Origin of the sequence: Burkholderia guangdongensis, from assembly GCF_013403875.1 — a bacterium.
In the GTDB taxonomy this organism is placed as follows: Bacteria; Pseudomonadota; Gammaproteobacteria; order Burkholderiales; family Burkholderiaceae; genus Burkholderia; species Burkholderia guangdongensis.
In genome coordinates this window covers 1-48,004 of sequence record NZ_JACBNX010000032.1, presented here as the reverse complement: position 1 = coordinate 48,004, position 48,004 = coordinate 1, and the positions used below count along the sequence as shown (strand labels likewise).

General features: G+C 67.6%; 35 protein-coding genes and 1 pseudogene. 19 read left to right on the top strand and 17 right to left on the bottom strand.

Annotation, left to right across the window (positions count from 1 at the left end; translation table 11 throughout):
* Nucleotides 1–8 precede the first annotated feature (8 nt).
* The 3 genes and pseudogenes from HZI36_RS24870 to HZI36_RS24860 all read right to left on the bottom strand — a co-directional run bounded on the left by HZI36_RS24870 (nt 9) and on the right by HZI36_RS24860 (nt 2,255).
* Nucleotides 9–727, bottom strand: a pseudogene (locus tag HZI36_RS24870) (IS6 family transposase).
* 128 nt (nt 728–855) lie between these two features.
* On the bottom strand, nt 856–1,215 hold the full coding sequence (locus HZI36_RS24865) for a thioredoxin family protein (RefSeq protein WP_179405332.1): 360 nt from the start codon (nt 1,213–1,215) through the stop codon (nt 856–858).
* A 98-nt stretch (nt 1,216–1,313) separates the two neighbouring features.
* The gene (locus tag HZI36_RS24860; protein ID WP_179405331.1) at nt 1,314–2,255 is read right to left on the bottom strand and encodes a LysR family transcriptional regulator; all 942 of its coding nucleotides are present in this window, start codon (nt 2,253–2,255) and stop codon (nt 1,314–1,316) included.
* A 28-nt stretch (nt 2,256–2,283) separates the two neighbouring features.
* Between HZI36_RS24860 and HZI36_RS24855 the strand changes: the two genes are divergently transcribed.
* The 3 genes from HZI36_RS24855 (at nt 2,284) to HZI36_RS24845 (ending at nt 6,275) form a co-directional block, all read left to right on the top strand.
* Nucleotides 2,284–3,237, top strand: coding sequence for an alpha/beta fold hydrolase (locus HZI36_RS24855; RefSeq protein WP_179405330.1), 954 nt, complete (start codon nt 2,284–2,286; stop codon nt 3,235–3,237).
* Between the two features lie 46 nt (nt 3,238–3,283).
* Entirely contained in the window at nt 3,284–4,450 is a 1,167-nt protein-coding gene (locus HZI36_RS24850; RefSeq protein ID WP_179405329.1) for a porin, read from the top strand.
* Nucleotides 4,451–4,889: 439 nt separating this feature from the next.
* Entirely contained in the window at nt 4,890–6,275 is a 1,386-nt protein-coding gene (locus tag HZI36_RS24845) for an NCS2 family permease (RefSeq protein WP_179405328.1), read from the top strand.
* Between the two features lie 163 nt (nt 6,276–6,438).
* Here HZI36_RS24845 and HZI36_RS24840 read toward each other — a convergent pair whose 3' ends face one another.
* Nucleotides 6,439–7,422 carry a LysR family transcriptional regulator gene (locus tag HZI36_RS24840; protein WP_179405327.1) on the bottom strand — a complete coding sequence of 328 codons (984 nt, stop codon included), beginning with the start codon at nt 7,420–7,422 and terminating at the stop codon, nt 6,439–6,441.
* Nucleotides 7,423–7,650: 228 nt separating this feature from the next.
* Nucleotides 7,651–9,021 carry an NAD(P)/FAD-dependent oxidoreductase gene (locus HZI36_RS24835; protein WP_179405326.1) on the bottom strand — a complete coding sequence of 457 codons (1,371 nt, stop codon included), beginning with the start codon at nt 9,019–9,021 and terminating at the stop codon, nt 7,651–7,653.
* Between the two features lie 110 nt (nt 9,022–9,131).
* Here HZI36_RS24835 and HZI36_RS24830 point away from each other — a divergent pair, with 110 nt between their 5' ends.
* Nucleotides 9,132–10,103, top strand: a complete 972-nt coding sequence (locus HZI36_RS24830) for a LysR family transcriptional regulator (protein WP_179405325.1) — start codon at nt 9,132–9,134, stop codon at nt 10,101–10,103.
* Between the two features lie 86 nt (nt 10,104–10,189).
* Here the strand turns inward: HZI36_RS24830 and dbpA are convergent, their stop codons facing one another.
* On the bottom strand, nt 10,190–11,587 hold the full coding sequence (gene dbpA, locus HZI36_RS24825) for an ATP-dependent RNA helicase DbpA (RefSeq protein WP_179405324.1): 1,398 nt from the start codon (nt 11,585–11,587) through the stop codon (nt 10,190–10,192).
* A gap of 14 nt (nt 11,588–11,601) precedes the next feature.
* Nucleotides 11,602–11,784 carry a hypothetical protein gene (locus HZI36_RS24820; RefSeq protein ID WP_179405323.1) on the bottom strand — a complete coding sequence of 61 codons (183 nt, stop codon included), beginning with the start codon at nt 11,782–11,784 and terminating at the stop codon, nt 11,602–11,604.
* Between the two features lie 488 nt (nt 11,785–12,272).
* Between HZI36_RS24820 and katG the strand changes: the two genes are divergently transcribed.
* Nucleotides 12,273–14,447, top strand: coding sequence for a catalase/peroxidase HPI (gene katG / locus HZI36_RS24815; protein ID WP_179405322.1), 2,175 nt, complete (start codon nt 12,273–12,275; stop codon nt 14,445–14,447).
* A gap of 98 nt (nt 14,448–14,545) precedes the next feature.
* Here the strand turns inward: katG and HZI36_RS24810 are convergent, their stop codons facing one another.
* On the bottom strand, nt 14,546–15,640 hold the full coding sequence (locus HZI36_RS24810) for a DUF2855 family protein (protein WP_179405321.1): 1,095 nt from the start codon (nt 15,638–15,640) through the stop codon (nt 14,546–14,548).
* Between the two features lie 25 nt (nt 15,641–15,665).
* On the opposite strand from HZI36_RS24810, the gene HZI36_RS24805 reads away from it, so the two are divergent.
* Entirely contained in the window at nt 15,666–16,352 is a 687-nt protein-coding gene (locus tag HZI36_RS24805; protein WP_179405320.1) for a TetR/AcrR family transcriptional regulator, read from the top strand.
* Nucleotides 16,353–16,575: 223 nt separating this feature from the next.
* A complete protein-coding gene (locus tag HZI36_RS24800) occupies nt 16,576–16,866 on the top strand; it encodes a DUF4148 domain-containing protein (protein WP_179405319.1) in 291 nt (96 codons plus the stop codon).
* A gap of 10 nt (nt 16,867–16,876) precedes the next feature.
* Here HZI36_RS24800 and HZI36_RS24795 read toward each other — a convergent pair whose 3' ends face one another.
* The 4 genes from HZI36_RS24795 to poxB form a co-directional block, all read right to left on the bottom strand.
* Complete coding sequence (locus tag HZI36_RS24795) at nt 16,877–17,314, bottom strand: MarR family winged helix-turn-helix transcriptional regulator (RefSeq protein ID WP_179405318.1); 438 nt, start codon at nt 17,312–17,314, stop codon at nt 16,877–16,879.
* 106 nt (nt 17,315–17,420) lie between these two features.
* Nucleotides 17,421–18,977, bottom strand: a complete 1,557-nt coding sequence (locus HZI36_RS24790; RefSeq protein WP_179405317.1) for a DHA2 family efflux MFS transporter permease subunit — start codon at nt 18,975–18,977, stop codon at nt 17,421–17,423.
* Nucleotides 18,978–19,195: 218 nt separating this feature from the next.
* Nucleotides 19,196–20,140: an AEC family transporter gene (locus tag HZI36_RS24785; protein ID WP_179405316.1), complete on the bottom strand. Its 945-nt coding sequence runs from the start codon at nt 20,138–20,140 to the stop codon at nt 19,196–19,198.
* Nucleotides 20,141–20,233: 93 nt separating this feature from the next.
* Complete coding sequence (poxB, locus tag HZI36_RS24780) at nt 20,234–21,955, bottom strand: ubiquinone-dependent pyruvate dehydrogenase (protein ID WP_179405315.1); 1,722 nt, start codon at nt 21,953–21,955, stop codon at nt 20,234–20,236.
* 192 nt (nt 21,956–22,147) lie between these two features.
* On the opposite strand from poxB, the gene HZI36_RS24775 reads away from it, so the two are divergent.
* Nucleotides 22,148–24,262: a phosphocholine-specific phospholipase C gene (locus tag HZI36_RS24775; protein WP_179405314.1), complete on the top strand. Its 2,115-nt coding sequence runs from the start codon at nt 22,148–22,150 to the stop codon at nt 24,260–24,262.
* 19 nt (nt 24,263–24,281) lie between these two features.
* On the opposite strand, the gene HZI36_RS24770 is transcribed toward HZI36_RS24775, so the two are convergent.
* On the bottom strand, nt 24,282–24,917 hold the full coding sequence (locus HZI36_RS24770; RefSeq protein WP_179405313.1) for a LysE family translocator: 636 nt from the start codon (nt 24,915–24,917) through the stop codon (nt 24,282–24,284).
* A 101-nt stretch (nt 24,918–25,018) separates the two neighbouring features.
* A complete protein-coding gene (locus HZI36_RS24765; protein WP_179405312.1) occupies nt 25,019–26,545 on the bottom strand; it encodes an FAD-dependent oxidoreductase in 1,527 nt (508 codons plus the stop codon).
* A gap of 252 nt (nt 26,546–26,797) precedes the next feature.
* Between HZI36_RS24765 and HZI36_RS24760 the strand changes: the two genes are divergently transcribed.
* From HZI36_RS24760 to HZI36_RS24715, 10 genes are all read left to right on the top strand, one after another.
* A complete protein-coding gene (locus HZI36_RS24760) occupies nt 26,798–27,883 on the top strand; it encodes a porin (protein ID WP_179405311.1) in 1,086 nt (361 codons plus the stop codon).
* A gap of 36 nt (nt 27,884–27,919) precedes the next feature.
* Nucleotides 27,920–28,750 (top strand): SDR family oxidoreductase, encoded by an 831-nt coding sequence (locus HZI36_RS24755; RefSeq protein WP_179405310.1) that lies wholly within the window; start codon nt 27,920–27,922, stop codon nt 28,748–28,750.
* A gap of 178 nt (nt 28,751–28,928) precedes the next feature.
* A complete protein-coding gene (locus HZI36_RS24750; protein ID WP_179405309.1) occupies nt 28,929–30,929 on the top strand; it encodes a hydantoinase/oxoprolinase family protein in 2,001 nt (666 codons plus the stop codon).
* Entirely contained in the window at nt 30,926–31,390 is a 465-nt protein-coding gene (locus HZI36_RS24745) for an acetone carboxylase subunit gamma (protein WP_179405308.1), read from the top strand. Before HZI36_RS24750 ends, HZI36_RS24745 begins: the two co-directional genes overlap by 4 nt.
* A 19-nt stretch (nt 31,391–31,409) precedes the next feature.
* Nucleotides 31,410–33,539 (top strand): hydantoinase/oxoprolinase family protein, encoded by a 2,130-nt coding sequence (locus HZI36_RS24740; RefSeq protein ID WP_179405307.1) that lies wholly within the window; start codon nt 31,410–31,412, stop codon nt 33,537–33,539.
* Nucleotides 33,540–33,553: 14 nt separating this feature from the next.
* A complete protein-coding gene (locus tag HZI36_RS24735; RefSeq protein ID WP_179405306.1) occupies nt 33,554–35,800 on the top strand; it encodes a hydantoinase B/oxoprolinase family protein in 2,247 nt (748 codons plus the stop codon).
* A 67-nt stretch (nt 35,801–35,867) separates the two neighbouring features.
* Nucleotides 35,868–36,719, top strand: a complete 852-nt coding sequence (locus HZI36_RS24730; RefSeq protein ID WP_179405305.1) for a M15 family metallopeptidase domain-containing protein — start codon at nt 35,868–35,870, stop codon at nt 36,717–36,719.
* 1 nt (nt 36,720) lies between these two features.
* Entirely contained in the window at nt 36,721–38,745 is a 2,025-nt protein-coding gene (locus HZI36_RS24725; RefSeq protein WP_179405304.1) for an acetoacetate--CoA ligase, read from the top strand.
* A gap of 14 nt (nt 38,746–38,759) precedes the next feature.
* The gene (locus HZI36_RS24720) at nt 38,760–39,056 is read left to right on the top strand and encodes a hypothetical protein (RefSeq protein WP_179405298.1); all 297 of its coding nucleotides are present in this window, start codon (nt 38,760–38,762) and stop codon (nt 39,054–39,056) included.
* Nucleotides 39,057–39,108: 52 nt separating this feature from the next.
* A complete protein-coding gene (locus tag HZI36_RS24715) occupies nt 39,109–41,775 on the top strand; it encodes a winged helix-turn-helix domain-containing protein (RefSeq protein WP_179405303.1) in 2,667 nt (888 codons plus the stop codon).
* A gap of 40 nt (nt 41,776–41,815) precedes the next feature.
* On the opposite strand, the gene HZI36_RS24710 is transcribed toward HZI36_RS24715, so the two are convergent.
* The 3 genes from HZI36_RS24710 to HZI36_RS24700 all read right to left on the bottom strand — a co-directional run bounded on the left by HZI36_RS24710 (nt 41,816) and on the right by HZI36_RS24700 (nt 45,983).
* Complete coding sequence (locus HZI36_RS24710) at nt 41,816–43,141, bottom strand: MFS transporter (RefSeq protein ID WP_218884308.1); 1,326 nt, start codon at nt 43,139–43,141, stop codon at nt 41,816–41,818.
* Nucleotides 43,142–43,295: 154 nt separating this feature from the next.
* Nucleotides 43,296–44,090 carry a sulfite exporter TauE/SafE family protein gene (locus tag HZI36_RS24705; RefSeq protein WP_179405301.1) on the bottom strand — a complete coding sequence of 265 codons (795 nt, stop codon included), beginning with the start codon at nt 44,088–44,090 and terminating at the stop codon, nt 43,296–43,298.
* A gap of 147 nt (nt 44,091–44,237) precedes the next feature.
* Complete coding sequence (locus tag HZI36_RS24700; protein ID WP_179405300.1) at nt 44,238–45,983, bottom strand: sensor histidine kinase; 1,746 nt, start codon at nt 45,981–45,983, stop codon at nt 44,238–44,240.
* A gap of 559 nt (nt 45,984–46,542) precedes the next feature.
* Here HZI36_RS24700 and ltrA point away from each other — a divergent pair.
* On the top strand, nt 46,543–47,901 hold the full coding sequence (ltrA, locus tag HZI36_RS24695) for a group II intron reverse transcriptase/maturase (RefSeq protein WP_179405299.1): 1,359 nt from the start codon (nt 46,543–46,545) through the stop codon (nt 47,899–47,901).
* Nucleotides 47,902–48,004 lie beyond the last annotated feature (103 nt).

Below are 48,004 nucleotides of genomic sequence, written 5' to 3'. Positions count from 1 at the left end.
AGGACTGCTTACATTGCAAGAGAATGGAATTGATCGGTCGCAGTCTCAGCGATGCCATCGTCACGCATCTGCCCCTTTCGGATCACGTGCATGATTTCGATACCGGACAGGATGATGCACGCGCACCGGAAATCCTTGAACCCCATCATCGGTTTGATGATGCGTTTGACGGCCCGGTGGTCCTGCTCAATGATGTTGTTCAGATACTTGTTCTGCCGGACCTTGATCGGCGTTGGCCGTTCGCCGTTAAGCGCTTCGAGCGCGGCCAGATTGGCACCGCTCTTATCCACCGTAATCGTTTCGGGCTCGCCGTTCTGGTCTATCGCCCTCCTGAAATAACGAAGCGCAGCCGCCTTGTCACGATGGGCTCGCAGCAGGAAGTCAACCGTATTGCCCTCCTTGTCGACGGCGCGGTACAAATACTTCCATTGACCCTTGACTTTGACGTAGGTCTCATCGACTCGCCAGCTCTTGCCCACCGGGCGCTTTCGGCGGCGAAATGCCTTTTCAAACACCGGCAGTACTTTGATGACCCAGCGGTGCACGCTCGAATGATCCACCTCGATTCCACGCTCCAGCATCATCTCTTCGAGGTTGCGCAGGCTCAACGAATACGCCACCAGCGCACGCACAGCAGAATCACGTCAAGCGGATAATGCAGCCGCTTCAGCACCTTCCCAATGCCGTCGGGCAGCGTCTTACGTGGTGTCTTCTTGATCTTGTCCATCGTGTTCGTCAGCTGTGTCGGCCTGCCGATTTTACCGCAGCGCTTAATGCGACACAGCCCGCCCGAGAAGGTTCGATCGTCCGCCGGCGCGCGCTCGTTCGCCGATCAGGTGCGGGACGACAGCATGGTCAGCGGGTGCCGGTGTGTGCGTGTGGAGCGGGGCGATTCAGCGCGGCGAACCCGTCTGCCTCGATCTGCTCGGCATTGACGGGCCGAACGACGCGTGCGACTTCGACGCCGTCCCGCAGGAACACCAGCGTCGGCCAGAGCTTGATGCGGAACGAGCGGCCGAGCGGCCGGCCGGGACCGTCTTCGATTTTCAGGTGCCGAACGTCCGGGTGCGCCAGCAACGCGTCGCGAATCGCGGGCTGCGCGGCCTTGCAGATGCCGCACCAGTTGGTGCCGAATTCGATGACGGCCGCGCCGTCGAGCGCGTCGACCTCCGCGCGTGTGGGGGCGTCGGCGGTGTAGGCGGACGGAGTATTCATCGTGGCTTTCCAGGGGCAAAGGTGTGGTCGCGTCGCGGCCGCATTCCTGATGCAGGCTCCTTACTGTAGCCGAAAGCGGCGAGCGCGGCGCGCGGCCGTCAGCGCACCGCATGCCCCAACGCGTGAAGCAAACACTTGACCCCGTGATTCAGGCCGTGCTTCCGGTAGAACATCACCACTTTGCCCGATGCCGGCTCGGGACGCACGTTCAGGCGCGCCACCGGAAGATTGCCCGCCAGGCCAGCCAGCGTGATGTCCGGCACGGCGCTCAGCCCCAACCCCTTGGCGACCAGCTGCAGGTTGGTGTACGGGGCGAACGACTCGATCAGCGGCGTCGGCGAAGCGAGGCCCGCATTCAGGAACGCGTGGTCGACGATGCGCCGGACCATCGACGTCTGCCCCGGCAGGATCCACGGATCGGATTGGAGTTGCGCCCAGCTGAGCGCGGCTGCGCCGGCAAGAGGATGCCCGGCGGGCGCGATGACGACGAGCGCGACGTCGTGCAGCACGACGTGCTGCAACTCGGCCGCCACGGTTTCGTGCAGCTCCGTCGGCGGCGGGGCGATGATCGCATCCAGCTGGCCGTCCAGCAGGGATTTCATCAGCGCATCCGCGCGATCTTCCTGGATCATCACGCGTATCGGCAGTGCCGTACTGTCGTCGATGAGCCGACGCAGGATGTCGGGGATCAGCCCATGCGCGACGGTCGGCGGGGCGCCGAGGCGGAGGATGGTGCTGGCCGGCTCGGACATCACCTGCTCGCCGACGTGGGCCAGTTCGTGCAGCAGCACCGTCGCGCCGCGGATGGCCAACGCGCCGGCCGGGGTCGCGGTCAACCCGCGCGCGTGCCGCTCGAACAGCCGGACGCCGAACGCGTTTTCCATTTCGTTCAACGCCTTGCTCAGCGCGGACTGCGTCACGTTCAACTGCGCGGCGGCGCCATGCAGGCTGCCCGTCTCGTGAAGAACGACCAGCAACTTCAGATGACGGAATCGCAGACGGCCCACCAGTTGCCTCGAAGCGGCACGCTCATCGTTCATCGCAGTGATTCCATAAAGTATCCAAACGATGAATATTTATCACTTTTTTGAATCTGTCGGTTGCCTCATCGTGTGCGGGCTGCCGTTTCGGCAAGGAACGGCTTTTCCAGTGGGGGGACGAATGGTGTTGCGCTTTCTTTGGGCGGTGTGTCTCGGTGTTCTGTGCGTGAGCGGCGCGTGGGCCGACGGCGAAATGCATCCGTTGCCGGGCTGGCAGCGGCAACTCGTCGGGCGCGCGCCTGTCCGGATGGAGGTCTTCCAGAAAGGGCAGGGCACCGCGGTGATCATGTATCCGTCGCTGGGCCGTGCCGCTCAGGATTTCGAACAGCTCGGCAACGCCGTGGCCGCCGCCGGCTATCGCGTCGTGCTGGTGAATCCGCGGGGCATCGGCGCCAGCACCGGGCCGATGGACGGAATCTCGCTGCACGATCTGGGGGCGGATATCTGGATGGTGGCGGATCAGCTGCACATCGCGCGAGCCGTCGTCCTCGGACAGATTTACGGCAATCGCGTCGCGCGCGCCGCGGCGTCGGACCAGAACGCGCGCGTCATCGGTCTGATATTGGTCGGGGCCGGCGGCGAGATCGAGATGGCGCACGACACGCTGGAGGAGTTCACCAAGGTATTCGATCCGAGCCTGCCGGGCGAGCGCCGTCAGCAGGCGGTCGAGAAGGTTTTCTTCGCACCCGGAAACGACGCGTCCGCGTGGAAGGACGGCTGGTTTCCCGACGCCGCACGCAAGCAGATCGAGGCCGCGAAACATACCGACATGCGGAAGATCTATCTGGGCGGAACGGCGCCGGGGCTGGTGGTGCAGGGCCTGGACGACAAGATCGCGCTGCCGGTCAATGCATGGAATCTGGTCACGAGGCGTCCGAATACCCGGTTGGTGGCACTGCCGAACGCCGGCCATGCGATGCTGCCGGAGCAGCCGGCCGCCGTGGCCGACGCGGTGATCGATTTTCTGAAGACGGTGCGCTGATCGGTTGCGTGCGCATCCATTAACTACAACGAAGTTCGGAGGAGACATGAAGAAACGTTATCTGGCCGCCATCGCGGCCGCAGCCACGGCACTGGCCGGCGGCGCGCATGCGCAGTCGTCCGTGACGCTCTACGGGATGACCACGGTCGACCTGCAGTTCGTCAACCACGTGCAGAACGTCGTCAACGGCGTGAAGGTGGCCGGCTCCGGCTCCGAGCTCCAGATGTCCCCGTCCGGCATCGCGCAGTCCCGCTTCGGCCTGCGCGGCAACGAGGATCTCGGCGGCGGCTACTCCGCGATCTTCACCCTCGAAAACCAGTTCAACACGAACAACGGCCAGCTCGGCAACGGCGGCCTGCTGTTCGGCCGCCAGGCGTTCGTCGGCCTCGGCAGCCAGTACGGCAAGATCACGTTCGGCCGGCAATACACGTCGTCGTTCGTCGCGCTCGCCGATTACACGCCGCTCTACTACTCCCCCGAGTTCGAGCCGGTCGTCGCCATGTCCGGCCCGAGCTTCCGCGAGAACAGCATGGTGAAGTACGAAGGCCAGTTCGGCCCGCTGCTCGCCACCGCCCACTGGTCGTTCGGCGGACGCGCCGGCTCGTTCGGCGCAGGCTCCGGATACGGCGCGGGCCTGTCGTACAGTGCCGGCGCGTTCGGCATCGGCCTCGGCTTCGACAACGTGAACAACCTGAGCGCGCAGGAGTTCGTCGGTGCGTCCGGCGGCAACGACTACGGGCGCGACATGCGCGCGTTCGTCGGGCTGCGGTATACGTACCAGACGCTGAAGTTCGTCGCCGGATACCGCTGGGGCAACACGCTCGCGCCCTCGTCGGGCTCGCCGCTGTACCCGCCGCATCAGGACGACATGGTCTGGGCCGGCATCAACTGGACCGCGACGCCGGCCGCGCATTTCATCGTCGGCTACTACTACGACGACATCAGGCATGCGACGCTGAACGGCACGGTCGTGAAGCCGAAGCCGCTGCAGCAGTACGTCGCGATCGCGGATTACAGCCTGTCGAAGGCCACGGATCTGTATGCGTCGGCGATGTACTCGCGCAATGCGTCGCTGAACTGGGACAACGTCGGCTACCTGCCGAACGGGCAGTCGGTCGGCTATTACCTGCCGTCGGGCGCGCAGACGTATTACATGACGCCGGGCTCGAGCGGGCAACTGGGCTTGTCGGTCGGCATCCGGCACGTGTTCTGACCGGACGGGATGCGCGAGCGCCGGCCCGACAGCTTTCATCGCACTGACGCGGGCCGGCTTTTCGTGCTCGAATGCCCGCCCGAATCCTCGTTCGAATACTCTCCTTAACGAAACCGAACTAGGCGTATACACGCGGTCCGCCGCGACGAAACCCCGGTTTCAAGCCGATATAAGCGCACTGACATGCGCTGCATGCTCTTGCCCCAATGGGAGGCGATGTTCTGTTCGCCTACCCTTCGCTTCGGCAAAGTGCAAATGACGGGGCCGATAAAAAAAGCGCGCCGCACGGCGCGACAAGAACCGGCCGGCGATTCCGCAATGACGAGACGCATCGCGGCTCGCCCGTCCCGAATACGTTGCCGACATTCCAATTCGATTCGAGACAACCTGACGACGGCCGTCCGTGGTCGTTTCAGCATGCTGATAAAGGAGCAAGCTCATGAGTGATACCCAGGTGCAGCCGGTCGCCGGCGTCGGCGAGGCCGCGGAAATCGGCACTAAGGGAGTCGTCGACCGATACTTCGGGATTTCGGCGCGTGGCAGCACGCAGCGCCAGGAAATCGTCGCGGGGGTCACCACGTTTCTCGCGATGGTCTATTCGGTGTTCGTCGTGCCCGGCATGCTCGGCAAGGCCGGCTTCGACACGAGCGCCGTGTTCGTCGCCGTCTGTCTGACGACGGCCTTCGGCTCGCTGCTGATGGGCCTGTGGGCGAAGCTGCCGATCGCGATCGGCTGCGCGATTTCGCTGACCGCGTTCACCGCGTTCGGCCTCGTGCTCGGCAAGGGGCTGCATCCGTCGGTCGCGCTCGGCGCCGTGTTCCTGATGGGCCTCGTGTTCACCGGCATTTCCGTGACCGGCGTGCGCTCGTGGATTCTGCGCAATCTGCCGGCGGGCGTCGCGCACGGCACCGGGATCGGCATCGGCCTGTTCCTGCTGCTGATCGCGTCGAACGACGTCGGTCTCGTCGTCAAGAATCCGGGCGCCGGCCTGCCGGTGTCGCTCGGCCACATCACCGCGTTCCCGGTGATCATGTCGGTGATCGGCCTGGCCGCGATCTTCGGCCTGGAAAAACGCCGCGTGCCGGGCGGGATCCTGCTCGTCGTGATCGCGATCTCGGCGATCGGCCTCGTGCTCGATCCGGCCGTGAGTTTCCATGGCGTGTTCGCGCTGCCTTCGCTGAGCGCGCCGGGGCACGCATCGCTGATCGGCTCGATGGACATCAAGGGTGCGTTGTCGATGTCCGTGCTGCCGAGCGTGCTGGCGCTCGTGATGACCGCGGTGTTCGACGCGACCGGCACGATCCGTGCGGTCGCCGGGCAGGCGGGCCAGCTCGACGAGAACGGCCGCATCATCAACGGCGGCCGCGCGCTGACCGCGGATTCGCTGAGCTCGATCTTCTCCGGCTTCCTCGGCGGCGCGCCGGCGGCGGCCTACATCGAGTCGAGCGTCGGCGTCGCGGCCGGTGCGAAGACGGGCCTCGCGGCCGCGGTCGTCGGCGTGCTGTTCCTCGCGCTGATCTTCCTGTCGCCGCTGGCGGGCCTCGTGCCGTCGTATGCGACCGCGCCCGCGCTGATGTACGTCGGCCTGCTGATGCTGAGCAGCGTGAGCAAGCTGCACATGGACGATCTGGTCGACGCGATGTCCGGCCTCGTCTGCGCCGTCTTCATCGTGCTGACCGCGAACATCGTGACCGGCATCATGCTCGGCTTCTCGACGCTCGTGATCGGGCGCCTCGCGAGCGGCGATTTCCGCAAGCTCAACGTCGGTACGGTGGCGATCGCGGCGGTGCTCGTCGTGTTCTATCTCGGCGGCTGGGCGATCTGAAGGATGGGGTCGGGCGTTGCCGCGGACAGTCCGCGGCAATGCTTCGACACAACGGTGTCTACTCCACCATATCAGTGAGGTTGGTGGTTTTCGAGGCCCGGAAACTTGCGTTTCCGGGCTCTTTTTCATCCAGCTTGCGCGCTGCGTCGTGCCGTCTCGCCCACTACGCGGCGACCGGGCTGCGATCGGTATGCGCATCTCGTGCATCCGGCGCGCTCGCGCTGCCGCGCCGCTCGTCGGTGCCGCCCAGCGCGGACGTCGCATCGAACAGCTCGGCGATCCAGTCCGCGAACACGCGCACCCGCGCGGACAGATGCCGGTTGTGCGGATACACGAGCGAGATCGGCTTCGGCTTCGGATTGCAGTCCGGCAGCACGGCCCGCAGCGAGCCGTCGCGCAGATGCGGCTCCGCCATCACGAGCGGCGGCTGGATCAGCCCGAAACCTTCGATCGCGCTGGTCAGGTAGGCATCCGAATCGTTGACCGTGAGGATGCCGTTCATCCTGACCTCGACCGACTTGCCGTCGATCACGAACACCCACGGCCACGGGCGTGCGCCGTGCCTCGTGCGGAAATTCACCGCGAGGTGCGCGGCCAGATCGTCGATGCCGTGCGGCTCGCCGTAGCGCTCCAGATAGCCGGGCGATGCGCACGTGATCCGCCTCAGCGTGCCGATCCGGCGCGCGACCATCGACGAATCCTCGAGCGGGCCGACCCGGATCATGCAGTCGATGCCTTCCTCGACCGGATCGACCTGCCGATCGGACAGTCCCAGATCGAGCGTGATGTCCGGGTATAGCTGGTGAAAGCCCTGCAGCGCGGGAATCACGAGCTTGCGGCCGAGCGCGCTCGGCATGTGCACGCGAAGCGCGCCGCTCGGCTTTCGCTTGCCGGCCTGGAAGCTCGCGTCGACTTCGCTGATCTCGGCGACGATCTTGATGCAGTGTTCGTAGTATGCGGCGCCCTCCGGCGTCAGCGACAGCCGGCGCGTGGTCCGGTGCAGCAACCGCACGCCGAGCAGCGCCTCGAGATTCTGGATGACCGTCGTCACCGTCGCGCGCGGCATCGCGAGCGAGTCGGCGGCCCGCGTGAAGCTGTTCGCGTCGACCACCCGGGTGAAGACTTCCATCGCCTGGATGCGGTCCATGCTCTCTCCTTCGGATGGTGAACAAAACAGCATAGAGCGCGCGGGCCGCGCGGCACAAGGCGTCGCGCGACTATTCGTTTTCACGGAATAGCGGGGCGGTTCAGGCGGGGATTGTGCGGATCGCGACGCGTGCGAACGGCGGATGAGGCCCGCCGTTCACGCGTCGAGGTGGTGTCGAGGTGGTAAAAGGGGGCGCGATCGCGCCCCCGGCGAGCGGCGCCGCGCCGCTCAATGCAGCTTGATCGACGGTCGGTTGGCGCGGCCGAGCCATTGCCCGAGCGCTTCCAGCACCGCGCGCTTGATTCCGGACACGCCGAACAGATGCTTCCGGTACAGCAGCCTGTACAGGCCCGACGCCGCGAAGCCGTTCACGATCAGCGCGCGCGGCCGCGCGCCGAGGTCGGTCTGGAACGTCGCGCCGGCGGGGCCGAGCGACACGACCGTGCCCGCGTCGCGGAACGCGAAGCCCGGCACCGGCTTGCCGGCGAGGCGCCGCGCGAACGCATCGCCGAGATACAGCGCCTGCTGATGCGCGACTTGCGCGCGCGGCGGCAGGAAGCCGCTCTTCGCGGTCGACGGGCACGCCGCGCAATCGCCGAACGCGAAGATGCGCGGATCGTCCGGCGTTTGCAGCGTATCGGTGACGATCACCTGGTTCGCCGCGTTGAGCGCGATGCCGCCGATCGACTTCAGCATCGCGGGGCCGGCGACGCCGGCGGCCCAGACCGTGATGTCGCTGGGGAGCGTGTCGCCGGTGCCGGTGACGAGCGCATCGCTGCCGACTTCGGCGATGCGCGCGCCGGTCACGACGTCGATGTGCAGCCGGCGCAGCGCCGCGTCGGTATGCGCGGACACGCGCTCGTCGAGCGCCGGCAGCACGCGCGCGGCGCCTTCGATCAGCCGGATGCGCACGTCGCGCTCCGGATCCAGCGCGTGGAAGCGATAGATCGACAGCTGATCGATCGCATGCCTGAGCGCGGCCGCGAGCTCGACGCCGGTCGCGCCCGCGCCGATCACGCTGATGTTGACCGCGCCCGCGTGTGGGACTCCGTCGCGGACACCATCTCTTTCGATCCGGTGATTGGCCTTCGTGCACGCGGCGAGGAACTTCCGGCGGAACACTTCGGCATGCTCGACATTTTCCAGCGGCAGCGCATGCTGCGCCGCGCCCGGCACGTTGAAGAAGTTCGTCACGCTGCCGACCGACAGCACGAGGCTGTCGTAGCGCACGCGCCGCTGCGGCAGGATCTCGATGCCGTCCGCGTCGCGCACCGCGCCGATCGTCGCGACGCATTGTTCGCGGTCGACGTGCGTCAGTTCTCCCTGCACGAAGCGAAAGCCGTCACGCTTCGCTTGCGCCGCGTATTCGATGTGGTGATTGGCCGGATCGCGATGCCCGGTTGCCGCTTCGTGCAGCAGCGGCTTCCAGAAGTGCGTCGGATAACGGTCGACGAGCACGATCTCCGCGAGACCGCGCCGGCCGAGCGTGGCGGCGACGCGCGTCGCGAGATGCAGGCCGCCGGCGCCGCCGCCGATGATCAGGATGCGATGAAGGTCCGTGCCGCAATCGGCGTCGAGCGTGAAGGGGGCGTGGGTCATGGTGCGACTCCGTAATGATGGCAATGTCCGGTAGCCCGCTGTCAGGCATGGAGTTCCCACGATATAGTCTTGATCCATGACAAACAATTTAATGTTTTTAGCCGACCCATATGTTTTCACTGATATCAAGAACGGCGACCTTCAGACAATTGAAGGCGCTCGACATGGTGGCGCGGCTCGGCAGCGTGTCGCGCGCGGCGGAGGAGCTGAACCTGACGCAGCCCGCGGTGTCGCTGCAGATCCGGCTGCTCGAGGAGGCGGCGGGCGCCGCGGTGCTGCAGCGGGTGGGGCGCGGTGTCCAGCTCACCGCGGCCGGCGAGATACTCGCGCGGTATGCGCGCGAGATTCTTCAGCTATGGACCGAAGCGGGCGACGAGGTGGCCGCGCTGAAGGGGGAGCTGGGCGGCACGTTGCGCATCGGCGCGATCACGACCGCGGAATATCTGATTCCGCCGATTCTGGTCAAGTTCGCCGAGACGCGTCCGCACGTGAAGTCCTACTTCAAGGTCGGCAATCGCGACGACATCATCCGGATGCTCGCGACCCACGAGATCGATCTCGCGGTGATGGGCAGCCCGCCGCGCGAGCTGCGCACGAACGCGGCGGAGTTCGCGAAGCATCCGATGGTGTTCGTCGCCGCGCCCGGGCATCCGCTGATGCGGCGCAAGCGGCTGTCGCTGAAGGATCTGGAATCGGCGAACCTGCTGGTTCGCGAGCGCGGCGCGGGTACGCGCTCGACGGTCGAGAGCCTGTTCAAGACGTCGGGGCTCAAGTTTCACATCGGCTCCGAGCTGTCGAGCAACGAGGCGATCAAGCAGATGGCGGAGGCGGGGTTCGGCGTCGCGTTTCTGTCGCTGCACGCGTGCGCGCTCGAATTGCGCGCCGGGCTGCTCGCGCAGCTGCCGTTTCCCGGGAATCCGATCGAGCGCGAATGGTATGTGATCACGCTCGCCGACCGGCGCCTGTCGCAGGTCGCGGGGCTGTTTCGCGATTTCGTCGTCGAGCACGGCGCGCACGTGATCGACGGCGGGAAGCCGTCGGCGACGGACCGGCGCCGCAAGCGTCACGCGCCGCAGGGATGACGGCCGGCGGCGCGTCGATGGTATCGGACGGCCGCGGACGGTAGCAGACCTCATCGCCGCCATCGCTGCCATCGCCGCCGTCGTCGTCATTCGTCCATCAAACGGACCTTCACCTTCTTGCCCTTGATCTTGCCGGCGTTGAGCTTGCGCAGCGCATCGCGCGCGATGCCGCGCTCGACCGCGACGTACGTCGAGAACTCGGTCACGTTGATCTTGCCGATCTGCGCGCCGCTGAAGCCCGCGTCGCCGGTCAGCGCGCCGAGCACGTCGCCGGGGCGGATCTTGTCCTTGCGTCCGCCGAGAATCTGCAGCGTCTCCATCGGCGGCAGCAGCGGCGCGTCGCTGCCCGTTTCGAGCTCGGCGAGCGGATGCCATTCGACGTCGCGTTTCTGCGCCTGCTCGATGCCGCCGACGCGGCCCATCTCGTCCATGCTCGCGAGGCTCAGCGCCCAGCCGTCCTGATCCGCGCGGCCGGTGCGGCCGATCCGGTGCACGTGCACTTCCGGGTCGGGCGTCACGTCGACGTTGATCACCGCCTCGAGCTGCGCGATGTCGAGGCCGCGCGCGGCGACGTCGGTCGCGACCAGCACCGAGCAGCTGCGGTTCGCGAACTGGATCAGCACCTGATCGCGCTCGCGCTGATCGAGCTCGCCGTGCAGCGCGAGCGCATGAAAGCCCTGCGCGCGCAGCACGTCGAGCAGGTCGCGGCACTGCTGCTTCGTGTTGCAGAACGCGAGCGTGCTCACCGGGCGATAGTGCCTGAGCAGCAGGCCGACCGCGTGCAGCCGCTCGTCGTCGGTCACTTCGTAGAAGCGCTGGCGGATCTTCGTGTCGTCGTGACGCTCGTCGAGCTTCACTTCCTTCGGATTGCGCAGAATCTGCCGGCTCAGCTTCGCGATGCCGTCCGGATAGGTCGCCGAGAACAGCAGCGTCTGGCGCTCCGCCGGACATTGGCGCACGACGGTCGCGATGTCGTCGAAGAAGCCCATGTCGAGCATGCGGTCCGCTTCGTCGAGTACGAGCGTCTGCAGCGCGCCGAGCGTGAGATTGCCGCGCTCCAGATGATCCATGATCCGCCCCGGCGTGCCGACGACGACGTGCGCGCCATGCTCGAGGCTCGCCGCCTGCGGCCGCATCGGCGTGCCGCCGCACAGCGTCAGCACTTTCACGTTTTCCTCGGCGCGCGCGAGGCGGCGCACTTCCTGCGTGACCTGATCGGCGAGCTCGCGCGTCGGGCACAGGACCATCGCCTGCACGTCGAATCGGCGTGCGTCGAGCCGCGCGAGCAGCGCGAGCGCGAACGCCGCGGTCTTGCCGCTGCCGGTCTTCGCCTGCGCGATCAGGTCGTGGCCCGCGAGCGCGACCGGCAGGCTCGCGGCCTGGATCGGCGTCATGTCGACGTAGCCGAGCTGCTCGAGGTTCGCGAGCGTGGCGGGCGCGAGCGGCAGTGTGCTGAAGGGTTGGGCGGTCGGTTCGATGGTCATGTCGTGATGTCGGATTAGAACGGGCGGCCGTCGAGCTGTTCGTAGACGACGGTGCCGTCGTCGGCGTCGAAGCGCTCGACGTAGTTGCGCGCGCCGCACAGCGGGCAGCGGAACAGCAGTCCCTGGCCTTCGTCCTTGATGACGACGTCGGACAGCTCCCACTGCGTGCCGCAGCTCTGGTTTCTGCAAGTGAACACGGTTTTCTCCGGCTGGATGTCGGTTGCGCGTCGTCGCCGCTTCGAGCGAAGCGAGCGCGTGGGCGCTGCGTTGCATGGTCACGGCCCGCGGTGTCGTGAGCCTGATGGTTCGTCGAGGTGGAAAAGGGGCCGGGCGGCGCGCTGGAAGCGCGCGCGTCGCAATTCTAGCGGATACGCGGGCCGCGGTCGGCAGCGGCGGCGTTTTCGGGGCGAGATCGTTCGCTTTCGGCCCCGCCTTCGATACGCATGCCGCCGGAACCTGATACCGTTCCACGCTGCATCGGCCGTGAACTTTCCGCCAGCTTTGCCCGTCATCACCGATGCTGGCGCGCATGCGCGTTGCACGACCGGCGCTGCACAACCCTATCGCAGCCATCGTATCGATCAATTTGCCGCACGCAGTTCAGGGACCCATACTTTTCTCGGGCAGCGCCCGGATTCCGCATCGGGCCGAGTGCCGGGTGCACACGATCAACAGGAGAAGATACATGTCGACCGAAACGAAGTGTCCGTTCCAGCACGCCGCCGGCGGCGGCACGACGAACCACGACTGGTGGCCGAACCGGCTGAACGTGAAGCTGCTGCGCCAGCATTCGTCGCTATCCGATCCGATGGACAAGGGCTTCAACTATGCCGAAGCGTTCCGGAGCCTCGATCTCGCCGCCGTGAAGAACGACCTGTGCGCGCTGATGACGACGTCGCAGGACTGGTGGCCGGCCGACTTCGGCCATTACGGGCCGTTCTTCATCCGGATGGCCTGGCACAGCGCGGGCACGTACCGCACCGGCGACGGCCGCGGGGGCGCCGGCAGCGGCCAGCAGCGCTTCGCGCCGCTGAACAGCTGGCCGGACAACGTGAGCCTCGACAAGGCGCGCCGGCTGATCTGGCCGATCAAGCAGAAATACGGCCGGAAGATCTCGTGGGCCGACCTGATCATCCTGACCGGCAACGTCGCGCTGGAGTCGATGGGGTTCAAGACGTTCGGCTTCGCCGGCGGCCGTGAGGACGCGTGGGAGCCGGACGACGACGTCTACTGGGGCGCCGAAACGAAATGGCTCGACGACAGGCGCTACGCCGGCGACCGCGATCTCGAGAACCCGCTCGCCGCGGTGCAAATGGGACTGATCTACGTGAATCCGGAAGGTCCGAACGGCAACCCGGACCCGCTCGCGGCCGCGCGGGACATCCGCGAGACGTTCGCGCGGATGGCGATGGACGACGAGGAGACGGTCGCGCTGATCGCCGGCGGCCACACGTTCGGCAAGACCCACGGCGCCGGGCCCGCGTCGCACGTCGGGCCCGAGCCGGAAGCGGCCGGCCTCGAGCAGCAGGGTCTCGGCTGGAAGAGCAGCTTCGGCACCGGCAGCGGCGGCGACACGATTTCGAGCGGCCTGGAAGTGACGTGGACCACGACCCCGACGAAGTGGAGCGGCAACTTCTTCTGGAATCTTTTCGGCTATGAATGGGAGCTGACGAAGAGCCCGGCTGGCGCGCACCAGTGGGTCGCGAAGGGCGCCGGCGCGACGATTCCGGACGCGCACGACGCGGCGAAGAAGCATGTGCCGACGATGCTGACCACGGATCTGTCACTGCGCTTCGATCCGGCTTACGAAAAGATCTCGCGCCGCTTCATGGAGAATCCCGATCAGTTCGCCGACGCGTTCGCGCGCGCGTGGTTCAAGCTGACGCATCGCGACATGGGCCCGCGCAGCCGCTATCTCGGCCCGGAAGTGCCGGCCGAGGAACTGCTGTGGCAGGATCCGATTCCGGCGGTCGATCATCCGTTGATCGACGCGCAGGACGTCGCGGCGCTGAAGACGAAGATCCTCGCGTCGGGGCTGCCGGTGTCGGCGCTCGTGTCGACCGCGTGGGCGTCCGCGTCGACGTTCCGCGGTTCCGACAAGCGCGGCGGCGCGAACGGCGCGCGCATCCGCCTCGCGCCGCTGAAGGACTGGGCCGTCAATCAGCCCGGCCAGTTGGCGAAGGTACTCGCGACGCTCGAAGGCATCCAGCAGGCATTCAACGGCGCGCAGTCCGGCGGCAAGAAGGTGTCGCTCGCCGACCTGATCGTGCTGGCCGGCTGCGCGGGTGTCGAGCAGGCCGCGAAGAACGCCGGTCACGCGGTGACGGTGCCGTTCGCGCCCGGCCGGATGGATGCGTCGCAGGAGCAGACCGACCCGCTGTCGATGGCCGTGCTGGAGCCGGTCGCGGACGGTTTCCGCAACTACCTGTTGGGCAAGTACACGGTGCCGGCCGAGGCGCTGCTGATCGACAAGGCGCAGTTGCTGACGCTGACCGCGCCTGAAATGACGGTGCTGGTCGGCGGGCTGCGCATGCTGGGCGCGAACGCCGGGCAGACGCCGCACGGCGTCTTCACGAAACGGCCGGACGCGCTGACCAACGACTTCTTCGTGAACTTGCTCGACATGGGCACCGAGTGGAAGCCGGTGTCGGACGCGAACGACGTGTTCGAAGGGCGCGATCGCGCGACGGGCGCGGTCCGGTGGACCGGCACGCGCGTCGATCTCGTGTTCGGGTCGAACTCGGAGCTGCGGGCGCTCGCCGAGGTCTACGCGTGCGCTGACGCGCAGGAGAAGTTCGTGCGTGACTTCGTCGCCGCGTGGGACAAGGTGATGAACCTCGATCGCTTCGATCTCGCGTGATGCGACGCGGGCGGCGCCGAAGGGCGCCGCCCGGCGATGTGGCGGGGCAGCGTGTGGTGCGTGTGGCGCGCGGCCCCGGGCACGCCGATGCCGGCGGATCAAGCCGCCGCGTCGACGAAAACATGGCCGACCGAAGGATCGGTCGTCCCGTCATGCAACCCGGCGATGACCGCGCCGGCATCGTCGAGCCCGACGTGCTCGACCATCCGCATCCACTGCGCATCCGGCCGCGCGATGCGCCCCAGAAACGCGCGCTCGTCGCGCGCGTAGCGTTCCATGAACGCGCGCGACTGGCCGGCGGCCTTGTACGCGTCGAGCTGCAGCGCGGCGAAGAAGAACACCGGCGCCGGGCCCGGCAGTGTCGGGTCCCTCTCGGGAAAGCCGGTCGCCTGCGTCGATCCGACCAGGCAGTCGAACGCGAGCTTGTCGCCGAGATGCGCGTGCACGCTGCGGCGCAGGCTGCCGTCACCGGACAGATCGATGTAGACCGTTTTCTTCGTTGCATCGATCGACACGCAATCGGCGTAATCGAATGCGGCGTCGTAGCAGCCGAGACGTTCGACGAACGGCCGGTTGCGCGCCGACGTCAGCGCGATCTTGCGCGCCGGCACATCCGCGAGGCAGTGCGCGACCCCGTAGGCGGTCTTGCTCGACGCGCTCGAGATCACGAACTGCTCGGCGCCGAAAAACGCGCGCTCGCGCAGATAATCCGCCGCCGTATACGACGTGATGAACAGCGCGCGAAAGATCGACACGAGGCTGTCCATGCGCGGATCGGCGTGATCGGGCTGGAACTCGTACAGGTTGTAGACCTTCGGCGTGCCCGAGCGATGCGGTGCGCCGTCGACGAAGCTGCGCGACGTGACCTGCGCGGGCTGCATCGTCAGATGTGTCGCGATCGGGAAATAGCCGAACACGCGGCGCCCGACCGCGACGTCCGGCGCGCGCGACGCGACGACGGTCGCAAAGCCCCAGACCGGCATGCAGCCGTATCCGGCGAGGCTCGCGGGAAACAGGTTCCAGTAGCCGATCGCGTCGCCGTATACCGCGTAGGTCATGTTGTTCGTCGTCAGCGCGAAGCGCTCGATGCGCACGAGTACGTCGCCGTCGCGCAACGGCGGTGCGCTCAGCTCGACCGTCTCGGCGACGCCGAGATTGCTTTTTAGCGATTCCACGCGAAAAATCCGGGTCATCGTTTCTCTCCGTTCCGAAAGCGTCATGACAGAAAAATACGACGGATCGCGCGGCCGCGTGTTCGGAAAGTCCGCGCGGCAGGCGGACCCGACGACAACGCCCGCCGCGCCGAGCAAACGGCCGAAACAGGCGCGCGCGAAATTCACCGTCGCCGCGATTTACGACGGGCTCGTTCGGATTTGGCTGCGCGACGGCTGGGACGCGGTGACGATGCGCGCGCTATCCGACGAAACCGGCTATTCGGTCGGCGCGATCTACGAATATTTCCCGAACCGCGAGGGCATTCTGTCGGGCTACATCCGCCATGCGCTCGACGCGCGGCTCGAACGCCTCGCGCGCGAGCGCGCCGAATGCGCGACGCTCGATCGGCGCGCGCGCATCGAGCGGATGGTCGCGATCACGATCGCGGTGGACGATGTCGCGTTGCCGCCGCTCTTTCCGGCGCTCGGCGATCTCGAGCACCGCGTCGCGAACCGCAACGCGCATCGGCGCATGTTCGCGGCTTTCGCCGACGCGTGGGCCGGCTGGATCGACGAGGACGGGCGCGTCGATGCCGAGGATTCGCGCACGGTCGCGCGCGAGCTGTTTCTGACGGTCTGGGGGGCGTGGCGCTATGCGCTGCTGCTCGGCGAGCCGGCATTCGACGCGGTGAAATTTCAGCGAACGATGCAGGCGCTCTGCCTGTGGCGGCTATCCGGCGACGACCGATGACCCGGACGACACGCGCATTCGTTTCCATTCGATTGAAACGCATCCGCGGACCACGTCCGCTGTCGCCGGGCTGATGCGAAGCTGACGCCGCCGTCATTCGCATGCGAGCGCAGATGTCGGAACTGCCATTTTGCGGTTAGCGTCGCGCCAATTCCGTTTAGCACAATGAACAGGTCGGGCCGCATGCCGCGCGCTCGATCACTCATCATTGGGGAATCGCATCATGAAACGGAAACTGATGGCGGCGGGGCTGTGGGCGATTGCCGCGATCGCGGCGAGCGTGCCGGCGTTCGCGCTCGCGCAGACGGCACCGGCGGACCCGGATCAACCCGGCCTGACTCGCGCGCAAGTGATGGCCGATCTGATCGGCGCGGAGCGCGAAGGCCTCGTGCCGACGACGGACGGCGACTATCCGCCGAGCGACCGGACGGTCGCGCGTAATCGCGAGCTGTATGCGATCGCGCATGGCGAACGGAGCAGCATGGTCGGTGCGACGTCGCGGGAGGCCCAGTAAGGGCTACGCGTCATTCCCCGATGAACTTGTGCAGCAACTGGCCTAGCTGTTCGAATTCGGCCTTGCTGAACTTCTCCAGCCGCGCGTTCAGCACGCCCTGCGCGAGCGCCGGAAGCTGGTCGGCCAGCTTCCGGCCCTTGCCGGTCAGCGCCAGATTGACGACCCGGCGATCCTCGTCGCTGCGCGAGCGTTCCAGCAACTCCTTCGTCTCGAGCTTGTCGAGCAGGCGGGTCATCAGCCCGGTGTCGATCGCGAGCAGCTTCGACAGCTCGAACGGCGTGCCCGCCAGACCGGCGCGAATCGACAGCACGATGCCCATCTGCTGGCCCGTGATGTCGAACGCCTTGAGCGCCGCATCCACCTCCGCCGTGACCAGGTTGCGGGCCTTGTTCAGCAGAAACCCGATGCTCTCGGTCACGGAGAAGGTCTGGGGCGTGTAGTGGTCCATCGGCGATTCCTGATTCCTGAGGTTCATTGATCCGGAATCTATCTGCAAGGTCAGATAGTTTCAAGCAGAAATCCGAATCTTCCAGGAACGTCGCCGCCGGCCGCATTCAATGGCCGCCCGCGCCGGCCGCCGCCGCTGCCGCGCTCCCGTCCGGCCGCGTGATCCAGATCAGCGGCACGATGACGACGAACAGCACGCCCGACAGCCAGAAGATGTCGTTCAACCCGAGCATCGTCGCCTGCGCGTTCAGCGCCGATTCCACCACGGCGAACGCTTGCGACGTGCCGCCGCCGAGCGTCTGCCGGACCTGCGCGACGGCCATCGAAAAGGCGGGATTGCCGATGCTCGACTGTTCGGCCAGTTGCGCGTGATGCAGGATCGTGCGGTCGTTCCACAGATTGCTGACGATCGACGTGCCCGCCGCGCCCGCGAACGTCCGCGCGAAGTTCGACAGCCCGGCGGCGGCGGGGATCTTGTCCTGCGGCAGGCCCGACAGCAGGATCGCGGTCAGCGGCGTGAGGAACAGCGCGGTCGGGATACCCTGCAGCAGCGTCGGCAGGATCAGCGTGCGCGGATCGATGCTCGTCGTGTAGTGCGAGCGCATGAAGAACACGCCGGCGAAGCCGACGAACGCGAGCGTCGCCAGCACGCGCGTGTCCGTGCGCGGCATCAGCTTGCCGACGACCGGCGCGAGCAGCACGGCGAAGATGCCGAGCGGCGCGGTGACGAGCCCGGCGTTGAGCGCCGGATAGCCGAGCCCTTCCTGTATCCATTGCGGCAGGATCACCAGATTCGAGAAGAACACCGCGAACGCGACCGAAATCGCCAGCGTGCCGCCGAAGAAATTGAGGCCGAGGAACAGGCGCAGATCGACGATCGGCCTGTCCTCGGTCAGCTCCCAAATCACGAAGAACACGAAGCTGACGAGCGCGAACACCGCGAGCGCGCAGATCAGCGGCGAATGGAACCAGTCGAGATCCTTGCCCTTGTCCAGCATGATCTGCAGCGCGGCGACCCACGCGATCAGCGAAAGCAGGCCGACCTTGTCGACGGGCAGCTTGCGCCCGCCGGTGTCGCGGTCGCGATAGACCATCCAGACCGCGGACGCGGCGAACAGGCCGACGGGAACGTTGACGTAGAAGATCCACGACCAGCTGTAGCGGTCGGTAATCCAGCCGCCGAGCGCCGGGCCGGCGATCGGGCCGACCGTCGCGGTCATCGCCCACAGCGCGAGGGCGCTGGCGCTTTTCTCCTTCGGATACGACGCGAGCAGCAGCGCCTGCGACAGCGGTACGAGCGGGCCGGCCACGATGCCCTGCACGACGCGCGCGGCCAGCAGCACGGTCAGATTCGGCGCCAGCCCGCATGCCCACGACGACAGCACGAACAGCAGGATCGACGCGACGAACAGCTTCACCTGCCCGACGCGCTGCGTGAGCCAGCCGGTCAGCGGGATCGAGACCGCGTTGGCCGCCGAGAACAGCGTGATGACCCAGGTGCCTTCGTCGACGGAGACGCCGAGATTGCCCGAGATCGTCGGAATCGCGACGTTCGCGATCGACGAATCGAGCACGTTCATGAAGGTGGCGAGCGCGACGGCGAACGTGCCGATCGCGAAGCGGGCGCCGGTCAGCGGCGCCGGGGCGGGGGTGGACGGGTTCATCGCGGATCCTTGCGGGCGGTTGGAGGGTGTCGGCGGCGAAAAATCGGCCATATAGCTGACATGTCAGATAAATGGGCAAAAAATCACGGGTGCAGCCGCTTTCTCAGCAGGCGGCCGAGCGACGTCGGCTTTCGCTTCGGTCAGCGCCAGTTGTCTGACAGAACGCTATCTGCAAAGTCAGATAAAGTCAAGGCGCGGGCGTGGGGTATCGCGCCGCGTCATCGCGCTGGGCCGACATAAGCGAGCAGCACCGATAGCGTGACGAGCGACCCGAGCGTCGACAGCAGAATGGTCCGCGACGCGATCTGTCCTTCGCGCCGATAGAACTCCGCGAGCATGTACGGCCCGGTGCCGGTCGGCAGCGCGGCGAGCACGACGGTCATCCCGACGAGCGACGACGGCATCGCGAACACGCGCGCCGCGAGCCACCACGACAGCGCCGGCTGAACGACGAGCTTCACGCCGGTCAGCATCCACGCGCCGCGCGGCGGAGTATCCGTGGCCGCGCGCTTTTCCGCGAGAAACGCGCCGAGGCTGACGAGCGCGCACGGGCTCGCGGCGCCGCTCAGCAGCTTCAGCAGCGTCTCCACGCTGCCGGCGATCGGCACGTGCGCGGCGGCGACCGCGACGCCCGCGAGCGGCGAGAAGATCAGCGGATTGCGCGCGAGCGACGCGATCACCTTGAGGCCGAGCTTGTGCGGCGCGCGCTCGGTCTGCAGCCCGATCTCGATCAGCACGATCGCGGACGCGAACAGCACGCACGCGACGATGATCGTCGCAATCGTCGTCGGCGTCAGGCTGCTCGTGCCGAACGCGATCAGGCACAGCGGGAAGCCGAGATAGCCGGTGTTCGGATACGCGGCCGCGATCGCGTCGATGCTCGCGTCGGCGAGATGGCGGCCGGCGACGAGCCGCGACGCGAGCATCAGCAGGAACGTCACCGCGCATGCCGCCGAGAACGCCGCGATGAACGCGGGCTGGTAGAGCTGCGCCCACGTCGCGTGCGCCATCGTGTGGAACAGCAGCGCCGGCAGCGCGAGCCACACGACGAAACGGTTCAGCTCCGACGCGGCGTGCGGGCCGAACAGCCCGCGCCGCCGGCACGCGAAGCCCGCGAAAATCAGCGCGAAGACGGGAAGGAGAATCTCGAGAGTCGACAACATCCGGGTGATCCATGCCTGTGACAAGCCGGCAATCGTAGTGTGACGTGGCCGGATCGTCCAATACTTGTTTCGATACTCCGGCGTCGCCCGACCTCACCGCAGATTCGTCTTCGCGAGCTCGACGATCTCGTCGCCGCGTCCGCTCAGGATCGCGCGCAGCATGAACAGGCTGAAGCCCTTCGCGTGCGCGAGCTCGATCTTCGGCGGCATCGCGAGCTCGTACTTCGACGTGACGACGTCGATCAGCGCGGGCCCGTCGTGCCTGAACGCGGCCCGCAGCGCGGCCGCGATGTTCTCCGAATGCTCGACGCGCACGCTGAAGATGCCCGCGCCCTTCGCGATCGCCGCGAAATCCGTCGCGCTCAGATCGACGTTCGTATCGACGTAGCCGGCCGCCTTCAGCTCCATCGACACGAAGCCGAGCAGGCTGTTGTTGAACACGACGATCTTGATCGGCAGGTTCAGTTGCCGCGCGCTCAGCAGATCGCCGAGCAGCATCGACAGCCCGCCGTCGCCGGACAGCGACACCACCTGACGCCCCGGGTTCGCCGCCTGCGCGCCGAGCGCCTGCGGCATCGCGTTCGCCATCGACCCGTGATTGAACGAGCCGTGAAGCTGCCGCTGGCCGTTCATCGTCAGATAGCGCGCGGCCCACAGCGTCGGCGTGCCGACGTCGGCGGTGAAGATCGCGTCGGCCGCCGCGAGTTCGTCGACGAGCTTCGTCAGGTATTGCGGATGCGCGGGCTTGCCTGGCCCCGACGGCACTGCGAGATCGTCGAGCGCCTTGCGCGCGGCCGCGTAGTGCTTGCGCGCGTTGTCGAGGAATGTGCGGTCGGTCTTGCGCGTGACGCGCGGCTGCAGCGCCTGCAGCGTCTCCTTCACGGTGCCGACGAGGCCGACCGCGAGTGGCGCGCGGTGCCCGAGCTGCGAGCCTTTCCGGTCGATCTGCGCGATCTTCGCGTGGGGCGGATAGAACGCGCGATACGGAAAATCGGTGCCGATCATCAGCAGCGTGTCGCACGATTGCATCGCGTGATAGCCGGAGCTGAAGCCGATCAGGCCGGTCATCCCGACGTCGAACGGATTGTCCCATTCGACGAACGGCTTGCCGCGCAGCGCATGGACGACCGGCGCGCCGAGCGTGTCCGCGAGCGCGACGACCTCGTCGTGCGCGCCCTGCGTGCCGCTGCCGCACAGCAGCGTGACCGCGTGGGCGCCGTTCAGCAGCTCGGCGAGCCGGTCGAGGTCCGCGCCCGCGGGCACGATCGACGGCGGCGCGCAGGCGCTCCACGCCGGCGTTTCGTCCGGGCCGTCGGCGAGCGCGACGTCGCCGGGCAGCACGATCACCGCGACGCCGCGCTCGTCGATCGCGGTGCGCATTGCGCGCGCGAGTACGCGCGGAAACTGCGACGCGTTCGTCACGAGCTCCGCGAAATGGCTGCATTCGCGGAACAGTTCCTGCGGATGGGTCTCCTGGAAGTAGCCGAGGCCGATCTCGGTCGACGGAATGTGCGCGGCGATCGCGAGCACCGGCTGATGATTGCGGTGGCAATCGTAGAGGCCGTTGATCAGATGCAGATTGCCGGGGCCGCAGCTGCCCGCGCAGACCGCGAGCTTGCCCGACGACGCGGCGTCCGCGCCCGCCGCGAACGCGGCGCTTTCCTCGTGGCGCGTGTGCATCCAGCGGATCGAGCCGAGCTGGCTCAGGCTGAACGCAAGCCCGTTCAGGCTGTCGCCGGTGACGCCCCAGATGCGTTCGACACCCGCCGCGGCGAGCGTGTTCGCCAGATAGCCCGCGATCGTCTGTTTTGCCATGATGCCCTCGTGTGTCGTTCGGTGACGGAAAGGCCGATGCGCAGGCGTGCCGGCGGGGGCACGCGTCGTTCGTCGGGGAACGCGCATCGCGGATGAAGGAAGACGGCGAGCGGCAGGACGCTGCGTCGCCGCACCCAAAAAATATAGCAAATGGCTCGCGATATGATGTCCGTATTCCACCAGGATCTCCCTATGGCCACTCGTTCCCGACGCGATTTCCTCAAGTTCTCGGCCGGCCTCGCCGGTGCGACGGCCGCGACCGCGCTCGTGCCCGAATCGATCCGCCGCGCGCTTGCGGTCGAGCCGCACTCGGTTACGGGCACGCTGCGGGACGTCGAGCACGTCGTCGTGTTCATGCAGGAGAACCGCTCGTTCGATCATTACTTCGGGCATCTGAGCGGCGTGCGCGGCTACAACGACCGCTTCCCGATCACGCTGCCGAACGGCCGGCCGGTGTGGTTCCAGCCGCGTCAGGAGGATCCGTCGAAGGCGATCGCGCCGTTTCGCTTCGACACGACGAATCCGGACGTGAACGCGCAGTGCATCGGCGGGCTGCCGCACACATGGGCGACGACGCACGGCGCGATCGACGGCGGCCGCGCGGACAAGTGGCCCGCGCGGAAGACGGACATGACGATGGGCTATCACGTTCGCGACGACATTCCGTTTCATTACGCGCTCGCCGACGCGTTCACGATCTGCGATCACTATTTCTGCTCGATCCCGGGCAACACGCATCCGAACCGGATGGTTTTGATGACGGGGACGGTCGATCCGCTCGGCACTGGCGGCGGGCCGCTGCTCGACAACACCGACTACATCGACAATGGGTTCGATGCGCTGAAGCTGCCGCCGTTCACGTGGACCACGTACCCGGAGCGTCTCGAAGCCGCAGGGATTTCGTGGCAGATCTATCAGCAGGGCACCGGCTTCGACAACTTCACCGGCAACTTCGGCACGAACATGCTCGCGTGCTTCGAGAACTTCGTGAACGCGCCGGCGGGCTCGTCGCTGCGGGCGCGCGGGATGAGTGCGCGCACGCTGACGCAGCTGAAGGCCGACGTGCAGGCGAACGCGCTGCCGCAGGTGTCGTGGCTGCTGCCACCGGCCGCGTATTCGGAGCATCCGAAGTTCACGCCGCTGTACGGCGCGTATTACCTGTCGACGATTCTCGACGCGCTGACGTCGAACCCGGACGTGTGGAGCAAGACGGTGCTGTTCGTGATGTACGACGAGAACGACGGCTTCTTCGATCACGTCGTGCCGCCGCAGGCGCCGACGGTGCCGGGCTCGGGGATGAGCACCGTCGACGTGTCGCTCGAGCGGCACGATATCGTGACCGCGACGCAGCACGGCACGTATGCGGTCGACAATTTGCCGTACGGCCTCGGGCCGCGTGTGCCGATGCTCGTCGTGTCGCCGTGGTCGAAGGGCGGCTACGTGTGTTCGCAGGTGTTCGATCACACGTCGGTGCTGCAATTCATCGAGAAGCGCTTCGGCGTGATGGAGACCAACATTTCGCCGTGGCGGCGCGCGATCTGCGGCGACCTGACGTCGGCGCTCGATTTCTCGACGGCGGACTCGAGCGTGCCGCCGCTGCCGAGCACACGGACGTATGTGTCGCAGGCCGACATGCAGTGTGCGCGCATGACGTCGCAGTCCGCGCCCGCGAGCACCGAGCAGCAGATCATCGCCGCGCAGGAGCCGGGCACGCGGCCCGCGCGTGCGTTGCCTTATGAACTGCATGTGAACGGGCGGATTCAGGCGCAGGGCTATGCGCTGACGTTTGTGAACACGGGGGCGCAGGGGGCGCATTTTTGGGTCTACATGGGTGATCCGGCGGCGATGCCGCGTCGCTATACGGTCGAGGCGGGCACGCAACTGACCGATACGTGGGCGTTCGACACGAATGGGCACTATTTGCTGAGCGTGTACGGCCCGAACGGGTTTTTTCGGCGCTTTGCGGGGGCGGCTGTGGGTGACGCGGGCGCGAAGCCGGATCTGGTCGTTCGCTACGACGCGGTGAAGGGTGATGTGCACGTGACGCTGAGCCACGCGGGCACGGCCACGCTGACGGTGACGGTCACCGACGTCGCGTATGGTCAGCCCGCGCGCAGGGTGACGGTGCCGGCGGGGCGGCATGTCGATGTGCGCTGGGATCTGTCGAGCAGTAGCCGGTGGTACGACCTGCAGTTCGCGGTCGCGGGCAATCCGGTGTGGGGGCGGCGGATCGCCGGGCACGTCGAGACCGGCAAGCCGGGGATCACCGATCCGGCCGCGACCGCGCCGGTTACGCAGGCGATTTAGGGTGCCGATCCGTCGTTGATCAACCCGCCTGCATCGCAAGCGTAACCGTACCCGCCCCCATCATCACCGCGCCCCCCGCATAACCGAACCGACGCTGCGCCGCCACGCTGGTGAGGCGATGGGCGAGCGCCTTCGCCGCGAGCGCGTACATCGACGCGTTGACGGCGGCCAGGCACACGAAGGTCGGCAGCAGGATCGCACTCTGCGACACGAAGGTCCGGTCCGCCGACATGAACTGCGGCACGAACGCGACGAAGAACACGATGCTCTTCGGGTTCAGCGCGGTCACGGTCCAGGCCGCCAGGAAGCGGCGGCGGGCGGATTTCTGCTGGATCGGGAGCGTGGCGTCGGGCGCGTCGTCGCGCAGGCGCCGCGCGCTCAGAACGGACTTGATCCCCAGATAGAGCAGATACGAGCCGCCGGCCAGCTTGAGCACCGTGAAGGCCGACGCCGACGCGGCCAGCAGAGCGCCCGCGCCGGCCAGCGAGATCGACATCGCGGTGGTGTCGCCGGCAGCCACGCCGGCCACCGTGCTCCACGTCGAGCGGCCGCGGTTGGCGAGCGAATCGCCGATGACCAGCAGGATCGTCGGGCCGGGGATCAACAGTACGACGACGCTCGCGCCGACGAAGGCGAGCCAGGTGTGGATGGGCATGCTCGGGCTCCCGGGAGTAGTGGATCCGGCAAGTTATCCACGAAATTCGACGAGCGTCAAATGCTGCACCCGATCGCCCGGCCTGAACGTCGTCGTCATCGTCAAGGCATCTCCTGCTCGAATTCGGCTTCCACGCGCAGGCTCGCGAGATCGCGCCCGACGGTGGCGACGGCGAGCCGCGTGCCGTTGCGCCAGTAGGTGACCGAGCAGTCGTGCGCGGCCGGATCGCCGTCGACGTCGACACGATCCCATTGCTCCGCATGGCCGACGTAGTTGACCGCGACGTCGTAATGCTGCGTCCAGAAGAATGGCACCGCCGCGAACCGCCGCCGCTGCCCGAGGATGTTGCGCGCGGCGACCGCACCCTGGCGCTCGGCGACGACCCAGTGCTCGACGCGAATGCGCTCGCCGGTTCGCGCGTCCGGCCAGCGCGCGATGTCGCCGGCCGCGTAGATGCCCGGCGCGCTCGTCTGCAGGAACGCGTCGACCGACACGCCGCGGTCGATCGCGAGGCCGGCCGTCTGCGCGAGCGTCACGTCGGGGCGCACGCCGATCCCGGTCACGACCAGATCGGTAGCCAGTTCGACGCCGGTCGACAGCGTCACGCGATCCGCTTCGATTTCCGCGATCGTCGATTCGAGATGAAATTGCACGCCATGTGATTCGTGAAGCGCCTGGAGCATGTCGCCGAGCGTCGCGCCGAGCACGCGCTCCATCGGCCGCGCCTCGGGCGCGACGACGTGTACTTCGAGCCCGCGCGCGCGCAGCGCGGCCGCGGCTTCGAGCCCGATGAAGCTCGCGCCGACGATCACGCACCGGTGCGCGGTCTCGGCCTGCGCGATCAGCGCGTCGCAGTCGGCCAGCGTGCGGAGCACGGCCACGTGCGGCAACGTCGCGCCGGGCACCGCGAGCCGCGCCGGCTCGGCGCCCGTCGCGAGCAGCAGCGCGCCGTAGGTCACGACGCTGCCGTCCGATAGCGTGACGGTTTTTTGCGCGGGATCGAGCTTGACGACGCGCACGTCGCGGCGCACGTCGATCCCTTTATCCGCATAGAACCCGTCGGGCCGCAACGGCAGCCAGTCGGCCTGCGCGGTGCCGGCGAGATAGTCCTTCGACAGATTCGGCCGATCGTACGGCAGCGCGCGATCCGCGCTGAACAGCGTGACGGGGCCCGCATAACGTTGCCGCCGCAACGTGTCGGCCGCGGCATTGCCGGCCGCGCCGCCGCCGACGATCACCACCGACGCGGGAAGTGACGCGGCGGCGGGTTCCGGCGCCTGCGCCGCCGGCAGTGCGTCGCGCACGAACGCGCGGCCGTCGTGCTGCTCGACGCGCCAGCATTTCAGGTCGTCCTGCGCAGGCGCGCCGAGCACCTCGCCGTGACGAAGGCTGAAGCATGCGTGATGCCACGGGCATCGGATCGTGTCGCCGACCACGAGGCCGTCGGCCAGCGGCGCGCCATAGTGCGTGCACGTCGCGCCGATCGCGAACAGCGCGCCGGCGCGGCGCACGAGCAGCACGGGCTCGTCGCCGACGTGGCCCGTCACCATCGCGCCGTCGGCGATGTCGGCCAGCGGCACGCCCTGGGTGAGGTCGGGGTCGTCGGGGGAAGAAGAGTGTTCGGTCATGGCCGGTCTCCTTGCTCACTGGAGATACAGCCATTATCGGCCTCGCTGTGTCGAAGAAAAAGGTACAGATCACGCGGCGCGCAAACCAAGCGTACGGACCCCGATCCGGGGAATCCATGCACGCGAACTACCCGAACGGGTAGCGATCGCCCCCCTCCTCGATCCCTACACTGCCTCTCGATGGACATTACGAGGCGATGCCGCGTTCGGGCAGCGCTTGTTCAACAGCAAAAACATCAGGAGACGAATCAGATGACGCGACATCCTCCCCGCAAACGCATCGCCATCGTGGCCGGCGCATTGCTCGGCACGCTCGGATCGTCCGCGCACGCGCAAAGCAGCGTGACGCTGTACGGCATCGTCGACGCCGGGCTCCTTTATACGAGCAAGTCGCTCAATCCAGTCACCGGGCAGAACGCCGGCCACCAGTTCTCGATGATCACGGGCGGGATGACGCCGTCGCTGTTTGGCCTGAAAGGCACCGAAGACCTCGGCGGCGGCCTGAAGGCGATTTTCGCGCTCGAAAGCGGGATCGACGTGACGAACGGCGGTTTCGCCGATTCGAACGGCAACCTGTTCGGCCGTCAGGCGTGGGTCGGCCTCGCGAGCGACTACGGCACCGTGAAGGCGGGCCTTCAGTTCTCGCCGTTCGTGCTGTCGCTGATTTCGACCGACGCGCGCAACGTGTCGTACTTCGGCAGCGGCGTGCCGATCTATGTCGGCAGCGTGCTCGTCACCGGCATCTTCAACGCGAACGCGATCTCCTATACGAGCCCGACGATCGCCGGTTTCCGGGGCAGCGCGATGCTCGCGCTCGGCGGCGTCGCCGGCAACTTCCAGGCGGGCCGCCAGTATTCGGCGAGCCTCGATTACACGTACGGCCCGCTCTTCGTCAGCGCCGCGATGTACAGCGGCAATGCGGGCGGCACTGCCGCGTCGACGCCGGTGCCGAGCACCGTGCCGTTCTCGGGCCGCACGGTCGGCGCGAGCTACCGGTTCGGAGACCTGACCGTGAAGGCGTCGTACACGAACCTCAAGGTCGCGGGTTCGTTCGACAACCGCACCTACGGCGGCGGCCTGAGCGTCCAGTTCACGCCGGCCGTGCTCGCGGATGCGGGCGTCTGGTACACGAGCGACGGCAACGACACGCACAACCATTCGATCCTCGCGGCGACCGGCTTGACTTACGGGTTGTCGAAGGCGACTTCGCTGTACGGCCAGGTCGGCTTCGTCGACAACCACGGGCTGATGGACACGGGCCTGTCGACGAACGGCGCGCTGTTCGGCGCGTCGGGAACGACGTTCGGCGCCGCGCTCGGCATTCGTCATTTGTTCTGACGCGCGCCGGCGCATCACGCAACGCAGGAGGACAGTGTGCAACTCGATATCGATTTCAGCGGCCGTCACGTGTTCGTGTTCGGCGGCACGACCGGCATCAACTTCGGCATCGCGCAGGCTTTCGTGCGATGCGGCGCGAACGTCAGCGTCGCGAGCCGCAAGCGCGAGAACGTCGACGCGGCGCTCGCCGCGCTCGCCGGCCAGGGCGCGCAAGTTCACGGCGCGCAAGTTCATGGCGCGTGCGGGGACGTGCGCGACTTCGACGCGGTCGGCGCGGCGTTCGACGGCGCGGCGAGCCGCTTCGGGCCGATCGACGCTCTGATCTCCGGAGCGGCGGGCAACTTTCTCTGCGAAGCGAATGCGATGTCGGCGAACGGCTTTCGCACGGTCGTCGACATCGACCTGATCGGCTCGTTCAACGTGATGCGGCAGGCCTACGCGCATCTGCGCAAGCCGGGCGCGTCGATCGTGAACATCACCGCACCGCAGGCGAGCGTGCCGATGCGCCATCAGGCGCATGCGGCCGCCGCGAAAGCCGGCATCGACCAGCTCACGCGCGTGCTCGCGCTCGAATGGGGCGAGTACGGCGTGCGCGTGAACGCGATCTCGCCTGGCCCGATCGACGGAACGGAAGGCTTTCGCAAGCTGATCGCACGCACGGACGACGAGCTCGCGGCGGCCGAAGCGGCGGTGCCGCTGCGCCGCTTCGGCACGGCGGACGACATCGCGAATCTCGCGCTGTTCCTCGCGTCACCGTATGCGTCGTACGTGTCGGGCGCGGTGATTCCGTGCGACGGTGGCGGCGCGATCGACAGCGTGAAGCCGGCGCTCGAGCGCGCGGGCGCGCACGCGTCGGGCCGCGTCTGACGCATGTCGCCCGCGGATGCGGGCAATCCATGTCCCACGACTACCCGAACGGGTGGGGTGGCGAACCGGGCCGCTGCCTAGACTGATTCCACGACGAACGCGAACAAACAAACAGACAGACAGGAGACACCGTGCATTCCCTTTTCTTTCCGTGGCCCTTCACGAAGCGAGAGAGTTCATGACCATTTCATCCGAACCCACCGGCGACGTGCGGCCGGGCGCGGGGAGCACCCGGCTCGCGCGGCATCGCCTGATCAACATCGACAACGGCGGCACGCTGACCGACATCTGCGTGATGGACGGCGACAAGGTCGTCCGCACGAAGACGCTGACGACGCCGCACGATCTGTCGCAGTGCCTGTTCGACGGGCTGCGCAAGGCGTCCGAAGCGGTGTACGGCAAGGAGGACCTCGAGGCGCTGCTGCTGTCGACCGCCGCGATCCGCTATTCGACGACCCAGGGCACGAACGCGCTCGTCGAGCGCAAGGGGCCGCGGCTCGGGCTCGTGGTCGGCGGATCGCTCACGGTCGAGCAGGTGCGCGCGGCCGACGGCGCGGCCGGCCTGTTCGACGCGGTGATCGGCGAGCGCGCGGTCGCGCTGTCCGGCGAAGTGTTCGAAGCGGACGTAGTGCGCGCGGTCGGCGAGCTTGCGGCGTCGGGCGCGAACCGGCTCGTCGTGTCGATCGGCGGTCCGCGGCGCGCGGAAGTCGAGCAGCGTCTGAAGCGCAAGCTGCTGCGCAGCTTTCCGCCGCATCTGCTCGGCGCGCTGCCGATCCTGTACGCGCACGAAGTCGCGGACGACGCGAACGACGTGCGCCGCACCTGGACCACGCTGTTCAACGCGTTCCTGCATCCGGCGATGGAGCGCTTCCTGTACAGCGCCGAGCAGAAGCTGCGCGATGCGCGCGCGCAAAGCCCGCTGCTCGTGTTCCGCAACGACGGCTACGCGGGACGCGTCGCGAAGACGATCGCGTTGAAGACCTACAGTTCCGGCCCGCGCGGCGGGATGGAAGGCGCGCGCGTGCTGGCCGCGCATTACGGGCTGAAGCATCTGCTGTCGATGGACATCGGCGGCACGACGACGGACATCGGCGTCGTCGACGAGCGCGGCGTGCGCGCGGACCGGCGCGGCAACGTCGAGGGCGTGACCACGTCGTTCGCGCTGTGCGATGTCGTCAGCGCGGGCGTCGGCGGCAGCTCGATCATCCGCGCGGACGGCGAGCGCATCGCGGTCGGCCCGGAAAGCGTCGGCAGCGCGCCGGGGCCCGCGTGCTTCGGGCTCGGCGGCACGCAGGCGACGATCACCGATGCGTTCACGCTGTCGGGCCTGCTCGATCCGGCGTCGTTCTTCGGCGGCAAGCTGACGCTCGACAAGGCGCGCGCGCTCGCCGCGATCCGCGCGCACGTCGCCGATCCGCTGCAGATGGGCGACCGGGAGGCGCTGTCCGCGATGGAAGCCGCGTGGGTGGCGAAGGTCGCCGACAGTCTCACCGCGTACACGGAGATCCGGCCCGACACGACGCTGGCCGCGTTCGGCGGCGCGGGCGCGCTCGTTGCGTGCCGCGTCGCGGAAGCGATCGGCGTGACGCGCGTGTTGATTCCGGGGCTCGCGGCGGTGTTCTCCGCGTACGGGATCGGCTTCTCGGACGTCGGGCACAGCTTCTCGGCGCCGCTCGCGGACGCGACCGACGACGCGCTGGCGGCCGCGATGGACGCGCTGTTCACGCAGGCGTCGCGCGCGATGTTCGGCGAGGACGCGCAGATCGACGACTGCCGGCTGATCTACGCGCTCGAAGCGACCGGCGCGGACGGGCGGACCGTCGAGCACGCGCTGCGCGGGCAGACGCTGCCGGCCGGTCTTCAGCCGGGCGCGACGCTGTCGGTGTCGCTGACCGCGGTGAAACGCATGCCGCAGGCGACGCTCGCCGGCCGCTTCGGCGACGGCGGCCATCAGGTCGCGATCACGCGCGACACGCGCCTCGTCGTCGTCGACGGGCACGAGGCCGAGCTGCCGCTCTATCGCGTCGAGGATCAGCCGAAGGGCGTCGCGGTGCGCGCGGCCGGCCCGGCCGTGCTCGAGGAGGATTTCTTCACCGGGCGCATCGACGCGGGCTGGCACTTCGAAATCAACTCCGCGGGCGACATCCTGCTCAGCCGCGGCGAGGAGAACGAGCAATGAAAGTCCTGATCACCGAAACGCTGCGCATCGATCTCGGCACCGAGCAGTGGGAATGCCGGCGCTGCGGCCACGCGCACGGCAGCGCGCGCGACAACTACAAACGCGGGCTGCTCGTGCACGACCGCGATCCGCGCGAGATCCACAAGCCGCTGCTCGATCCGACGCTGTACGAGCGCACGTACTCGCCGGACCCGGACTGGTGCCGGATCCTCGAATACTACTGCCCGGGCTGCGGCGTGCTCGTCGAGGCCGAGTATCTGCCGCCCGGCCATCCGCCGCTGCACGACATCGACCTCGATATCGACGCGCTGAAGGCGCAATGGAAGGATCGCCCGGAGATGACGGAGCCCGCGCAGGCGCCCGACCTGGCGCTCGAACGCGTGAAGCTGCAGCGTGCATTGCATGCGGCCGCGCATCACCGGCATGCGGTCGGCGGCGAAGCCGACGCGCCGTCCACCTGACAGACCGGGAGAATCGAACATGAAACGTGTTTCCGTCGACATCGGCGGCACCTTCACGGATTGCTTCGTGGCCTGGGGCGATCAGTGCGTCGAAGGCAAGTCGCTGACCACGCATCACAATCTCGCGGTCGGCTTCAACGATTCGCTGTCGGACGCGTGCCGCCAGCTCGAGCTGACGCCGTCGCAACTGTTGTCCGAAGTCGATTCCGTGCGCTACGCGACGACACTCGGCACGAACGCGCTGATCGAGCGCAAGGGCCCGCGCGTCGGCCTGCTTGTCACGACGGGCTTCAAGCACACGGTGCCGCTGTCCCGTGCGCGCGGCTACGGCGAAGGGCTCGCCGAGTCCGATCAGATGGACATTCCGAACGCGGCGCGGCCGGAGCCGCTCGTGGCGATTCCGCTGATCCGCGAGATTCGCGAGCGCGTCGACTATCTGGGCCAGGTGTTCTGGACGCTCGACGAGGACGACGTGCGCCTGCGCATCCGCGAGCTCGTCGACGCCGGCGCGCAGGCGCTCGTCGTGATGTTCACGAACAGCGTGGTCAATCCGGTGCACGAGCTGCGCGTGCGCGAGATCTTCCTCGACGAATATCCGGCGCACATGCTCGGCGCGATTCCGATGCTGCTGTCGCATCAGGTCGTCGGGCGCAAGGGCGAGTATTCCCGCGCGACGTCGTCGATCATCGACGCGTTCCTGCATCAGATCATGTATCACGGGCTCGGCACGCTCGAGCTGAACCTGCGCCGGCAGGGCTACACGAAGCCGATGCTCGTCAATCACAACTCGGGCGGGATGGCGCAGCTCAACTCGACCGACGCGCTGCAGACCGTCCACTCGGGGCCGGTGTCGGGGATCGCGGCGAGCGAATACCTGTCGGCGGCCGCGGCGCTCGGCAACGTCGTCGCGACCGACATGGGCGGCACGAGCTTCGACATCGGGATCGTCGTGCAGGGCGGGCAGAAGTTCTACGACTTCAACCCGGTGATCGATCGCTGGCTCGTCAGCGTGCCGATGGTGCATCTCGTCGCGCTCGGCGCGGGCGGCGGCTCGATCGCGCGCTACGAGCGGATGTACAAGACCGTCGAGATCGGCCCGCAGTCGGCCGGCTCCGATCCGGGGCCCGCGTGCTATGACCGCGGCGGCCAGCATCCGACCGTCACCGATGCGGACCTGCTGCTCGGTTATCTCGACCCGAAGAACTATGCGAACGGCCGCATTCCGCTGAATCCGCGCCGCGCGAAGCAGGCGATGCAGGACGATCTGTGCGACGCGCTCGACCTCGACGTGATCGAAACCGCGAAGCTGATCAAGAAGCAGGTCGACGCGTCGATGGCGAACGGGATCGCGACCGAGCTGCGCACGCGCGGCTACGAGCCGAAGGATTTCACCGTGCTGGCCTATGGCGGCAACGGCCCGCTGCATGCGTGCGGGATCGCGTCGGCGCTCGGCATCGCGAAGGTGCTCGCGCCGCCGTATTCGTCGACGTTCTCCGCGTGCGGCGCCGGCACGGTGAACCAGATGCACATCCACGAGATGAACACGTGGACGGTCCTTTTCAACCCGAATACGAAGTCGTTCTTCATGGACTACGACGCGTTCAACCAGGGCGTCGAGGCACTGGAGCGGCGCGGGCGGGAGGATCTCGAGCGGCAGGGGATGGACCCGTCGCAGATCCGCTACCGGCTCGAGCTCGACATGCGCTACGGCAACCAGCGCGTGCAGACGGCCGTCGTCACGCCGATCTCGCGGCTGAAGACGCAGCGCGACGTGCTGACGCTGATGGAACTGTTCTACGAGAGCTACGGCTCGCGTTTCGGCGAGGGCTCGCAGAGCCCGGAGACGGGCGTGCGGATCAACACGCTGCGCGTGTGCGCGTATGTCGAGCAGCCGTCGGTGAAGTTCGCGCAGCTCGCGGTCAGCGACGATCCGCTGCCGCCGCCGGAGCCGGTCGGCTACCGCGACTGCCATTTCGTCGGGCACGACGGCCCGCTTCGCACCGCAATTTACGACGATCGCGCGCGCGCGGAGCGCACGCAGATCGAGGGGCCGGCCGTCGTCACGACGCGCGCGACGACGTATCTCGTCGAGCCGGGCTGGATCTATCAGGCGACGGCCCAGGGCGGCGCGTGGTTCCTGCGCAAGTAAGCAAGGAGTTCGACATGCAAAACGACATCACCGCGGAAGACCGGGCGCTGCTCGACAAGTTCATCGCCGACAACACGCTGTTCCTCGGGCCCGATCCCGAGATCATGCGTAACCACAGCATCCTGCCGCGCTCGAGCGCGGAGCACGAGGTGCTCGAGCGCGGGATGGACCCGCACCAGGTTCACCACGTGCGCGGGCTGATCAATTCGGCGCTGTCCGAGGCGTTCACGATGGTGAACCAGATGGGCGCGGCGCCGGGCGCGAAGTGGGGCGACCTCGTGACCGCGATCTACACCGCGCAGGGCGACCTGTCGATGATCGCACCGCACGGCATCATCGCGTTCGCCGCGTGCTGCTTCTATCCGATCCGCTTCATCATCAAGAACTGGACGAACGATCCGACGGTCGGCGTGCGGGACGGCGACGGCTTCATCCACAACGACGCGCGCTACGGCGGCATTCACAACACCGACCAGTCGATGATGATGCCGCTCTACTACAAGGGCGAGCTCGTCTGCTGGCTGTCGTCGACGATCCACGAGGGCGAGAACGGCTCGACCGAGCCGGGCGGACTGCCCGCGAAGGCGGAGAGCAAGTACGACGAAGGCATCAAGATGCCGCCGTTCAAGATCGTCGAGAACTTCGAGCTGAAGCGCGATCTCGTCACGTTCCTGCAGAACTCGGTGCGCGATCCGCGCCTGCAACTGGAGGACATGAAGGTCAAGCTGCATGCGGTGCTGCGCCTGCGCGAGCGGATCATCGCGATTCTCGACCAGTACGGCCGCGACGCGCTGATCGGCACGCTGCGCACGCACCTCGAGGACGTCGAAGGCGAAATGCGCCGCCGCATCCGCGAGTTGCCCGACGGCACGACGCGCGTGCTGCAGTTCATGGATTCCAGCCTGCGCGAGAACGCGCTGCAGAAGATCTCGTGCGCGATCACCGTGAAGGGCGACCGGATGGTGATGGATTTTCGCGGGTCGGCGCCGCAGTTCCTGAACCGCTCGGTCAACACGAACATCGCGTCGTTCAAGGCCGCGCTGTGCACGGGCCTGCTGCAGAACATCTGGCCGGACCTGCCGCACACGATGGCGGTGCTGTCGCCGATCGAGGTCATCACCGATCGCAACTCGATCCTCGACGCCGAGGGCGAGATGCCGCAGGCGATGAGTCTGATGCCGCTGTTCAAGGGCTGCGTCGTGTGGACGATTCCGATGAACAAGCTGAGCTACAGCCTGCCGCATCGCTACTCGGCGGTGATCGCGTCGCAGTATGACCAGGCGGCGACGTTCATCTACGGCGGGCTCACGCAGCACGGCGACGTGACCGGCAACTTCTGCGCGGACATCAACGGCAACGGGCAGGGCGCGCGCAGCCACGCGGACGGCGAGCATTCGATCTCGCCGGTGTTCGGCTTCATGTGCGACACCGGCGAGCACGAGATCGCGGAAGAGGACACGCCGATCATCCGCCTCGGCGCGCAGCGGCTCGCGAAGGACCGGATCGGCTGGGGCAAGTATCGCGGCGGGATGGGCTACGAGCAGATCGCGACCGCGCGCGGCTCGGGCCTGTGGGGCTTCATGACCGGCTGCGAGGGCTCGAAGTTTCCTTCCGCGCAGGGGCTGTTCGGCGGGTATTCGTGCCCGAGCTATCAGCTGATGAAAATCAAGGGCATCAACATCTTCAACGTGCTCGCGGAGAACCCGAAGGCCGTCGACGTGTTCGACATCGTCGATCTGATGAACACGCGGCCGATCCCCGGCGCGCAGTACAGCAGCCACGACATGGGGATGACGTTCGAGATCTGCAACGAAGGCGAGATCTACATGATCTGCCAGGGTTCGGGCGGCGGCTACGGCGACGTGCTCGAACGCGATCCCGAGCTCGTGATGAAGGATCTGAGGGAGGAGCTGATGTCGCACGAGAACGCGCGCGATATCTACAAGGTCGTCTACGACGAGGACACGCTCGTCGTGGACGTCGACGCGACGGCCGACGCACGCGCGGCCGAGCGGCTCGCGCGCATCGCGCGCGGCAAGCCGTTCGACGCGTTCTGCCGCGAGTGGGTGACGCCCGAGCCGCCGGCGACGCTGCCGTACTTCGGCAGCTGGAACGACACGGCCGAAATCTACGCGACGACGATGGGCCAGCGCGTGAAGATGCCGGCCGATCAGATCCAGGGCGCGTTCATGCTCGATCCGAAGGACGTTCGGATCGCGGAGCTGGAGGCGCGTCTGGCCGCGAAGGACGCGCAGGCATGAGCGGCCTCGGCGGCCTCGCCCGCGCGACCGCTGTCGCACTGCATTGGAAGCTGAACTGGGAGGCGACATGTCCCGATTGATCGAAACGAACCGCGCGCGCCGGCTGCTGTGGCTGAATCACGACGGCTACAGCGCGCCGCTGCTCGCCGGCGGCAACCCGCCGTGGCGGAACATCGCCGCGTGTGTCGCGTGGGCGCGTCAGGCGCACGGCCTGCTGGGGTCGGACGTGCTCACGCTGCCGCTCGCCGACGTCGCGATGGCCTGGCTTGCGCTCGACCCGGCCCTCAGGGGCGAGATGGCCGAGAAGACGAAGCGCGCGCATCTGCCGCTGAAGGTGTGCGTCGCGAGCGCGCCGGTGCGCGAACTTTCGGCCGCGCTCGCGACCGCGTTGCGTGCCGCACTGCCTGATGCGATCTTCACGCTCGTGCTGCCGTCGCCGCGCGACTGGGCCGCGCAGGCGCTCGCGCTCGCCGGCGGCTCGCCCGAGATCGACGTCGACGAGGATGCGGCCGATGCGGCGGCATCCGCCATCGCGGATTTTCTGCGGACGTTCGCGACGGCGGGCATCGACGCGGTGCTGCTGCACGAATCGCGCGCGTGGGATGCGGATGAAGCCGCGCTGTGGCTCGATCTCTATCAGCCGGTCGCGAACGTCGCGCGGCACTACGGCTGGGACTGGGGGATGCGATGGCCGGCGGCGGTCGAATGCGGGAACGGGCCGGGCCCGGACTTCAGCGTCGCGCCGTCGCCGTGCGGCGGGGGACCGACGGGGCTCGTCGTGCCGGCGACTTTCTGGCAAGGTGACGATCTGCCGGCGCCGCGGCCGGATACGTTCGACGTCGCGGACATTCCCGTGGGCGCGCGGCCGGAGACGGTTCTCGCGCGGCTCGCGCTGTTACGTGAAAGAAAAGGCGACTGACATGGTCAACGAAGGCGAACTGCTGTGGACGCCGGGCGACACGTTCGCGCGCGGCTCCAATCTCGCGCGCTACCTCGACTGGCTCGCGGCCGAACGCGGCCTGCCATTCGCGGATTACGATGCGCTGTGGCGCTGGTCCGTGCGTGAGCCGGACGCGTTCTGGACGTCGATCTGGGACTGGTGCGACGTGCGGCACGACGGCTCGGCGCGGCGCGTGACCGACGGCGCGCCGATGCCGGCCACGCGGTGGTTTCCGGACGCGCGCGTGAACTACGCGGAACACGTGCTGCGCCGAGCCGCGCAGGCGGGTGCGGATGTGGGTGTGGATGTGAAGCAGCCGGCGTTTCATCACGCGAGCGAGACGCGCGCGCTGCGCACGCTGTCGCTCGCCGAACTCGCGAGCCAGGTGCGGCGCTTCGCGACGCGCCTGCGCGAGCTCGGCGTGCAGCCGGGCGACCGCGTCGTCGCGTACCTGCCGAACGTGCCCGAGTGCGCGGTCGCGATGCTCGCGGCGACGAGCATCGGCGCGGTGTGGTCGTCGGCGGCGATCGACTTCGGCGTGCGCACGGTCGTCGACCGCTTCCAGCAGATCGCGCCGAAGGTGCTGATCGCGGCCGACGGCTACACGTTCGGCGGCAAGACGTTCGACCGCACGCGCGAGGTGGTCGAGATCGCGCAGGCGCTGCCGTCGCTGCAGACGCTCGTCTGGCTGCCGAACATTGCCGTTGCCGACGGCCTGCCGGCCGAGACGTCGTCGCTGCGGTGCGCGGTGCAGCCGTGGGACGCGCTGCTGTCCGGCCCCGACGTGCCGGCCGACGCGTTCCGCTTCGAGCGCGTCGGCGCTGATCATCCGCTGTGGATCGTGTTCTCGTCGGGCACGACCGGCCTGCCGAAGGCGATCGTGCATAGTCACGCCGGCGTGCTGGTCGAGCATCTGAAGGTGATGCATCTGCATATGGACCTGCGCGCCGGCGACGTGATGTTCTTCTACAGCACGACCGGCTGGATGATGTGGAACCTGCTCGTCGCGGCGCTGCTGACCGGCGCGTCGGCGGTGCTGTACGACGGCAGCCCGATGCACGGCGGCCCTGAATGCCTGTGGAAGCTCGCGGCCGAGGCGGGCGCGACCTGTTTCGGCGGCAGCCCGACCTTCGTGCAGATGATGGAGAAGGCCGGCATCGAGCCGGGCCGGCAGTTCGACCTGTCACGCCTGAGAAGCGTGCTGCTGTCCGGCGCGCCGTGCACGCCGGAGACGTTCGCGTGGTTCTATCGCTGCGTGAAGGCCGATCTGTGGGTCACGTCGCAGTCGGGCGGCACCGAGCTGTGCAGCGGGCTCGTCGGCGCGGTGCCGTTGCTGCCCGTCCACGCGGGCGAGATTCAGGCGCGGATGCTCGGGATGGCGGTCGACGTGTGGAACGACGCGGGCGAGCGTATCGTCGACGAGGTGGGCGAGCTCGTCGTCACGCAGCCCGCGCCGTCGATGCCGATCTTCTTCTGGAACGACGAAGGCGGCGCGCGTTATCGCGAGTCGTATTTCGAGCATTTCCCCGGCGTGTGGCGGCACGGCGACTTCATGCGGCTGACGCCGCACGGCGGCTGCTACATCTATGGCCGCGCGGATTCGACGCTGAACCGCTACGGCGTGCGGATCGGCTCGGCGGAGATCTATCGGGTCGTCGAGGAGATCGAGGCGATCGCCGATAGCCTGGTCGTGTGCTGCGAGCTGCCCGGCGGACGCTTCTTCATGCCGCTGTTCCTGCGCCTGCGCGACGGCGCGACGCTCGACGACGCGCTGCGCGCGCACGTCGCCGAACGGCTGCGCACGCTGTGCAGCCCGCGCCACGTGCCGGACGTGATGGTCGCGATGGAGCAGATCCCGTACACGCTGACGGGCAAGAAGATGGAGGTGCCGGTGCGCAAGATCCTGATGGGGCGGCCGGTCGAGCAGGCGGCGAGCCGCGATGCGATGGCGAATCCGGCCGCGCTCGATGCGTACGTCGCGTTCGCGGGCACGGTGCCGCGATGAGGGTGATGGCGGCGATGACGGCAACCATCGCGGCATCCGGCGATGACGCCGCGATGCATGCGGCCGCCGCAACAGCCGCAACTGCAGCTGATGACTCAGCCGCAGAAGCCACCGCAGCAGCTGCGGCCGATGACGCGCGCGACGGCGGACCGGCGGCACCGCACGATTCCGCGTGCCTGCGGCCGTTCTGCTGCAACCCGTTGGCGGCATTCTCCGCGTTCTCGCGCGTGGGCGGATGGACGCCGCCGCTGCCGCCGCTGGCGCCGCTGCCCGAATCGAACGCGGCGCGGGACGTGCCCGGCGGCGCTTGAAGCCCGCTCGCGGTTGAGGCACGATGATCCACCTACCCTCACCCGGACGACCGTGACCGTCTCCCCGACCCCGACCGGGCGCAGCGCGCGTCGTTACGGCGTGGACCTGCGCGAGCACAAGTTCTTTCCGCCGGCCGCGCGCCGCGGCGCGATCGTGCGCGCTGCGCTGCTCGAGCGCGTGACGCGGATCGGCGTGCCGCGCGTCGTGATCCTGCAGGCACCGCTCGGCAGCGGCAAGTCCACGCTGCTGCAGCAGATCATGGACGTCGGCCGCGCGAAGCCGTGGACGATGGCGTGGCTGACGCTCGACGAGAACGACAACGATCCGCGTCGCTTCGAAACGTATTTCATCGCGCTCGTCGCGGACCTGGTCGCGCAAGCGGGCGCGACCGCGGCCGAGCAGTCGCGCGTGACGACCGACAACATGCTCGACTGGGTGCTCGGCCAGATCGCGCGGATTCCGGGGCCGATCGGCATCTGCATCGACGATTTCCAGTGGATTCACGAGAGCGCGATCCTGCGTTTCTTCCGCGATCTGCTGCGCGCGTTGCCGGGGCGATGCCGCGTCTACATCGGCTCGCGCAATCTGCCGGACGTCGGCGTCAGCACGCTGCTCGTCGCCGAGGAGGCGCTCGTGCTGCGGATGGAGGACCTGCGCTTCTCATCGGACGAATCGTCGGCTTTCCTGATCGATACCGACGACGACACGATCGACGCGCAGACGGCGTCGTTCGTCCGGGAGCGCACCGAGGGCTGGCCCGCCGGCCTGCAGCTGTTCAAGCTCGCGCTCGCGCGCCCCGACATCCGGCGCACGCTCGACGAGACGCGCGATTGCGCGCCGCTCGAGCTCGTCCGCTATCTGTCGGAAAACACGCTGTCGCTGCAGCGGCCCGACGTGCAGACGTTTCTGCTGAAGACGTCGCAGTTACGGCGCCTGAATGGATCGCTCTGCGAGGACGTGACGGGCGTCGAGCACGCGGATGCGCTGCTGCGGGAGCTCGAGCAGGGCGGCCTCTTTCTCGAGGCGCTCGACGGCAGCCCGGGCTGGTATCGGTATCACAGCCTGTTCGCGCGATTCCTGTCCGAGCGGTTCGGCCTCGACGGCCAGGACCGCGTGCTCGACGTGCATCGGCGTGCCGCGCACTGGTACGTGCGTCACGGCGTGCCGGAAGAGGCGATGTTTCATGCGGTCGAGGCGCGCGAATACCCGCTCGCGATCAGCACGCTCGACGACTGGGCGTCGCGGCTCGTCGCGGGCGCGGAGCTCGTGACCGTCGCGTACTGGTTCGATCGGCTGCCGCTGCACGACGTGCTCGCTTGCCGCAGCCTCGCGGTGAAGATCGCGTGGGCGCTCGTGTTTCTGCGCCGCGGTGTGCCGACGCATCCGCTGCTGTCGCATCTCGACGACACGCGCGCGCCCGGCGACGATCGCGACGCGCACAGCGCGGATGTCGTGCTCGCGATGGCGACGCTGTTCAACAACGACTTGCGCGGCGCCGCGCGCCTCGCTAACGTGCCGGCGCTGCATCAGCCGGCGCGCGACATCTTCGAGGCGTTCGAGCTCGGCGCGGCCGCCAATCTGCTGACGTTCAGCGCGATGGCCGAGTGGCACGAGGAGGCGATCCATCATCTGCTCGTGCTCGCGAACAGCCACAACGACTACGCGCAGGCGGCGTTCAGCCAGGGATATACGCTCGCGCTGCGATGCATTCTGCAGGTGATGAGCGCGCAGCCGCGGCTCGCGACCGAAGCGCCGCGCGCGACGCCGGGCGCGCGGGCGGACGCGGCCCGGCCCTACGTGAACCGTGGCATGGCGGCCGCGGCGCTGGCCGCGTCGCGCATCTGGGCGTGCTACGAGGCCGACGAGCTCGACACCGCCGAACGGCTCGCCGCGCAGTTCGAGGAAGACATCGCGCTCGCGGCGGTGCCGGAGTTCATCGCGCTGTCGATGGTGTCGATCGCGCGCGTTCACGCGGCGCGCGGGCGCATGATCCAGGCGCGCGACACGCTCGACACGCTCGAGCGCCTGAGCTTCCAGAGCCGGTGGTCGGGCGTGCGCGAGATGATCGCGTGGGAGCGCCTGTATCTGGCGGGGCGCAGCGGCGATCCGGCGCGCGTCGACGCGTTGCTGCCGCAGGTGTCGGGCGACGCGGCGCCGACGGACCCGGCCTGGATTCCGGTCACGGAGATGCTGAGCGGGCCGTTGCTCGGGCGCATCCGGCTCGCGTTGCATCAGCGCCGGCTCGATCGGGCCGCCGAGCTGCTGAAGGCGGCATCGAGCATCATGCCGGTTCGGCCGCTGTTGTCGGTGAAGCTGGACGTGCTGCACGCGCTGGTCCAGCATCGGCAAGGGCAGACGCGGCTGGCGTTGCGCACGCTTGCCCGCGCGTGCGAAACGGCGCGCGCGGGCGGCTGCCATCGCGCGCTGCTCGACGAAGGCGCGGAACTGGTCGCGCTGCTCGATCAGGTGCCCGATGCGGCGGCGGATCGCGCCGTGCCCGCGCCGGGCGTTCGGCAAGCGGCGTGGTTCGGCACGCTGTCGCAGCGCGAGCATGAAATCCTGCGGCTACTGTGCAGCGGCGCGTCGAATCGCGAGATCTCGGAAAAGCTGTTCCTTTCTGAAAACACCGTGAAGTTTCATCTGAAGAATCTCTACGTGAAGCTGGACGTCAGGAATCGCGCGCAGGCGATGCTGAAGGCGAAGCCGGACATGCGGTGACGCGCGCCGCCACGCCCGGCCGATTGCGGCGCCCCGACCGTCACTGACTGATCTTCTCGAGCGCGAGCCCGCGGGTTGCCGGCCCGAGCAGGATCATCACGATGCCGACCAGCATCGACACGCCGATGAACACCGCCACGCCGGGCACGCCGTAACCATGCAGCAGAATCCCGCTCGCGAGACCCGCGAACGCGGCGGCGATCCGGCTCCACGAATAGACGAAGCCGACCGCGCGCGCCCGGATGCGCGTCGGATACAGCTCGGCCTGATAGCCGTGGTACGCGTAGGACATCACGTTCGACGCCAGCGTGAACAGCACGCCGAGCACGATCAGCAGCCACGGCTGCGACGCCTGCGAGAACAGCACGATCACGATGCCCATGATCAGCAGCCCGCCGATGATCTGCGTCTTGCGCTCGAGCTTGTCGGCGAACCACGTGCCGATCAGCGGTCCGAACGGATTGGCGATCGCGATCACGAACGCGTAGCCGAGGCTGGCCGTCACGTGCACGCCGCGGTTGATCAGCAGCGTCGGCACCCACGCGGCGAACCCGTAGAAGCCGATCACTTGCGCCATGTTGAAGATCGACATGATGACCGTGCGCTTCAGGTAAGGTGGCCGCAGCACCTCGCCGAGCGAGCCCTGGCCGGCCTTCTCGAGCGGCACCGCGCGCGGTGCGGGCAGCGTGGTTCCTTTTTCGGCCGTGATCCGCCGCTCGATGTCGGCCACGATCCGCTCGGCCTCGTCGACGTACCCGTTGCGCGCGAGCCAGCGCGGGCTCTCCGGGATATGGCGCCGCAGGAACCACACGACGATCGCGCCGACCGAGCCGATCAGGATCACGACGCGCCAGTAGTCGAGCCCGAACGGCCGCGTGTCCTTCAGGATGTATGCGAGGAACGCGACCACCGGCACCACGCTGAACGTGATGAACTGGTTGACCGCGTACGCGCGGCCGCGCTCGCCGCTCGGAATCAGCTCGGAGATGTACGTATCGATCGTCACCAGCTCGACGCCGATGCCGATGCCGGCGATGAAACGCCAGAGGTTCAGCCCGAGGCCGGTCGTCTGGAACGCCATGATGATCGTGCACACCATGTACCAGAGCAGGGACCACGTGAAGATCATGCGTCGCCCGTAGCGGTCCGCGACCTGGCCGAACACGAGCGCGCCGACCCACAGCCCGGCGAACGTCGCGAACACGAAGGTGCCGAAACCGGCGACCTTCAGCGGCCCGAGCGCCGAGAAAAAGCCGAGCGACTCAGGCGTGAAGAGCCCCGAATGGATCATGCCGGGCGCCACGTAGCCGGTGAAGAACAGGTCGTAGAACTCGAACACCCCGCCGAGCGAGATCAGGATCACCATCGTCCAGAGGGTGCGCGACGGCGGTAGACGGTCGAATCGGGCGGCGATCTCCGCCGATTTTTCGATGGACATCTGGGCACCTCATTACAGATTGAAAGGGCGACGCCGTGGCCGGTGTCGTACCCCATACTCTAGTGCATGCTGGAGGGTGCGGTCACAGCACGCCCGACTTCCAGATCATCTGCGCGGCGGCGGCCAGCACGAACGCCAGCACGACGCCGCGGAACACGACCGGCCGCAGGCTGTCGCGCAGCGGGCGCACGAGCAGCATGCCGGCGATCGCCGGCAGGCTCGCGGCGGCGGAGATCGCGAGGTCGGCGCCGTTCGCGTGCGCGCCGTGGCTGAACGTCGTGATCAACGTGACGACCGACACGACGAGGATGATCGCGATCCGCTTCGTGAACGTGCGGCCCGTCGCGCCGGACGCGATCAGGTACATCGCGAGCAGCGGGCCCGGCACGGACGCGATGCTCTCCATCAGCGCGGCGCCGAAGCCGAGCGCGAAGCCGACCGGCTGCACGAGCGCCGGCGCGAGCGTCAGCTTCGGCGCCGCGAGCAGCAGCACGGCCGCGACGATCAGCGCGATGCCCGACGCGGCCTGCGCGTGATGCGGTTCGAGCGCGACGAGCACCGAGACCCCGATCACGTTGCCGATCACCGTGCCGACGAGCGGCGCCGCGATCTGCCTGACCGTGCGCAGCATCTCGCCGCCTTCGAGCGCCTGCGGAATGTTGCCGATGATGATCGGCATCGACAGCAGCAGCACCGCGAGCTTGACCGGCAGGAAATGCGTGAGGATCGGCATTGCGACGAGCGGCACGCCGATTCCGGTGATGCCTTTCACCATGCCGCCGAGCATCAGCGCGACGACCACGCCGAGTAGTTCGAGTGCGCCGAGTGCTTGCAGATGCGGGTACAGGAGACCGGAGGAGAGATGGAGGTCGAGCATCGGTGGATATCGGCGGGTGGTTGGCGGCGCGTGTCGTCGCGAATCGGCGGCGGTGGCGTGGGCAGCGGCGCCGGCGCGTGATGTGTCGAGGCGTCGAGGCGGCGGCCGGCATCGCCGGCATGCATGATAGCGCACGCGCGGTCCCGCTCAGGCGACGTCCGTCCGCCGTGCGGCGACCCATGCCGGCGCGGCGGCCTGACGATCCAGCGGGATATCGACTTCGATCGTCGTTCCGCTGCCCGGCGCCGACACGATCGTCATCGTGCCGTTCACCAGGTATGCGCGCTCGCGCAATCCCACGATGCCGAACGACGTTGCGTTGCGCGGGCCGTTCGGATCGAACCCGATGCCGTCGTCGCGGACCCTGAGCGCGATCCGAGCGTCGTCGCAGGTCAGGTCGATCTCGACGTGCCCCGCATGCGCATGACGGGCGACGTTCGCGAGCGCTTCCTGGATGATCCGGAACACCGACGTCGCATACGGCTCGCGAAAATCGACGTCCGGCGGCTCGAAGCGAAGCGTGCACGCGATGCCGCAGCGATGCTCGAGATCCTGCGCGAGCCATTGGGTGGCCGCGACGAATCCGAGGTCGTCGAGCATCAGCGGCCGCAGGTCGGCCGCGATGCGGCGAATGGATGCCACGGTGCGGGTGACGAGCCGCAGCATCGACGCGATTTTCAGCGCGATGCCGGCATCGTCCTGCGGCACGCGCTCCGTCAGCCATTGGAGATCGAGCGCCAGCTTCGCGAGCGACTGCGCGAGTTCGTCGTGCAGCTCGCGCGCGATGCGGCGCCGCTCCTCCTCGCGCGCGGATGCGCCGAGCGCGGACATTTCGCGCAACTCCTCGCGGGAAGCCTCGAGCGCCCGTTGCGTGCGCTGGCGCTCGCGGATTTCGCGCAGCAGCTCGTCGTACGACGCGCTCAATTGCGCGGTGCGGGCGGCCACGCGTTGCTCGAGCAGTCGCTTCGCGTCGTTCAGCTCGGCCGTTCGCTCGACGACGAGCCGGTGCTCGAGCCGTTCGCCGTCCAGCGCGCGCACGGTTCGCGCGTACAGCTTGCCGTTCTCGAGCAGCAGCGTGAACAGCACGATGCTCGACGCGAGCAGGCCGTAGATCCGGCCGGCATAGAAGCCGACGTCGAAGCGCCCGTGATTCAGGATCGACGACAGCGCGATGTCGAACAGCCATGCGACCAGCACGACGGTGATCCAGAGATCGAGTACCGACCGGGGGCGGCGGCGCCACAGGATCCCGAGCGCCGCGAGGTTCAGCAACCAGACCGCCGTCACCACGCCGGTGACGGACGGCAACATGCGGTTGCCGGTCATTAGCGCCGGCAGCATCGCGCCGCCGGCGGTGGCCAGCAGCGTCAGTGCGACGGTGGCGAGCAGTGCGCCGGCCACGCACATCAGAATGGGCCAGCCCGGCCCGCCGGCGCGCATCCGCGCGCCGGACGCGTCGCGGCTCAGCAGCGCATAGCCGCCGACGGCCAGCGGGAAGCCGCCGTGCCAGAACATATAGAGCCACGCCGTGCTCTGCTGGCCCGCGCCGAGCAGCCCCGTCGCGGAGAACAGCCCGGGAAAGCTCAGCGTGTGCGCGGCGGCCATGGTGCTGGCGAACAGATAGCCGCCGGCCAGCACCAGCAGCGCCGTCGAACGCAGGATCGCGAACTGGCCGAGGAGCAGCCCGGCCGTGACGAGATCGTTGATCATCATCGCCGTCTGGTAGACGGGGATGAACGCCCACACGTCGGCGAGCTGCTGCTTCGCGAACGGTGCGAGCGCCAGGAACACCGCCGCCGACAGCATCACCATCGTCAGCGCACGTTTGTACTGGCGAGCGTCCGGCGCCAGTGTAGACATGAACAGCGACGACCGGTCGGTAACCTGGTTCATGACTTTTTCCCCCGTGTCGAGCCGGTCGGGCCCCGGTTCTCGAGTTCGTTGCCCGCCATTCTACGTTCTGCCCGCCGCCTTTATCCACATACAAAAACGCCCGGCTTCGTGCCGGGCGTTTCGTTTGGTGCGCCCGGCAGGGCGCACTCACTCGGAGGTGAAAGTCCTCTACTCGCCCGGCAAGGGGAAGAGTTAGCCGAAGGCAAGGGTTTCCTGGGTGACTGGGAGTCTGAAGGAAGCCGGATGGCAAAGCGCTGGCCTGACGAACAGGAAGCGGATATGAGGCGTGGCGACTGGGTAAGGTGCCCAACATCACCGAAGCCCGAAACTTGCACCGACGTTGCTACGTAGATCCGACAGGCATAAGCGTGAAGGTGAGTGCGCAATACCCGGGGAGATCTGTTTCTGTGCTGGAGCGGTACGGCCAGCTACCGTCGTCGAGAGGCGACGGGACGCGGAAGCAGAAGTCAGCAGAAGGCATAGTAGGTCAAGGCGAAGGCGGCGAGCCGAAGAATACCGTGACCGAAGGCCTGAACAGTGAATGCCGAGAGTAGGACGGATGATCTCGAAACCTGTTATGGATGCAGAAGCGCTGGAGACAGCGGCCGAGCACGCGAGGGGTGGCCGGAAGCCACAGGGCTGCGTGCGGGGTGCGGAAACGGGCACGGCGACATGCGGGCGAACGAAATCGGAGGGCGACGCGCTGATGGAGCGCGTCGTGGAGCGCGGCAACATGAGGCGGGCGTATCGCCGGGTGCTGAGGAACAAGGGATCAGCCGGGGTAGACGGGCTGAGCGTGGAAGGCCTTGGCGACTGGCTGAAGATGCACTGGCCGAGTGTGAAGCAAGCGCTGCTGGAAGGGAAGTACCTGCCGCGAGCGGTACGCCGGGTGGAGATACCGAAGCCGCAAGGCGGGGTGAGGACGCTTGGCGTGCCGACCGTGGTGGACCGACTGATTCAGCAAGCGCTGCACCAAGTATTGCAACCGATCCTGGAGCCGACGTTCTCGGCGAGCAGTTACGGATTCCGACCGGGCAAGAGTGCGCTGGACGCGGTGCGTCAGGCGCAAGCACATGTCCAGGGCGGTCGGCATTGGGTGGTAGACATCGATCTGGAGAAGTTCTTCGATCGGGTCAATCATGATGTGCTGATGGGCCGGGTCGCCCGGCATGTGCAAGACAGGGTGACGCTGAAGCTGATTCGCCGCTTCCTTGAAGCGGGGATGATGGCGGACGGCGTGACGCAGGCGAGAGCAGAGGGTACGCCGCAGGGCGGCCCGCTGTCCCCGCTACTGTCGAACATACTGCTGAGCGATCTGGATCGGAGACTGGAGCGCCGAGGGTTGGCATTCTGCCGGTACGCTGACGACTGCAACATCTACGTTGGCAGCAAACAAGCAGGACAACGCGTCATGGCGAGCACCAGGACCTATCTCGAGAAGGTCTTGAAGCTGCGCGTGAACGAGACCAAGAGTGCGGTGGCCCGACCGAGCACGCGGAAGTTCCTGGGATACCGGGTCGCGGTAAGGTTGGGGCAAGCGCATATCCGGGTCGCACCGGAAAGCATCAAGCGATTGATGAGCCGGGTGCGGGAACTGACGCTGAAGGGAAGAAGTGGGTCTCTTGAGCGGACGATCCAGAAGCTCAACCCGCTCCTGCGAGGCTGGGCAATTTACTTCCGGCTAAGTCAGCAGCACAAGCGGCTGGAAGGGCTGGACGGATGGTTGCGAAGGCGCCTGCGCTGCCTGATCTGGCGGCAGTGGAAGCGCCCCCGAACCCGAGCGCGCAACATGATCGCCCTGGGCTTACGCCCGGAGCGGGCATGGAAGTCGAGCGTGAACGGCCGAGGGCCTTGGTGGAATGCCGGTTCCCACCATCTGAAGGGGGGTGTCAGGATTTCCGTGTTCAAGGCGGGTTGAATAATCACACGGACGGGCGAACGAATCGATCCTGATAGAGGATAGCGAACTGGTTCATCGCTGCCTTCCAATCATGAGCAGCACGACTCCAGTCGGCCGTGAT

Bases quoted from the DNA above. Each gene is read 5' to 3' on its own strand.
- HZI36_RS24865 (WP_179405332.1), bottom strand. From the start codon at position 1,215: ATGAATACTCCGTCCGCCTACACCGCCGACGCCCCCACACGCGCGGAG.
- HZI36_RS24860 (WP_179405331.1), bottom strand. From the start codon at position 2,255: ATGAACGATGAGCGTGCCGCTTCGAGGCAACTGGTGGGCCGTCTGCGA.
- HZI36_RS24855 (WP_179405330.1), top strand. From the start codon at position 2,284: ATGAATATTTATCACTTTTTTGAATCTGTCGGTTGCCTCATCGTGTGC.
- HZI36_RS24850 (WP_179405329.1), top strand. From the start codon at position 3,284: ATGAAGAAACGTTATCTGGCCGCCATCGCGGCCGCAGCCACGGCACTG.
- HZI36_RS24845 (WP_179405328.1), top strand. From the start codon at position 4,890: ATGAGTGATACCCAGGTGCAGCCGGTCGCCGGCGTCGGCGAGGCCGCG.
- HZI36_RS24840 (WP_179405327.1), bottom strand. From the start codon at position 7,422: ATGGACCGCATCCAGGCGATGGAAGTCTTCACCCGGGTGGTCGACGCG.
- HZI36_RS24835 (WP_179405326.1), bottom strand. From the start codon at position 9,021: ATGACCCACGCCCCCTTCACGCTCGACGCCGATTGCGGCACGGACCTT.
- HZI36_RS24830 (WP_179405325.1), top strand. From the start codon at position 9,132: ATGTTTTCACTGATATCAAGAACGGCGACCTTCAGACAATTGAAGGCG.
- dbpA (WP_179405324.1), bottom strand. From the start codon at position 11,587: ATGACCATCGAACCGACCGCCCAACCCTTCAGCACACTGCCGCTCGCG.
- katG (WP_179405322.1), top strand. From the start codon at position 12,273: ATGTCGACCGAAACGAAGTGTCCGTTCCAGCACGCCGCCGGCGGCGGC.
- HZI36_RS24810 (WP_179405321.1), bottom strand. From the start codon at position 15,640: ATGACCCGGATTTTTCGCGTGGAATCGCTAAAAAGCAATCTCGGCGTC.
- HZI36_RS24805 (WP_179405320.1), top strand. From the start codon at position 15,666: ATGACAGAAAAATACGACGGATCGCGCGGCCGCGTGTTCGGAAAGTCC.
- HZI36_RS24800 (WP_179405319.1), top strand. From the start codon at position 16,576: ATGAAACGGAAACTGATGGCGGCGGGGCTGTGGGCGATTGCCGCGATC.
- HZI36_RS24795 (WP_179405318.1), bottom strand. From the start codon at position 17,314: ATGGACCACTACACGCCCCAGACCTTCTCCGTGACCGAGAGCATCGGG.
- HZI36_RS24790 (WP_179405317.1), bottom strand. From the start codon at position 18,977: ATGAACCCGTCCACCCCCGCCCCGGCGCCGCTGACCGGCGCCCGCTTC.
- HZI36_RS24785 (WP_179405316.1), bottom strand. From the start codon at position 20,140: ATGTTGTCGACTCTCGAGATTCTCCTTCCCGTCTTCGCGCTGATTTTC.
- poxB (WP_179405315.1), bottom strand. From the start codon at position 21,955: ATGGCAAAACAGACGATCGCGGGCTATCTGGCGAACACGCTCGCCGCG.
- HZI36_RS24775 (WP_179405314.1), top strand. From the start codon at position 22,148: ATGGCCACTCGTTCCCGACGCGATTTCCTCAAGTTCTCGGCCGGCCTC.
- HZI36_RS24770 (WP_179405313.1), bottom strand. From the start codon at position 24,917: ATGCCCATCCACACCTGGCTCGCCTTCGTCGGCGCGAGCGTCGTCGTA.
- HZI36_RS24765 (WP_179405312.1), bottom strand. From the start codon at position 26,545: ATGACCGAACACTCTTCTTCCCCCGACGACCCCGACCTCACCCAGGGC.
- HZI36_RS24760 (WP_179405311.1), top strand. From the start codon at position 26,798: ATGACGCGACATCCTCCCCGCAAACGCATCGCCATCGTGGCCGGCGCA.
- HZI36_RS24750 (WP_179405309.1), top strand. From the start codon at position 28,929: ATGACCATTTCATCCGAACCCACCGGCGACGTGCGGCCGGGCGCGGGG.
- HZI36_RS24745 (WP_179405308.1), top strand. From the start codon at position 30,926: ATGAAAGTCCTGATCACCGAAACGCTGCGCATCGATCTCGGCACCGAG.
- HZI36_RS24740 (WP_179405307.1), top strand. From the start codon at position 31,410: ATGAAACGTGTTTCCGTCGACATCGGCGGCACCTTCACGGATTGCTTC.
- HZI36_RS24735 (WP_179405306.1), top strand. From the start codon at position 33,554: ATGCAAAACGACATCACCGCGGAAGACCGGGCGCTGCTCGACAAGTTC.
- HZI36_RS24730 (WP_179405305.1), top strand. From the start codon at position 35,868: ATGTCCCGATTGATCGAAACGAACCGCGCGCGCCGGCTGCTGTGGCTG.
- HZI36_RS24725 (WP_179405304.1), top strand. From the start codon at position 36,721: ATGGTCAACGAAGGCGAACTGCTGTGGACGCCGGGCGACACGTTCGCG.
- HZI36_RS24720 (WP_179405298.1), top strand. From the start codon at position 38,760: ATGACGGCAACCATCGCGGCATCCGGCGATGACGCCGCGATGCATGCG.
- HZI36_RS24710 (WP_218884308.1), bottom strand. From the start codon at position 43,141: ATGGTGATCCTGATCTCGCTCGGCGGGGTGTTCGAGTTCTACGACCTG.
- HZI36_RS24705 (WP_179405301.1), bottom strand. From the start codon at position 44,090: ATGCTCGACCTCCATCTCTCCTCCGGTCTCCTGTACCCGCATCTGCAA.
- HZI36_RS24700 (WP_179405300.1), bottom strand. From the start codon at position 45,983: ATGAACCAGGTTACCGACCGGTCGTCGCTGTTCATGTCTACACTGGCG.
- ltrA (WP_179405299.1), top strand. From the start codon at position 46,543: ATGATCTCGAAACCTGTTATGGATGCAGAAGCGCTGGAGACAGCGGCC.